42 protein-coding genes and 1 pseudogene are annotated in these 45,754 nt (G+C 51.6%); 17 read left to right on the top strand and 26 right to left on the bottom strand.

The features are described from left to right. Window positions 1-19: 19 nt before the first annotated feature. On the bottom strand, window positions 20-643 hold the full coding sequence (locus EHN07_RS00580; protein WP_124022294.1) for a GNAT family protein: 624 nt from the start codon (window positions 641-643) through the stop codon (window positions 20-22). Between the two features lie 5 nt (window positions 644-648). On the opposite strand from EHN07_RS00580, the gene EHN07_RS00575 reads away from it, so the two are divergent. Further along, window positions 649-1,149 carry an Hsp20 family protein gene (locus tag EHN07_RS00575; RefSeq protein ID WP_124022293.1) on the top strand — a complete coding sequence of 167 codons (501 nt, stop codon included), beginning with the start codon at window positions 649-651 and terminating at the stop codon, window positions 1,147-1,149. A gap of 361 nt (window positions 1,150-1,510) precedes the next feature. Beyond that, a complete protein-coding gene (gene tyrP, locus EHN07_RS00570) occupies window positions 1,511-2,722 on the top strand; it encodes a tyrosine transporter TyrP (RefSeq protein WP_124022292.1) in 1,212 nt (403 codons plus the stop codon). Here tyrP and EHN07_RS00565 read toward each other — a convergent pair whose 3' ends face one another. Next, window positions 2,723-3,613, bottom strand: a complete 891-nt coding sequence (locus tag EHN07_RS00565) for an ABC transporter six-transmembrane domain-containing protein (RefSeq protein WP_124022291.1) — start codon at window positions 3,611-3,613, stop codon at window positions 2,723-2,725. A 94-nt stretch (window positions 3,614-3,707) separates the two neighbouring features. Between EHN07_RS00565 and EHN07_RS00560 the strand changes: the two genes are divergently transcribed. The 4 genes from EHN07_RS00560 (at window position 3,708) to EHN07_RS00545 (ending at window position 6,210) form a co-directional block, all read left to right on the top strand. Then, on the top strand, window positions 3,708-4,307 hold the full coding sequence (locus EHN07_RS00560) for a TetR/AcrR family transcriptional regulator (protein ID WP_124022290.1): 600 nt from the start codon (window positions 3,708-3,710) through the stop codon (window positions 4,305-4,307). A gap of 225 nt (window positions 4,308-4,532) precedes the next feature. Then, window positions 4,533-4,856 (top strand): helix-turn-helix domain-containing protein, encoded by a 324-nt coding sequence (locus tag EHN07_RS00555; RefSeq protein WP_208646961.1) that lies wholly within the window; start codon window positions 4,533-4,535, stop codon window positions 4,854-4,856. Continuing rightward, on the top strand, window positions 4,841-5,155 hold the full coding sequence (locus EHN07_RS00550; RefSeq protein WP_124022289.1) for a HipA N-terminal domain-containing protein: 315 nt from the start codon (window positions 4,841-4,843) through the stop codon (window positions 5,153-5,155). Before EHN07_RS00555 ends, EHN07_RS00550 begins: the two co-directional genes overlap by 16 nt. 5 nt (window positions 5,156-5,160) lie before the next feature. Continuing rightward, window positions 5,161-6,210, top strand: coding sequence for a type II toxin-antitoxin system HipA family toxin (locus EHN07_RS00545; protein ID WP_124022288.1), 1,050 nt, complete (start codon window positions 5,161-5,163; stop codon window positions 6,208-6,210). A 26-nt stretch (window positions 6,211-6,236) separates the two neighbouring features. Here the strand turns inward: EHN07_RS00545 and tsr are convergent, their stop codons facing one another. The 3 genes from tsr to EHN07_RS00530 form a co-directional block, all read right to left on the bottom strand. Next, window positions 6,237-7,901 (bottom strand): methyl-accepting chemotaxis protein, encoded by a 1,665-nt coding sequence (tsr, locus tag EHN07_RS00540; protein ID WP_124022287.1) that lies wholly within the window; start codon window positions 7,899-7,901, stop codon window positions 6,237-6,239. Window positions 7,902-7,985: 84 nt separating this feature from the next. Then, on the bottom strand, window positions 7,986-8,558 hold the full coding sequence (locus EHN07_RS00535; protein WP_124022286.1) for a PadR family transcriptional regulator: 573 nt from the start codon (window positions 8,556-8,558) through the stop codon (window positions 7,986-7,988). A gap of 14 nt (window positions 8,559-8,572) precedes the next feature. Next, on the bottom strand, window positions 8,573-9,334 hold the full coding sequence (locus EHN07_RS00530) for a siderophore-interacting protein (protein ID WP_124022285.1): 762 nt from the start codon (window positions 9,332-9,334) through the stop codon (window positions 8,573-8,575). 269 nt (window positions 9,335-9,603) lie between these two features. Between EHN07_RS00530 and EHN07_RS00525 the strand changes: the two genes are divergently transcribed. Continuing rightward, on the top strand, window positions 9,604-9,819 hold the full coding sequence (locus EHN07_RS00525; RefSeq protein WP_124022284.1) for an HP1242/YdcH family protein: 216 nt from the start codon (window positions 9,604-9,606) through the stop codon (window positions 9,817-9,819). A 65-nt stretch (window positions 9,820-9,884) separates the two neighbouring features. Here EHN07_RS00525 and EHN07_RS00520 read toward each other — a convergent pair whose 3' ends face one another. The 4 genes and pseudogenes from EHN07_RS00520 to EHN07_RS00505 all read right to left on the bottom strand — a co-directional run. Further along, a complete protein-coding gene (locus EHN07_RS00520) occupies window positions 9,885-10,814 on the bottom strand; it encodes a DUF1177 domain-containing protein (RefSeq protein WP_124022283.1) in 930 nt (309 codons plus the stop codon). 112 nt (window positions 10,815-10,926) lie between these two features. Beyond that, window positions 10,927-12,507 (bottom strand): OPT/YSL family transporter, encoded by a 1,581-nt coding sequence (locus EHN07_RS00515; RefSeq protein WP_124022282.1) that lies wholly within the window; start codon window positions 12,505-12,507, stop codon window positions 10,927-10,929. A 443-nt stretch (window positions 12,508-12,950) separates the two neighbouring features. Further along, on the bottom strand, window positions 12,951-14,375 hold the full coding sequence (gene patD / locus EHN07_RS00510; RefSeq protein ID WP_124022281.1) for an aminobutyraldehyde dehydrogenase: 1,425 nt from the start codon (window positions 14,373-14,375) through the stop codon (window positions 12,951-12,953). An 82-nt stretch (window positions 14,376-14,457) separates the two neighbouring features. Then, window positions 14,458-14,734 (bottom strand): annotated as a pseudogene (locus EHN07_RS00505) (ABC transporter permease subunit); the annotation flags it as partial. A 128-nt stretch (window positions 14,735-14,862) separates the two neighbouring features. Between EHN07_RS00505 and EHN07_RS00500 the strand changes: the two are divergent. Continuing rightward, entirely contained in the window at window positions 14,863-15,297 is a 435-nt protein-coding gene (locus EHN07_RS00500; RefSeq protein WP_124022280.1) for a TOBE domain-containing protein, read from the top strand. A gap of 119 nt (window positions 15,298-15,416) precedes the next feature. On the opposite strand, the gene EHN07_RS00495 is transcribed toward EHN07_RS00500, so the two are convergent. Further along, window positions 15,417-16,829: an aminotransferase-like domain-containing protein gene (locus EHN07_RS00495; protein WP_124022279.1), complete on the bottom strand. Its 1,413-nt coding sequence runs from the start codon at window positions 16,827-16,829 to the stop codon at window positions 15,417-15,419. 181 nt (window positions 16,830-17,010) lie between these two features. On the opposite strand from EHN07_RS00495, the gene EHN07_RS00490 reads away from it, so the two are divergent. Continuing rightward, complete coding sequence (locus EHN07_RS00490; protein ID WP_124022278.1) at window positions 17,011-17,340, top strand: SMR family transporter; 330 nt, start codon at window positions 17,011-17,013, stop codon at window positions 17,338-17,340. Window positions 17,341-17,412: 72 nt separating this feature from the next. Here the strand turns inward: EHN07_RS00490 and EHN07_RS00485 are convergent, their stop codons facing one another. The 4 genes from EHN07_RS00485 to dbpA all read right to left on the bottom strand — a co-directional run bounded on the left by EHN07_RS00485 (window position 17,413) and on the right by dbpA (window position 21,082). Continuing rightward, entirely contained in the window at window positions 17,413-18,531 is a 1,119-nt protein-coding gene (locus tag EHN07_RS00485; RefSeq protein ID WP_124022277.1) for an S-(hydroxymethyl)glutathione dehydrogenase/class III alcohol dehydrogenase, read from the bottom strand. 32 nt (window positions 18,532-18,563) lie between these two features. Continuing rightward, window positions 18,564-18,839, bottom strand: a complete 276-nt coding sequence (locus tag EHN07_RS00480; protein WP_124022276.1) for a metal/formaldehyde-sensitive transcriptional repressor — start codon at window positions 18,837-18,839, stop codon at window positions 18,564-18,566. Window positions 18,840-18,964: 125 nt separating this feature from the next. Then, window positions 18,965-19,495: a cytochrome b561 gene (cybB, locus tag EHN07_RS00475; protein ID WP_124022275.1), complete on the bottom strand. Its 531-nt coding sequence runs from the start codon at window positions 19,493-19,495 to the stop codon at window positions 18,965-18,967. Window positions 19,496-19,708: 213 nt separating this feature from the next. Further along, window positions 19,709-21,082 (bottom strand): ATP-dependent RNA helicase DbpA, encoded by a 1,374-nt coding sequence (gene dbpA / locus EHN07_RS00470; RefSeq protein ID WP_124022274.1) that lies wholly within the window; start codon window positions 21,080-21,082, stop codon window positions 19,709-19,711. Window positions 21,083-21,401: 319 nt separating this feature from the next. Here dbpA and EHN07_RS00465 point away from each other — a divergent pair, with 319 nt between their 5' ends. Next, window positions 21,402-21,692: a Bor family protein gene (locus EHN07_RS00465; RefSeq protein WP_124022273.1), complete on the top strand. Its 291-nt coding sequence runs from the start codon at window positions 21,402-21,404 to the stop codon at window positions 21,690-21,692. A 653-nt stretch (window positions 21,693-22,345) separates the two neighbouring features. Further along, window positions 22,346-23,266 carry a tRNA 2-thiocytidine(32) synthetase TtcA gene (gene ttcA / locus EHN07_RS00460; protein WP_124022272.1) on the top strand — a complete coding sequence of 307 codons (921 nt, stop codon included), beginning with the start codon at window positions 22,346-22,348 and terminating at the stop codon, window positions 23,264-23,266. 153 nt (window positions 23,267-23,419) lie between these two features. Here the strand turns inward: ttcA and ynaL are convergent, their stop codons facing one another. Beyond that, window positions 23,420-23,572 carry a proline-rich small protein YnaL gene (gene ynaL, locus EHN07_RS20435; RefSeq protein ID WP_167467252.1) on the bottom strand — a complete coding sequence of 51 codons (153 nt, stop codon included), beginning with the start codon at window positions 23,570-23,572 and terminating at the stop codon, window positions 23,420-23,422. A gap of 265 nt (window positions 23,573-23,837) precedes the next feature. Beyond that, window positions 23,838-24,821: a zinc transporter ZntB gene (gene zntB, locus EHN07_RS00455; RefSeq protein WP_124022271.1), complete on the bottom strand. Its 984-nt coding sequence runs from the start codon at window positions 24,819-24,821 to the stop codon at window positions 23,838-23,840. A 166-nt stretch (window positions 24,822-24,987) separates the two neighbouring features. Between zntB and EHN07_RS00450 the strand changes: the two genes are divergently transcribed. Together EHN07_RS00450 and EHN07_RS20420 are read left to right on the top strand one after the other, a co-directional pair. Further along, complete coding sequence (locus tag EHN07_RS00450; RefSeq protein ID WP_124022270.1) at window positions 24,988-26,130, top strand: GGDEF domain-containing protein; 1,143 nt, start codon at window positions 24,988-24,990, stop codon at window positions 26,128-26,130. Between the two features lie 11 nt (window positions 26,131-26,141). Next, window positions 26,142-26,240, top strand: coding sequence for a YoaK family small membrane protein (locus tag EHN07_RS20420; RefSeq protein WP_148085457.1), 99 nt, complete (start codon window positions 26,142-26,144; stop codon window positions 26,238-26,240). A gap of 48 nt (window positions 26,241-26,288) precedes the next feature. Here EHN07_RS20420 and EHN07_RS00445 read toward each other — a convergent pair whose 3' ends face one another. Next, window positions 26,289-27,890: a peptide ABC transporter substrate-binding protein gene (locus tag EHN07_RS00445; RefSeq protein WP_425267159.1), complete on the bottom strand. Its 1,602-nt coding sequence runs from the start codon at window positions 27,888-27,890 to the stop codon at window positions 26,289-26,291. A gap of 284 nt (window positions 27,891-28,174) precedes the next feature. Here EHN07_RS00445 and mpaA point away from each other — a divergent pair, with 284 nt between their 5' ends. Then, window positions 28,175-28,882, top strand: a complete 708-nt coding sequence (mpaA, locus tag EHN07_RS00440) for a murein tripeptide amidase MpaA (protein WP_124022268.1) — start codon at window positions 28,175-28,177, stop codon at window positions 28,880-28,882. A 7-nt stretch (window positions 28,883-28,889) separates the two neighbouring features. Here mpaA and ycjG read toward each other — a convergent pair whose 3' ends face one another. Then, on the bottom strand, window positions 28,890-29,855 hold the full coding sequence (gene ycjG, locus EHN07_RS00435) for an L-Ala-D/L-Glu epimerase (RefSeq protein WP_124022267.1): 966 nt from the start codon (window positions 29,853-29,855) through the stop codon (window positions 28,890-28,892). 227 nt (window positions 29,856-30,082) lie between these two features. Between ycjG and tpx the strand changes: the two genes are divergently transcribed. Next, window positions 30,083-30,589, top strand: a complete 507-nt coding sequence (gene tpx / locus EHN07_RS00430) for a thiol peroxidase (protein ID WP_124022266.1) — start codon at window positions 30,083-30,085, stop codon at window positions 30,587-30,589. Window positions 30,590-30,655: 66 nt separating this feature from the next. Here tpx and tyrR read toward each other — a convergent pair whose 3' ends face one another. The 4 genes from tyrR to EHN07_RS00410 all read right to left on the bottom strand — a co-directional run bounded on the left by tyrR (window position 30,656) and on the right by EHN07_RS00410 (window position 36,083). Further along, window positions 30,656-32,218, bottom strand: coding sequence for a transcriptional regulator TyrR (tyrR, locus tag EHN07_RS00425; RefSeq protein ID WP_124022265.1), 1,563 nt, complete (start codon window positions 32,216-32,218; stop codon window positions 30,656-30,658). Between the two features lie 232 nt (window positions 32,219-32,450). Next, complete coding sequence (locus EHN07_RS00420; protein WP_124022264.1) at window positions 32,451-33,503, bottom strand: YcjF family protein; 1,053 nt, start codon at window positions 33,501-33,503, stop codon at window positions 32,451-32,453. Then, on the bottom strand, window positions 33,500-34,897 hold the full coding sequence (locus EHN07_RS00415) for a YcjX family GTP-binding protein (RefSeq protein ID WP_124022263.1): 1,398 nt from the start codon (window positions 34,895-34,897) through the stop codon (window positions 33,500-33,502). The genes EHN07_RS00420 and EHN07_RS00415 overlap by 4 nt, the downstream gene beginning before the upstream one ends. Before the next feature lie 274 nt (window positions 34,898-35,171). Beyond that, entirely contained in the window at window positions 35,172-36,083 is a 912-nt protein-coding gene (locus tag EHN07_RS00410) for a dihydrodipicolinate synthase family protein (protein WP_124022262.1), read from the bottom strand. 313 nt (window positions 36,084-36,396) lie between these two features. Here EHN07_RS00410 and EHN07_RS00405 point away from each other — a divergent pair, with 313 nt between their 5' ends. Further along, entirely contained in the window at window positions 36,397-37,497 is a 1,101-nt protein-coding gene (locus EHN07_RS00405) for a glycerol dehydrogenase (protein WP_124022261.1), read from the top strand. Between the two features lie 60 nt (window positions 37,498-37,557). Here EHN07_RS00405 and dgoD read toward each other — a convergent pair whose 3' ends face one another. From dgoD to EHN07_RS00385, 4 genes are all read right to left on the bottom strand, one after another. Next, window positions 37,558-38,730 carry a galactonate dehydratase gene (gene dgoD / locus EHN07_RS00400; protein ID WP_124022260.1) on the bottom strand — a complete coding sequence of 391 codons (1,173 nt, stop codon included), beginning with the start codon at window positions 38,728-38,730 and terminating at the stop codon, window positions 37,558-37,560. A 28-nt stretch (window positions 38,731-38,758) separates the two neighbouring features. Continuing rightward, on the bottom strand, window positions 38,759-40,114 hold the full coding sequence (locus tag EHN07_RS00395) for an MFS transporter (protein WP_124022259.1): 1,356 nt from the start codon (window positions 40,112-40,114) through the stop codon (window positions 38,759-38,761). A gap of 653 nt (window positions 40,115-40,767) precedes the next feature. Then, on the bottom strand, window positions 40,768-42,450 hold the full coding sequence (locus EHN07_RS00390; RefSeq protein ID WP_124022258.1) for a methyl-accepting chemotaxis protein: 1,683 nt from the start codon (window positions 42,448-42,450) through the stop codon (window positions 40,768-40,770). A gap of 249 nt (window positions 42,451-42,699) precedes the next feature. Further along, window positions 42,700-44,301 carry an ABC transporter substrate-binding protein gene (locus EHN07_RS00385; RefSeq protein ID WP_124022257.1) on the bottom strand — a complete coding sequence of 534 codons (1,602 nt, stop codon included), beginning with the start codon at window positions 44,299-44,301 and terminating at the stop codon, window positions 42,700-42,702. A 123-nt stretch (window positions 44,302-44,424) separates the two neighbouring features. Between EHN07_RS00385 and pepT the strand changes: the two genes are divergently transcribed. Further along, the gene (pepT, locus tag EHN07_RS00380; RefSeq protein ID WP_124022256.1) at window positions 44,425-45,657 is read left to right on the top strand and encodes a peptidase T; all 1,233 of its coding nucleotides are present in this window, start codon (window positions 44,425-44,427) and stop codon (window positions 45,655-45,657) included. Window positions 45,658-45,754: the final 97 nt, after the last annotated feature.

Below are 45,754 nucleotides of genomic sequence, written 5' to 3'. Positions count from 1 at the left end.
TTCCTTCTTTGTCAGCAAGCTAACATATCACTTTCCCAACGTACGACACGGTTGCCCATCTCTTTTTATATTCCCATTGCGGTTCAAAAACGCCAATCGAGATAGTCATTTTCTTGTTAAGAGAGGAACACAGCTCTCTGGCCGACCTGATGTTGAGCCACATAAGAACGCTTCCAATACTCAGGTGCAGGTAATTGGTATCCAGCCCGCCATTTGGCACATCAAAATAAACATCCCCTGCGCTTTCTGATTTAAGCATTAAATCATAAGCGCAGGGTTTGCCATTGATATACAGAATATGACCAAACAGCATATTTCTAAACTCGGAAAAGATAGTCATTAAATTATCAAACTCGTAACAACGCACACGGCCTGCGAATCTTAATTTAAATAGCTGCTGATAGATCCCGGCAAGATCTTCTGAAGACAAATCGTTGCAGTTTTTAACCTCGCCACCGCTGCGGATGAATTTATTAAACTCATTCCTTCTGGCCTTTTCATTTTTTGGTGAAAAAGAGTGTTTAATCCAACAAACCTGCTTTTTTCGCAAAAGAGTATAGGTTGCATTTTTTACATTGATTCGGTTGCCGAGCGACAGCTTATTGGTGCTATCAGGCAGGATGAACTTCTGCTGCTTAGCCATTCACTATGTCGCTACGTATTTTCCCGGTAAACACACCTTTCTTCGATTCCGTATTTTCTGACCGCTTCAGTCGTATCGACCGGCTGTTCAGCCAGTTGACGGGTGACAGCCCCGTGTCCCTGACGCCCCCATACAATTTGCGGCAGACGGACGAGGAGCACTTCGAACTTACGGTCAGTGTTCCTGGCTGGAAGGAGCATGAGCTTGAGATTGAGGCGGCCGGCGGACGCCTGACGGTCTCCGGCAGTAAAGAGAAAACTACCGCTACCAGTGACGATGCCACTGCGGATTCCGCTGGCTCCGGCTGGCTGTACCAGGGCATTCAGCGTGCGGATTTCCGGTTAAGCTACAGTGTCCCTGAGCATATGAAGGTGACGACGGCAAAACTGGAGGACGGTCTTCTCAACATTGCTCTGCGGATGGAAGTACCCGAAAGTGAAAAACCGCAGCGCATTCCGATAGAACATAAACACCGCGCGTCCGACGCGATTGAACATCAGAAATGATGGTACACCTGAAGAGGGCTTATGCCCTCTTCAGTCTGATGTAATGGTGAATTAACCTGCCAATCATTGATTTATATAGCCGTAAATAATTTTCTGTCACGCCCAGACGCTATGCCGATAGCCAGCGTTCCACAAGCCATTCCCATTGACTCGATCCTCCATTTAGGGAGGCACGTTTTCTGCCTCATCTGCGGAGATGAGAGGTATCGGCTGTACGCCACTAAGAGTGTTGTGGGTTATAAAATATAGTGATGTAAAGATAACATTACAGCAATTGTAACTTACGTTTGACGACATTACGCCAATCCCTTAATCTGCGCGGCATAATGTCATTACTAAAAACGTAAATTCAGAGGGAATCGTGAGGAATCGCACTCTTGGCAGTATCTTTATCGTGGCGGGAACCACTATTGGCGCAGGAATGTTGGCAATGCCGCTGGCTTCAGCCGGAGTCGGGTTTGGGGTGACTCTTCTGCTGCTTATCAGTTTATGGGGACTGATGTGCTACACCGCACTGCTGCTGGTGGAGGTTTATCAACACGTTTCAGCCGATACCGGGCTTGGCACCCTCGCCTACCGCTACCTTGGCAGGCCCGGACAATGGCTCACCGGTTTTAGTATGCTGTTCCTGATGTATGCCCTCACGGCCGCGTATATCAGCGGAGCCGGTGAACTGTTAACCGTCAGTCTGAACCAGTGGTTTTCTACCACTCTCCCTGTTTCAACGGGGGTGCTGCTGTTCACTTTGGTTGCCGGAGGCGTGGTCTGCATCGGTACGCATATGGTAGATGTGTTCAACCGCGTGTTATTCAGCGCCAAAATCGTGATGCTGGTCGTCATGCTGGCGTTAATGATGCCGCATATCCACCAGACTAATCTGCTGACTCTGCCAGTGGAAAAAGGGTTGGCGCTGTCCGCTATTCCGGTCATTTTCACCTCTTTTGGCTTCCACGGCAGCGTGCCGAGCATCGTCAGCTATCTGGATGGTAATCTGCGCAAGCTGCGCTGGGTGTTTATCATCGGCAGCGCGATCCCGCTGGTAGCCTACATTTTCTGGCAGCTGGCAACGCTTGGCGCTATTGACTCTGGAGTGTTCAGCGGGCTGCTGGCCCAGCATTCTGGCCTGAACGGTTTGCTGCAGGCGGTTCGTGAAGTGGTTGCTTCGCCGCACGTTGAGCTGGCAGTACATCTGTTTGCCGACCTGGCGTTGGCGACTTCGTTCTTAGGGGTATCGCTGGGGCTGTTTGATTACCTGAGCGATCTCTTTAGCCGCAACCGTAAAGCATCGGGACGGCTGCAAACCGGGCTGATGACCTTTGTTCCTCCGCTGGTCTTTGCCCTGTTCTATCCGCAAGGTTTTGTGATGGCGCTGGGTTATGCCGGAGTGGCGCTGGCGACCCTGGCATTGATTATCCCGTCGCTGCTGGTATGGAAAAGCCGCCAGATACAGGCAGGAGCGGCTTACCGTGTGGCCGGCGGTAAACCGCTGCTGGTTTTAGTGTTTGCCTGCGGCATCGCGGTGATTGTGATTCAGGCGCTGATAGCGGCTGGCGCATTGCCGGAGGTGGGTTAATTACGCCAGCCCGGTGTTCACCCGTTTGCCTATCTCTCTAAGCTGCGAGTATTTCTCAAGCAGCGATGGGCCGTCATCAAGACTCATAGCAAACATCCACAGATAAGTCATAACCGAGTAAATATGCCCGGCGTTCCCGCCCCCTTTCAGGGCCATCAACCAGAGAGTCATGGCGAACAGGAACGCTGCGGCAATGCCAATCGAAAGATAGCCAAAGGCTTCACGATCGGAAAGACGAATACGCACCTGTGCTAAAAAGTTGTAGTGCTTATTGAGCGTGTTCTCACTGGCCGTGCCAACAAAGCCCACCTCTTTCTCCAGCCGATCGTTGAGCTTCTCGTACAGCATTTCGTTCTGGCGCGTGTAGCCGGGCAGAAAGAGCGCGAAGAAAATCAGCACTGCCAGGCACGCCACGCCTGTCCAGAATTCAATAGTCAACAACATCACTACCGCGCCGACCATCGAAGCCACCGAGCTAATCAACAACGGCAGGTGCGTTTCAAAGAAATTAACGAATTCACGTGACAACGTCACACGAGCGGCGATGGTTGAGTGGCTATGGTCATCCTGCCGCTGGGCGAGGATCACCGGCACCGCAAGGCCTGCGTAGATTCTGGCGAAGGTGCGCGTATCCATGCTACGGCGCGCCGCACCGATCGCCCACATCACAAACACCACCAGCGCATACAGTAAAGCATGTAGCGGCTGGCCTTTGATAATGGCATTGATGGCGAAACCGGCCATTAGCGGATACAGCAGATAGATAATGTTTTCGGCGACCACCAGCATCAGGGTAACCACTAATTTTTTGCTGTGCAGGCTGGCGAGTTTCTTTAAAGTATTCAGCGCGCCGCGCGAGGGTTTAAGCGCCGCGGTCGGGATGGTATGCATGACTTTATATTCTTAAATTGTTATTCTTGAGCGGTTGCTCAAGATTGAAAATATTGTATTTGAGCGCTTGCTCAAAGTCAACGAAGGTACGGTGATGAAACAAAAAGCGTCTGTTCTGAAAGAGAATATTCTTGATGCGGCGATAGCCCTGTTTACTGAAAAAGGGGTCGAAAAGGTCACTACCCGCGAGCTAACAGAACAGGTTGGTATTGCACGTAGCCACATTTACCACTACTTCCCGGACTGGCAGACGTTGTGCATTGCAGCCTTTTCTCGCTTTATGTATGCGGAGCTGGAAGCCTTCAGGCAAAAAACGCAGGCGCTTGCTCCCGAGCAGGGTTTGCAGACTTTTGTTGCCGATTATTTACCCGACCGCGCCGATGCGGTGTGGGAGCTGTACGGTTCGCTGTGGCGCCTGGCGGTGCATAACAAGGCGTATGCCGATCTGGCGCTGGCGCTGAGCGAAAAATGGGAGGCGTTGCTGGCCAGCATTATTGCTGCGGGAATTGAGAGTGGCGTGTTTCGTCACACCGATGTCTGGCGTGTTACCCGTCAGCTTGGTTCATTGCTGAACGGGTATTCGGATCGGCTGATTATCGACAGTGCACCGCAGGCTCGTAAGCAGGCTTTAGAGGATATTCAGGCATTTATCCACGATATCTTACTCAACGATAAGTCATTCCCGATGGATTGACCTCGGTTAGCCAAAGTCTTCCCCCTTATTAAAATGGTCATATATGACCCTTTTTATTCCGATTTATTACTACTCAAGGTCTTTTATGATCATTTTTATTGACAAAAGATTATTAATGACCCATTTTTAATAATTATTATGAAAATAGACCATATATGACATATTTCTGGTTTTTAAGGTCATAAATAGTCTTTATTGATGATTATGCTCAATAAAAGGTCAAATATGAACCATAACAATGCTGCACTGGCGGACAAACTGCACGCCATGAGCGAATTATTGAATGACGTTAAAAAAACGCTGCTGCTTCAGGCGCAGGAATCCGACCTGTTGCTAAACGAAAAAATCGTCTCTGAGACGATACATCTTGGGCAGCAACTGAACCAGCGCCGGAAAGATCTGGATATCGATCTGCCAACGCTTGAACTGCAAACGGGGGTATCAGCCTCAACCCTGAAGCGCCTGTTTAAAGACCCCGATCAGGTTAAGTTTGGCACCGTATTACGCGTTGCCGATGCCTTAGGGGTAAAACTATGCGCCGCCGTGTAGCCGTATGGTTATACGGTGAAGCCGTGGGGGAACTGAGCCAGGATGACGGTGGTTTTGCTTTTAGCTATCGCGCAGACTACATCGGCCCGCCGCTGTCGCTGAGTTTGCCGATACACATCGGCCACTTTCACAGCCCAACATTACCCCCGTTTTTCGCATCGCTCGCCCCGGAGGGCTGGTTGAAAATGCGTTACAGCCAGCTACAACAGCGCGACGAACAGGATCTACTCGGTATGCTGATCGATAACGGCAAAAATCTGATTGGCGCGGTACAGCTGGTTAGCCTACAGGAGGAGTAACAACGATGCGTTGCCATATTCTTTTGACTCCGCTGGTGCAGGCTAAGGAGCAGGCATCCGGCTATTCAACCAGAGGCCTCAAGCACCTGACGGGCTCCGCCAGAGTTAACCCGCAGCTGGGTTTTACGCGCAGCGAGTTTATTCATGAGCTGCCGAAAGCCCAGCGTGGGATGAGTATTTCCGGCTATCAGCCGAAATTACAAATGGTCGTGCGTGAAGACGAATTTGCCGTAGTGGAGCACCAGGGCGAGTATATCCTCAAGCCAAGCCCTGCTGAGTTCCCACATCTGGCAGAAAACGAACACGCGACCATGACGCTGATGGCGCGGCTGGGTTTTGATGTCCCTCCCCACGGGCTGGTAAGTTTTGCGCCGGAAACGAATGCGGCTGAACGAGAGCTGGCTTTTGCCATCCGCCGCTTTGATCGCGACAGGCATACGGGGGCTGCAATTCATCAGGAGCAGCTGGATGCCGCCATGAATATCGGCGAGAAATACGGCAAAACGGGAAACGATGGCAGGCAGTATGTGAGCTATCAGCAGCTGGCAGAATTTCTGACGCAGCATGTGAACAACAACCTGGCCTTCAAAATCGACCTGTTCCGCCGTATCGTCTATGCCTGGCTGCTGGGCAATAACGATATGCACCTGCGCAATTTCGGCCTGATCCATCCGCGCATCGGGGAGCCCAGGCTGTCACCCGTTTATGATTTTGTCTCCGTCGCCCCCTACCCGGCGATTTTTAGTTCGGGTTTTTTGGCGCTGCCACTGCTCCGCTGTGAAGAGGGTGACAGGGAATTAGCGCCAGGTTTTAAAACGGCGTATGGCGAATATCTGGGGATGGATTTTCTGGCACTGGGCTCTGGGATGGGCCTCGCCAGTAAGCTGATTGTTAAATTGTTTCACGATCTGCAAAAAGAGAGCCGGATCGTCGACGCGGTTTATCGTGACTCGTTTATGCCCGCAGGCGATGTGGAAGCGACGCTGCGTTGTTATCACCAAAGGCTTGATCGTTTGCAGCGCCTGGATGAAGCGGAGCTGCAGAACGGCGGGTAAATCAATACCCGCCTTAACGTTCAGACTCAGAAGGTTTCCCAGTTTTCGTTACTATCGCTGGCGGATGTTTTACGGTTTAAAACCGGGGCGATAGCCCGTTTCGGGACCACGCTATGGGATTCGGTTTTCGCCTCCTGATTAATACGGAACACCGCAACCGCCTGCGTCAGACGGCTGGCCTGCTCTTCCAGCGCGCAGGCCGCTGCCGCGGACTCCTCAACCAGTGCGGCGTTTTGCTGCGTCACGCGGTCCATCTCAGAAACGGCCAGCCCCACCTGGTCGATGCCACGGCTCTGTTCGTCAGATGCGGAGGCAATTTCACCCATGATATCCGTTACGCGCGTCACAGCATTGACGATCTCATCCATAGTTTCACCCGCGCTTTCCACCAGCGTAGAACCGGTATCCACTTTATTGACGGAATCTTCAATCAGGCTCTTAATTTCTTTCGCAGCTTGCGCACTACGGCTTGCCAGGTTACGTACTTCACCGGCAACCACGGCAAATCCACGCCCTTGCTCACCGGCACGAGCGGCTTCTACCGCTGCATTCAGTGCCAGAATATTGGTCTGGAAGGCAATGCCGTCAATCACGCTGGTAATATCGGCGATTTTTTTCGAGCTGCTGGCGATGTCGTTCATGGTGCGGACCACGTTATCCACCACTTTACCGCCCTTTTGCGCCGTCTCTGAGGCACTCAGCGCCAGCTGGCTTGCCTGACGGGCATTCTCCGCGTTCTGCTTCACGGTCGCCGTCAGCTGTTCCATGCTGGCCGCCGTTTCTTCAAGTGAAGCCGCTTGCTGCTCGGTCCGCGCGGAGAGATCGTTATTGCCGCTAGAGATTTCGCTGGCACCGCTATAAATCGCATTCGCGCCGTTACGAACATTGCTTACCGTATTCATTAGCTCAGACTGCATATGACGCAGCGTGCTTGCCAGCTGCCCCATCTCATTGGTGCCTTCCACATCAATAGTGCGCACCAGGTCGCCGCCCGCAATATGGCGAATGCTCTCAATCAGGCGATGGAGCGGCGCAATCAGGGCTTTTCTGATGCCCACCCAGACAATAATAATGGCCGCCGTAACCAGTATCAGAATCACCACAAGAAGCCAGATGGCCTGCGAATAGGAGCGGTTATTGTCATCAACCGCCTGTTGATACAATCCATCATTCTGCAACAGGTAATTGAGGTACTCTTTCTCGAAACCATCCTGGTATTTCTGCGTTGGCTGGTCGAAGAATTCATTAATTTTGCCCGCCCCCAGCAGCTGAATCAGCTCGGCCAGCGCACCGTGATAAATGGCGTAGTTGCGTTTGATCTCAGTAATGGACTCTTCACTCTGGCGTGGATCGCGTGGCAGCGCTTCATATTTGGCCCACTCTTTTTCCGCCTGTTTCAGTGACTGGCTGGCCGTCAGCATCAGTTCATTGACCGTCGAACCGCTACCGGTATTGTTGGTATCCATCATATGGCGAATACCGGCACGGTTTAGCGTGTTACGGGTTTGCAGTAATGCCACCCAGCTGCCGTTAAGCGTGGACTGCTGCTGGCGAATAGTTTGCAGCACGGTGAAATTTTCTTTGTCGTTTTTCAACGAGTTAAAGAACAGCCCGCCGGACGTCATTTGTAATACACCAAATAAACCCAGCACAAATAGCAGGCTGGTGACAATTTTTATGCGATTTAACATGCTTTTATCTTCTCATGACCACAGAAGCATATAGTTTCGGCACTTAGCGCTAAAACTTTATGCTGCGTCGATGAGAATCATATTTTAGCTGCGCTCAATATCTTTCGCGGCTTGATCCAGGGTGTCGATAATTTTGTACAGCGTCTCCCTGGGCAAATCGCTCTGGCCGAGCCGGGTGTTGAGCGCCATTTTAAAGTTATGGATAGCACGCTGTATTTCGGGAAGCCGACGGTTATCACCCAATACAGCCAACGATTCAAGCTTCGCGATGACAGGGCCGAGACGTGCTTGCTGAGCGGCAAGTTCAGTCTGGCCCTCCCCGGTTAACATCCACGCTTTTTTACTGCTGTCGCTCTGCACGGCGGTGATAAACCCCATCTCCTCCAGTAACGAGAGATTCGGGTAGATAATCCCGGGGCTTGGCACATATTCGCCTTTGGCCGTCGCTTCAATAGATTTAATTAACTCATAGCCGTGTGCGCTGCTGTCAGACAGAAAATGCAGAATCAACAGACGGATATCGTTGGCGTCAAACAGGCGCTCACGGCGCATTCTCGCTTTGCCTTCCATGCTGCCATGCTCGTGCTGCCCATGGGCACCGGGTAAGCCATGCCGCTCGTGAGATTCATGTTTCGCGCAAAAATGATGGTGATTCATATTTGTTTCCTTTTTTATTTGTGATGCCAGTAAGCCACCGCACGCACGTAATCTGCATCCAGGCCTCGGTTTTCCAGCAGTTCATCACTCAGTTGCTTCACATCACGCCCTTCTCCGGTAAGCCAGATGAAATAGTCAGTCTCCGGGAATTCAATAGTGCTGATGCGGCTGGCAATTGCGTCAGCGTCGAGCCACTCAACCTGTGCGTGGGCAAACTCCTGCAAATAATCGAGGGGCTGAGCGTGGTGGCTATTAACCAGCACTATGGGTTTGATATGCGCAGGCAACGCGGCTAAACGACGGCGTACCGCGGGTAAACCGCTTTCATCGCAGACATAGAGCTGGAAAGCGTAATCAACCGGCACCACCAGCGATCCTCGTGGCCCGCCAATAAGCAGCGCATCGCCCACTCCCGCTTTTTCCGCCCACATGCTTGCCACGCCGCCAGCGTGAATATAAAAATCCAGCGTCAGCTCGTTTAACTCAGCATCAAAGGCCAATGGCGTGTAGTCGCGTGAAAGTGGACGTGGCCCTTCCCCCCAGACAATACCGTCATCGGTGACCGAGGGCCGTATAAATTCCCCTCCTTCTGGTGGGAAAAAGACTTTCACGTGGTCATCAAAACCCTGTGAGGAAAAGCCAGCCAGCTCCGGGCTGGTGAACACAATACGGTGAAAACAGCCGGCCACCGTGAGTTTGCTTTTGACGATAAGCTCGCGAAATTTGATTTCATTTTTGACGCGCTGTGGAAGTTTCGGCTTGCTTTGTAAGATCATAAGTTTCTCATTTCTTGCTGTTTAAGATATATCATAGATATGTTTTAGCATGTAAAGATGAGATTGTCGTTGTCAATTATTGCCATTTTGCAAGCCGACATATGCTTAAAATGCGCTCAATTTCACCAGTTCGCCTTGCCGGTCTCAGATTGACAAACCCTTACCAGGCCGCGCTTTCAATTTACAGTAAGGGGTGCCTACACTGCAGCTGGCAGTCGCTGCCAGTTCACACTCCATTCATTTATCACCAACAGTCCAGGAGGTTTGCAATGTTTCCTGAGTACCGTGAATTGATCGACAAACTAAAATCCGCTAACCCGCACTTTCTCAGCTTGTTTGACAAGCACAATCAGCTCGACGACGAGATCTTACGTAAGGGAGGGCCGCAAGGGACGGGATACAACGAAAAGGTCGTACAGATGAAAAAAGAGAAACTGCGGCTGAAAGATGAGTTGTATCAGATGTTGAAGCAGGCCAGTCGGTAGCTTCGTTTGTTAAGGAAGGGGAACGCCCCTTCCTTTGCGTCTCAGGCTATGGGAACCTGGAGATGCTATGATCGTTTTTGCAGGTGACGTAAGCTTCCATACAGTGACAGCAGAAGCTGGTACTCCTCAGCATCAAAAAACTGACAGCTGCCACGACCATACTCTTTCGCCACTTCAACAGCAAATTTGGTTACCAGCGCAATATCGACTTCATGACTGGCACCAGTACCGCAGCCCGGCACTACCGATTCCGTCGTGATCGCCACACCTACCACTGGAGCACTGGTTACCGTTGAGGGCTGTAGAATACTGTTCAGATGATATATACCGTTACCGTAAGGTGTTACGTCCTGCGTAGTGATGGGGAACGTCACCGCCGGTTTACCGCTGGTCATTTCCATAATGCGCAGTAAGTCTTCCGCTACACGCAAGATGTAACCTTCTTTAACCGTAGGCGAAATAGCATACCCTTTATGATTGATAATGCGGTTGCCTTTGGTGGTATCAAGAGAAAGAATGGCATCAACATCATCGGCTACTTCGTTAGCGTTCATGGTTACATCATCGACTGGTGAATCCATAAAATCTACGGGCTCGTGCGGGCGAGTTGGCGCATTAGGGCAAATATGTGTGGTGATAATAACATCACCTGCGGTGATATCTCCTTTTCGCTGCATATCAGCCAGTTTTAGAGCGCAGGCAAGTGCTGCAATCGCACCGTCACCATCTGATACCAGGCCAATACGTCCCGGACGCGCACCGACTCCACCAAGGCGACCAATAATTCCCAGCGTTGGTGCTGTGCCGCCGCTGCTTTTTCCCTTGCTACCCGGCACGATAATACGTACAAAATCCGTGCCGCCTTTCGGACTAGCAACCCGAGATGTGCTAGCGGTAATACCAGTATAGGGAACGAATAAATCCACAATATCCTGCCCGCTTACATATGCACTATCAATAAGTTCAAATACCGTTAATGTTTGTTGCAAACTCATTATAAAACCCTCTTATAATATCGCGCCGGACATTATGCCTGACGGCCAAAAACACATGAATGTGCAACCAGCGTGTAATATTGGCTGAAAGAGATCTGCGGCTGGTTCCATATTATTTCCTGGCAACAAACATAGAGGTAAAGAAGTTATAAAGCGCATCACCTGCAATAAAACCTGCTGCCACAACCTCCATGGGTGTACGCCCTTTCTCACCCCAAAGACGGATAATAATAATACGTAGAGCGATACCGCAGATCACCGCCCAACCGGCCATCACACTGTTAATAAGCAAACCGGTTGCCAACAGCACGCCAGCTTGACGTTTCGGGCCACCAATAAGCTGAATCAACGCGCCTGGAATTGCCCACAGAAGCAGGCTATGAGCGATTCCAGGCTGCGCGCCAGCCTGGATAGTTTTGGCAAATACGCGCGCAACAGGCGGCACTAAATCCTGAGAGAAGTAACCAGAATGCGCATACCACACCACCGGAATAGCGATAATAAACGCCAGTAAAGCGGCAATTAACTGAACCCGACGCCCGGACAATTCCGCGCTCAAATCCTGACCGTAACCGCGGAGAATAAACCCCGCTTTTAAATCAAATCCCATATCAGCAAACGCGGGGCCGGTTGCCGCAGTAAAACCGGTTAATACGCACAATGCTAACGGAGGAAAACCAATCAAAATCCCAACGATCAACGTGATTAATGCCACTGCAAATGCTGGAAACCAACCGGAATGCATCGCGGCGATTCCAACAATCAACTCGTGGAAGAAAGCGGCAAAAGCAGCATAAATAACAAAAGCGATCAGCATAACAACCGACATTTCGCTATACAGCCCAGCGCTCAGTGCCAGAAGTACAGCGATGGCAAGATACCCAAAAGTCCCAAGCCTGAGAGCCTTACGTACTTCTGTGGCGGGCTGGGTCAATAGGGTTCTGCTATCAGTAGATTTTTTAACGCGAACAACCTGAACCACCTGAAGCAACGAAACAAGTCCCGCTCCCACCATCATACCGTGCGGAATATACAAAACATTGAGATCTAACCCGGCAACCGGCTGTGTATAAGCGCGAACAAGCAATCCGATGCCGAACATACTGAGCGCCCAGATGTTACCGATAAATGCCGTACCAAAAGCGGCCATAGGGATTTTAGCCATCGCCCCCGCAAGACCAATCAGTACGCCTGCGACTAATAGCCAGGCCTGACGACCCCCCTTATCCCCCGCTTTAATGGCTTCAGCCGCCGCGAGGCCTGGTGGCCAGGCATGACTGGCAGGAAAAACCCTGGTGTCGAAAAGGCGATAAAGCAGATAGGCATCAAGTAACATTGCCACAGCCACACCAGCAAACATGGGCATAATCAGTTGTGGTTGCCCCATCACATAAGGAATCGCGATCGGCATTAGCAGGCTGTTTGCGGCACCAAACGTTGCCGAGGAAATTACGGTTTGCGCCAGGTTTTGCGTATGAATTGAGCGATAACGTTTAAAAATATGTAGCGGGAGGCGTGCCAGCAGCATGGCAAACAAAGCGCCGATAATCGAAGTATTAGGCGTCATGCCTAAAGTCGTAATCAGCTGTACGCCGATAACTGCTCCTGCAACAGACAACAGAATCATCACGATGAGAGTACCAATATCGTTTAACTGATTTTCCTTTTTGTTTTTAATCTGTTGATGTGACATAAAGCTCCTGATATTGAGTAGATATGCCATGGAATAATGAATGCCGGCCTGATATTACTGCGATATATCCTGTGCAATGAGTAAACTGTGATATAGGCGATAGAATAGAATTAATAAGCTGCGCTAATAAATAATAAATTGAGAGTGCCAGTAATATCTCTTTTGCCACATTCCACAATACAGTCATAATAACAATGTAATTACTGCGTAATTAAAATGAAAATAAATCCACTGTCGACTGCCGTCAAGATGCTTATCTTTTTATCTGTACTGGGAAAAACAAATTAAAATCCTTAGCCTGAACGTTCCGGCTATTTAATAAGGAGGGATCCTGGCAGATATAGAGGGGATTAATAATGCTACATGCAGAAAATCCAGCATAAGAATTGGATAAAATATTATGTAAAGTGGCTGCAATCCGATAACAGCCATCTACCTTATGGCTAGTGCTTAATCATCACATGGCGGATCACGGTGTAATCCTCAAGGCCGAACAGCGACATATCTTTACCGTAACCGGAAAGCTTTTGCCCGCCATGGGGCATTTCGCTAACCAGCATAAAGTGGGTATTTACCCAGGTGCAGCCATACTGCAAGCGAGCGCTAAGACGGTGGGCTCGCCCCACATCCTGCGTCCAGACCGAGGATGCCAGCCCGTAGCTGGAATCGTTCGCCCAGCCCAGCACCTGCTCTTCGTCATCAAACGTTGTCACGCTGACCACCGGGCCAAACACCTCTTTTTGCACGATGTCATCTTCCTGCTTCGCACCGGCCAGCAGCGTGGGCTGGAAGTAATATCCTGGCCCCTCGACTTTTGCTCCGCCCGTCACCACTTGCACATGCGGTAGCGCTTTGGCCGCATTAACTGCATTACTGACCCGTTCAAGATGGGCGGCGGAGCTCAACGGCCCGAGTTCGGTAGATTCATCATCAGGCGCGCCATATTTCAGGCTGCTGACGGCCTCGCCCAGCTTCTCAACGAGTTTGTAGTAAATCCCTTTCTGAGCGTAGATACGGCATGCGGCGGTGCAATCCTGCCCTGCGTTGTAATAACCAAAGGTGCGCACACCTTCTACAACCGCATCTAAATCTGCATCATCAAACACTATCACCGGCGCTTTGCCGCCCAGTTCCATATGGGTGCGCTTAATCGACGGTGCGGTATGGCTGATGATGTGCTCGCCGGTGGCAATCGAACCGGTTAGCGATACCATACGCACTTTATTATGTCCGGTCAGCGCATCGCCGACCGTCTGCCCACGGCCAAACAGCACGTTTAACACACCCGCCGGGAAAATATCTTTTGCCAGCTCGGCAAGTTTAAAAGCGGTAAGCGGGGTGATTTCTGAGGGCTTGATCACCACGCAGTTTCCTGCGGCAAGCGCTGGAGCAAGTTTCCAGGCCGCCATCATTAACGGGTAGTTCCACGGGGCGATCGATGCCACCACGCCGACCGGATCGCGGCGGATCATCGAAGTGTGCCCGCTCAGATACTCTCCCGCCGCCAGGCCATTCAGGCAGCGGCTGGCCCCGGCAAAGAAGCGAAACACATCCACCACCGCCGGAATTTCATCATTGAGTGCGCAGTGATACGGCTTACCGCAGTTTTGCGACTCCAGACGAGCAAATACCTCACCATGTTGTTCAATCACATCCGCCAGCTTGAGAAGATATTCCGCACGCTCTTTCGGCGTGGTTTGCCCCCAGTTGGAAAAGGCGCGATCCGCAGCCAGCACCGCCTCGTTTACCTGATCCGCTGTGGCTTCGGCTATTTCCAGCAGCACCTCACCGGTCGCCGGATTGTAGACCGGTAATTTTTCACCCAGGCCTTGCACTAACTGGCCGTTAATTAACAGTTGGCTTTGCATAGTGATACCCTTTCGTTATTTACCGCTATCCGCGACTTCATCTCCGCCACGGCTCAGTCAGTACGCCCCTAAAATCGGAATGGAAGGTCTGCCAGCCGTCAGTGCCCAAACCCATCAAGGCCTCAATCAGGCTGTAAGAGGTGCGCCGGAATCGGGCAATGACGTTGTTAAACACAATAACCACGCAAAACCTTGCATACCCCACCACGATGGTGAAAAAACCCGGTGCAAAATTCATCATTTTGAATACCGTCAGCAGCGCCAGGCCGGTAATAATCAGCAATAGCGTGATAACGTTTTTGCCAAAGAACCCCCATCGCCAGGGTACCGAGGCTCAAAGCAAGTATAGTTGCCAGCGCGAGGAAATTTCACCGGGATGTGATAGACAACTCACTCCCCCACGCCGAAGCTTGATTGCCGGGAAGTAAATGATCTCTGGCTGATGTTCTACTCTTAAAGCTGCTGTTTATTATCATCAGGAGACAACATGACTATATCTGCACGTAACCAGCTTACCGGTACGGTCAGCCGCATCGCCGATGGCGCGCTCAATGACGAGGTTGAACTGACGTTAGCAAGCGGCGGTAAACTGGTGGCAATGGTGACTCGCTCGAGTCGGCAAGCCTTAGATCTGAAACCCGGTAAAGAGGCCATTGCCCTTATCAAAGCACCGTGGGTGATGCTGGCCACTGAGAATTGCGGTTACCAGTTTTCTGCCCGTAACCAGTTTCCCGGAACGGTACTCTCGTTATTGCGTGGGGCGGTGAATACTACCGTTAACGTGACTATTGATGGCGGCCCCGAGTTAACCGCGGTTATTACCAACGAAGCTGCGGATGAAATGGCGCTGGAAAACGGCACCCGTTTAATCGCCCTGATTAAAGCCTCTTGCGTATTGCTGGCGGTAAAGCCGACAGCCTGAGGCCAGGTTAACCGACTCGAGATGCCATACGGTTTCGCAAACTGGGTAAACGTAGGGCCACCCGGTAAAACAGCCGATGCTATTCGGGGCTGTTAATCCGGTAGTACGGTACTCCATTTTCACGCCTTAATTTGGTCGTGAATTAAATCAGCGAGCGTGACCACAGCCTGCCGTTCACGCTCCCCCAAAGCCCATGAAGCGTTGAGGCGAAAATAGTTATGCCAGCCGCCCCCGGTAGTAAACATTTTCCCCGGCGCAATACTGATTTTATGGGCGATGGCCTGTTCGCTCAGCAGGTTGGCATCCATATACTCCGGCAGCTCAATCCAGAAAAAATAGCCGTGTTCACTATGATGGAGCTTAACTTGTGCCGGCAAATGTTGATGCAGCTCCTGCCAGATTTGCTGTTTACGTTCCGCCAGAGTGCGCCGCAGTTTGCGCAGATGGCTGTCATAGCGCTTCGTCGCCAGGTAATCGGCCAGCGCCAGCTGCATCGGTGAACTGGTGGAAAGCGTGCTCATGAGCTGAAGTTGCTGAATACGGCGCGCATGTTTTCCCGCCGCTACCCAGCCAATGCGGAACCCCGCCACCAGGCATTTAGAGAACGATGAACAGTGCAGCGTGATACCCCGTTCATCGTAAGCGCGTGCCGGTAACGGGGGTTCGCGTCCGTAGTACAGCTCGCTATACACGTCGTCTTCTATCAGCGTCACATTATGCTGTTGCAGTAACTCAACCAGCTGCCGTTTCTTTTCGGGTGACAACGTCACGCCTAGCGGATTTTGACCGTTGGTCATTAACCAGCAGGCTTTCACCGGATAGTCGTTGAGCACCTGTCCAAGTGCCGCCAGGTCGATACCGTGTTGCGGATCGGTGGCAATAGAAAGCGCTTTTAAACGCAGGCGTTCCAGCGCCTGAAGCGCACCATAGAAACACGGGTTTTCCACAATCACCCAGTCACCCGGCTCGGTAACCGCCTGCAGGCTCAGGTTCAGCGCTTCAAGAGCGCCAGCGGTGATGACAATTTCGTCCGGTGACACCTGCATTCCGTGCCGGGCATAACGCCGTGCAATGGCGTGGCGCAGAGCTTCATTGCCCGGCGGTAAGTTTTCAATCACGCTCATGGCGGTTGCCGTTTTGCTGACGGTCACCAGCGAGCGATTCAGCTGCTGAAGCGGAAACAGGCGCGGATCGGGAAATGCCGAGCCAAATGGCACGACGCTGGCGTCACAGCTGGCCTGCAACATATCATAAATATAGGTATTAATATCTACAGCTTCGTCACGCATGACTTTCACAGGCGCAACCGTGGCACGCCCTGCCGGGCGAGACGCCACGTAATAACCAGACTGTGGCCGGGCAACAATCACGCCCTGGCTTTCGAGCGTCTGATACGCATGGCTGACGGTCATAAAACTCATGCCGCTGAGGGTTACCTGCTCGCGCAGCGACGGCAGTTTGTCCCCCGGCAGCCATGCACCAAGGGTAATCTGGCCTATAATTTGCCGGGCAAGCTGCTGGTATTTTTTCATTTATCGGGTGGTTCTGTTCTATATCAGTGAACTAAAAATACGCTAATTCATTCAACTGTTATAGCCAAATAACCGCTTTCTGTTGCTGCTCAATACCATGAATAACCCTCGTAAGAATTGCTTGCCAGCGCTGGCTTTGATCTTTAGATTGGCGGGCTGATATCGCGAGGGAGAAACGGAGATGACTTATCTTTGGCTGGTAGTGGCCATTGCCGCGGAAGTAATTGCAACGACTTCACTGAAACTCTCAGAGGGCTTTAGCCGTTTGTGGCCAAGCGTAGTCACTATCGTTTTCTACGGCGTGGCGTTTTATTGCTTATCGATAACCATGCGTACCATCCCAACCGGAATTATTTATGCGATTTGGTCGGGTGCAGGAATTGTGTTGATTGGCGCCGTGGGCTGGATTTTTCTGGGACAGAAGCTCGACTGGCCTGCGATAGCGGGCATGGCGTTAATTATTTTGGGAGTGCTGGTAATTAATCTGTTCTCAAAATCAGTCGCCCATTAATCTCGCTTCCAGCACCAGATAAACCCCCTGGCCGATTCACGCGCACAGGAATCGGCCAGGGGTGATATATCGTTACTTGTCGCCGAAATGAATCACGGTACGAATCGATTTTCCTTCATGCATTAAATCGAACGCTTCATTGATTTGTTCAAGCGGCATACGGTGCGTGATAAACGGGTCGAGATTGATTTTTCCCACCATCGCGTCTTCCACCATGCCTGGCAACTGCGTGCGCCCTTTCACGCCGCCAAATGCTGAACCGCGCCATACGCGGCCGGTGACCAACTGGAATGGACGGGTTTTAATTTCCTGCCCAGCTCCCGCCACGCCGATAATCACGCTTTCTCCCCAGCCTTTATGGCAGCATTCCAGTGCGGAACGCATAACGTTCACGTTGCCGATACATTCGAAGCTGAAGTCCACGCCGCCGTCGGTCAGTTCAACAATCACGTCCTGAATCGGCTTCTGGTGATCTTTCGGGTTGATGCAGTCCGTGGCGCCCATTTCCCTCGCCAGTTTGAATTTGTCCGGGTTGGTGTCAATGGCCAGAATACGCCCGGCTTTCGCCTGCACCGCCCCCTGAATTACCGCCAGCCCAATACCTCCCAGGCCAAACACCGCAACGGTATCACCCTCTTTTACTTTTGCCGTGTTATGTACCGCACCGATACCGGTAGTGACACCACAGCCTAGCAGGCACACTTTATCCAGCGGGGCCTGCGGGTTAACTTTTGCCAGTGAGATTTCCGCCACCACGGTGTATTCGCTGAAAGTGCTGGTGCCCATATAGTGGTAAATTGGCTCGCCGTTGTAAGAAAAACGGGTGGTACCATCAGGCATCAAACCTTTGCCCTGGGTGGCGCGTACGGCCTGGCACAGGTTAGTTTTACCGGATTTACAGAACTTACACTCGCCGCACTCTGCGGTGTACAAAGGAATAACGTGATCGCCTGGTTTCAGGCTGGTCACGCCCTCGCCCACTTCCATCACAATCCCGCCGCCTTCATGGCCGAGAACCGCCGGGAACACGCCTTCAGGATCGTCACCGGATAAGGTGAATGCATCCGTGTGGCATACGCCGGTATGGGTGATTTTTACCAGCACTTCGCCTTTCTGCGGCGGGGCTACATCAATTTCAACGATCTCAAGCGGTTTACCCGGGCCAAATGCAACAGCTGCACGTGATTTCATTTTTTTCTTCCGTCGTCAGGTGGGAGTGAGTTTTATTTTAGATAAGAGCGGATCAAATGCGCGACTTCAGCCATTCGTGCGGCGCGCTGATCTTCGGTGGTTTCCCCGGCGACCAGCTCGTCTTTCAGATGGATTTCCATCATCTCGGCCATCAGGCCGTTTGCCGCACCGCGAACGGCGGCAATTTGTTGCAGGATGGCAATACAGGCGTCACCCTTTTCCAGCGCGCGTTCCAGCGCCTCTGTCTGCCCGCGGATGCGGCGTACACGCGTCAGAATACGTTTTTTATCTTCAGGTGAATGTGGCATGCGCGCCTCCTGATACTGTAGGGGGGTATCGTACATGAATTTTGTGTTGATTGATAACTTCGGGTGGGTACCGTTATTAAGGATTAAAAAGGCCGCTGTGTTACGGCCTCTTGAAGGAGCAGGGACTAATCCTTTTTTCCTGGCATCATGCGCAGCAAGGTATTGTCTTTCCAGACATAATGGTGAAACAGCGCGGCGAAGGCATGAATACCGATCACGAAGTAACCCATATTGGCGATCAGCTGGTGGTAGCCCTTGACGGCAAATTCCCTATCTTCATCGGCTTCAGCCGCATGCGGCATTGGGATCCCCAGCACCGACCAGTCGCTGCCTTTGAAGTAGACCGTAGTAAAGCCCAGAATCGGTAGCACGATAAACATCAGATAGATAATGGTGTGCACTAAATGGGAGATCCCCGTAATAGCAGGGTGAGGTTTCGGTGTAATTTGAGGGGCGCGATATTTAATGCGCACTAACAGACGTGCAATCATCAAAAAAAAGACGCCGATCCCGCAAGTCACATGGGTGGCATTAAACAATGGCCGGTACGAACGCGGCGCAAAGCCTTTCAGCTCCATCGCGCAATACGCTCCCACTATCAATAAAAAAACCAGCCAATGAAGAGTTATCTGTAACGAGGTATATTTGTTGCGCATTCCGGAGTCCTGCTCGGTGACAATGATTTTTCGAAGATAACGGTAAACACTCAGAAAATCATTAACATCTGGTGAAATTATCTAACATTCAGAACGAATGCCACTTACAGAGGGGAAAACCACGGTTAGTTCGCAGGGGGGATTAAATGCAGTCGAGAGGGAATCAAAAGAGCCTCTCCCCGCGCGAATATCGCAGGGAGAGGTGTTAAAACTTTATTTCAGCAAACGTACTTTAACCGATTTGCCTTTAATTTTACCCTGCTGCAGCTGCTTCCACGCATGGCGTGCCACAGACTCACGAATCGCAACATACACGTGCATCGGATGCACATCGATTTTGCCGATATCTGTACCGTCCAGCCCCATATCGCCGGTCAAGGCGCCGAGAATATCCCCCGGACGCATTTTTGCTTTCTTGCCACCGTCGATGCACAGTGTCGACATGGTTGCCTCAAGCGGTTTGATACTGCCACCCGTAGGTGCCGGCTGCCAGTTGAGGGATAAATTCAGCATGTCAGCCAGTACGCTGGCGCGCTGCGCTTCTTCCGGCGCACACAGGCTGATGGCTAAGCCACTCTCCCCGGCGCGGGCGGTACGGCCGATGCGGTGCACGTGAACTTCCGGATCCCAGGAAAGTTCATAGTTAATGACCATCTCCAGCGCCTTGATATCCAGACCACGAGCGGCAACGTCGGTGGCTACCAGCACGCGGCTGCTGCCGTTAGCAAAACGCACCAGCGTCTGGTCGCGGTCGCGCTGCTCCATATCACCATGCAGCGCCAGCACGCTTTGATTGCTCTCCGTCAGGGCGTCACAAACCGCCTGACAATCTTTTTTGGTATTGCAGAACACCACACAAGATGCGGGCTGATGCTTGCTCAGCAGCTTTTGCAGCAGGCTGATTTTGCCACTGCGTGAGATTTCATAAAACTGCTGCTCAACGGCAGGCAATTCGTCAACGGAATCAATTTCGATAGTTTCCGGTGCGCGCTGCACGCGGGAGCTGATCGATGCAATGGCTGTTGGCCACGTGGCCGAGAAAAGCAGCGTCTGACGATCCTGCGGCGCATGGCCGATCACCTCGTCAATGGCGTCAGCAAATCCCATATCCAGCATACGGTCTGCTTCATCGAGCACCAGCGTTTGCAGGGCATCAAGCTTCACCGTCTCTTTTTTCAGGTGATCCAACAAACGGCCCGGCGTGGCGACAATCACATGCGGCGCATGCTGCAGTGAATCGCGCTGCGCGCCAAACGGCTGTCCGCCGCACAGCGTCAGCACCTTGATATTGGGCATATAGCGCGCCAGGCGACGCAGCTCTTTAGCCACCTGGTCTGCCAGCTCGCGCGTTGGGCACAATACCAGCGACTGAGTAATAAACTGGCTTGCATCAATATGTTGCAGTAAACCCAGGCCAAAGGCGGCGGTTTTACCACTGCCGGTTTTGGCCTGCGCACGGACATCTTTCCCAGCCAGTATTGCGGGTAACGCGGCCGCCTGAACAGGCGTCATGGTGTGGTAACCAAGCTCGGTAAGGTTGGCGAGTTGTTCTGCTGGCAGAACGTTCAGGGTAGCAAAAGATGTCACAGTTATACTCTCAATTAATGGGCTGTCAGACAGCGTCTGGCGCGCATATTAGCAGAATCGCAGGTACAACGCGGCATTTTCCGGCATAAATCGTACCGCCAGCGGGAATAACAAACAGCAATAGAGTCAGTTTTTGCCACGCTATTATGTTTACCATTATGACTGCACGAGTGGGCTGCGCACATGGCAATGCCGATGGATTTATTTGGCAGAGGATAAAAATAACGACATTATTGCTACATTAACCACTGGTCGGATTTCTTATCGTTAATGACAGTGAGAATCTGCTGAGGGTTACCATAAATAAAAAAGGGTTGTTATGAAAAAGTTAATGATAGCAGTTATCGCTACCGTGGTTTTATCTGGCTGCGCGCAGCAACGTTTCACCATCAATAAAGAGATTGCTGAAAAACCTCAGCAAACCACGACGCACCACTTCTTTGTTAGCGGTATTGGCCAAACCAAAACTATTGATGCGGCTGCGGTATGTGGCGGTGCAGATAAAGTTGTTCGTACGGAAGTTCAACAGACTTTCGTGAACGGCTTACTGAGCTTTGTTACGTTTGGTATTTATACCCCGCGTGATGCTCGCGTTTACTGCGCTAAATAAATTTTACTGCCAGTGCCATGCGCTGGCTTTAATCAAACTACAGGGTTATACGACAAGATATTTTCAATGCTACGTGGATTTAAAATCGCCCTGCTCTGTTTAGCGTTTGTGATTCTGGCATGGCTTCTGATACTGATAAATACCTTCGCGCCCCCCGCTCACTCTTTTCACTTCCTTAATAAAATTGAGGCGATTAACTGAATTTATTTAGCTTAATTATTGTCGCAAATATATTTAACCAGAGCGATCGGCTAAAGATTTGTTTAAGGAAGGATAGAGAGCGTATGGAAGAGTGAGAACCATTTTAAGATGGTTGTTTTGGTCCGCCACCGGAGCCTCGAACCCCGTACTACAACACTGCTGTTGCCGCTCTTCCCGATGAGCTAGTGGCGGTTTGGTAACACCGCCGGGCATGTCCCTTACAATCGCTTACTTCAAGCAGGGATAAAGACCGGCGGCGCATAATACATAAGTGAAATTGCCCATGCAATCACTAACAATCCAGCGCCGTCATGTTTTTGCCCGCTTCATTGGTCATTCAGCCAGCCCCACAATGGCAAATCGCTGCAAAACGTGCTGGTATTCGTCGCGCCAATCCGTACCATACACGCCAGTATTACGCGTTATGCGTGTTGGTTTAGCCTGAGAAATCCATGACCAGTCAAAAAGAAATTTATAACCTGAACAAATTACAGAAACGCCTGCGCCGTAACGTAGGTGAAGCGATCGCTGATTACAATATGATTGAAGAAGGCGACCGCATTATGGTCTGCCTGTCCGGTGGCAAAGACAGCTATACCATGCTGGAAATTCTGCGCAATTTGCAGCAGAGCGCGCCGATTAATTTCAGCCTGGTCGCCGTCAACCTCGATCAGAAACAGCCGGGCTTCCCTGAGCATATTCTGCCGGCATATCTGGAAAGCATTGGCGTTGAATACAAAATTGTCGAAGAGAACACTTACGGAATCGTTAAAGATAAGATCCCTGAGGGTAAAACCACCTGCTCTCTGTGCTCTCGCCTACGCCGCGGCATTCTTTACCGTACAGCGACCGAGCTGGGGGCGACCAAAATCGCGCTTGGCCATCACCGTGACGATATCCTCCAGACGCTGTTCCTCAATATGTTCTACGGTGGCAAGCTGAAAGGCATGCCGCCAAAATTGATGAGCGATGATGGTAAGCATCTTGTGATTCGCCCGCTGGCCTACTGCCGTGAAAAAGATATTGAGCGCTTTGCCACCGCACGTGAGTATCCGATTATTCCGTGTAACTTATGCGGTTCACAGCCTAATCTGCAACGTCAGGTTATTGGCGAGATGCTGCGTGACTGGGATAAGCGCTATCCTGGCCGCATCGAAACAATGTTCAGCGCCATGCAGAACGTCGTGCCGTCGCATCTGTGCGACACCGAGCTATTCGATTTCAAAGGCCTGCAACACGGCGCTGAAGTCATTGATGGCGGCGATTTAGCCTTCGACCGTGAAGAGTTGCCGATGCAGCCTGCGGGCTGGCAACCAGAAGATGACGACAGCGAGATACCGGTACAACGGCTGGATGTTATCGAAATCAAATAAAGCCTCTTCCCTCGCCAGAAGTTGCAGAGATAACTATCGGCTCAGGTGAACGGAAAACCGGCGAAACTTACAAATCTCACCCTGACAGATTGCCAGAGTGAGGTGCAAGTTGTTATGTATAAGAGGCCTCCCTTATCTGAGAGAGGGAGGCATCTACATATGCGGTGGCGGATCGATAATAGGTCTGGGATCGGGTTCTACGGGTGGATCCGGAATCGGCTGGGGTTTTGGAATCGGATCGGGTGTTGGGGTAGGTTCACCCGGAAACGTCGGGTCGCTCATAAGCATACTTCTGGAATCAGTCATTATTGCCTCCTGTCATCACTCCTTTTAAGCATAGACTACATAGCACAGACAAAAAAAAAGCCGACTAATAGTCGGCTCGTACGAATCAATTGTGCTATGCAGTAATTCTAAAAAAGGAAGTAAGACAATATGGAGCGCAACGCCCATCGCTTGACGTTGCATTCACCTGCGAGAGAGATAGTGCCTTGAACCGGCGTTCCATTTATTGACCTTGCGCAAATATCGCCGCCTTTTTTCATCGGCATAATGTTAAAAATGTTAAATTTTACAACCATTTACTACGATGTAACCACCAGGCAACACCGCCTATAACAACCACCAACATGATACAGAACAGGCTGAAGCCCAAATGCCAGTCGCCGCCCGGGATGCCCCCTAAATTCACGCCAAATAGCCCGGTTAAAAAGGTGCTGGGTAAAAAGACCATCGCCATTAATGACATGGTGTAGGTTCGTCTGCCCATCGCTTCCTGCATCATCTGTGCAATTTCATCAGCCATCACCGCCGTACGGGCAATACAGGCATCGATTTCATCCAGCCCGCGCCCTAATCTGTCGGAGATGTCCTGCATCCGGCGACGGTGATCGTCAGTCATCCACGGTAAACGTTCGCTTGAAAGACGGGCATACACATCGCGCTGGGGGGCCATATAGCGGCGCATAACGATTAGCTGTTTGCGTAGCAGCGCAAGAAACCCGCGCGGTGGAATTTGCTGATCCAACAGGTTATCTTCCAGGTCGATAATTTTGTCATGAAGCTGTTCAATAAACTCACTGGCGTGATCGGTCAGCGCATCACACACATCCACCAGCCAGCTTCCGCAATCCGTTGGGCCGGTACCTTTTTTAAGATCGTTTATCACATCATCCAGCGCCAGCACCCGGCGCTGCCGGGTTGAGACAATGAGCCGCTCATCAATGTATAAACGCATGGCTACGAGCTGGTCCGGCCGTTCATCCGTGCTGCCATTGATGCAGCGCAGCGTGATTAGCGTCCCCTCCCCGATCCGCGTCACTCGCGGGCGCAAACTTTCCCCCGCCAGGGCATCACGCACATAATTGGGCAGCAAAGGCGTTGTCGCAAGCCACTCAGCGCTTTCGCTATTGGCGTAATTTAAATGCAGCCAGGCGGGATGCCCGGCATCAATGGTATCGTTAACTTCAATCGTTTCGACCCCACCTTTGCCGTCCAATTGCCAGGCTAATACGGCATCCGGCACATTTAATTGCTGTCCCTTAATGGTTTCCACTGCATTATCTCCACGCGTTACCCATCTCTGATGTCAGTCTAGCCATCTTCTTTTGTTATGTAACTCGAAAATAAATGCAAACGCGCTGAATTTATTCAATAAAAAATGTTACATTTATGTTGTTTTTTTCCCTTCAGACATGCCGTGCGGCATACGGAGATGATGTTTGCCAGTAAGACGTAGCGATTCGCTTAATTTAGACCTTCGCCTGAAGACCATGCGCCAGCGGGCGATCACCGTCAGCGGCCCCTGGTTTTTGTGGATTAACCTGTTGTTCAGCCTGTTTATTTTAGGCAGACACTACTTTTCGCCGCTTGAGAAAACCATCAGCCTTACCGACGCATTTCCCGTGCTGGAAATACTGATGGGGCTGATACTGGCTATCTCATCCTCAACCATATTCATTTTGCGCATGGCGTACGACCAGCACGCCGAATGGCTGAGCAAGCTGCTGTCCGGGGCATTGATTGCTATCAGCGCGTTATGGATGGGCTGTTTTTATCTGCTGCTGGCCAGTGGTGATTCGCGAATTGTGTTCCCCTTCGCCGCCCTGCTGATTTTCACCGCGCTGATTTCACTCTATTTTGATGGTCGCGTGTTGCTGAGTTTTACCCTGCCCATCTGGGTGGTGATACTGTTCTGTAACTTTATCTATCCCTCTGACCTGACCCTGCTAAACGCGCTGCTCTATCTCCTTCTGGCCGGCCTGTTTGAGTCCGGGCGGCGGATTTTACGCAGCTGGTTTGTTCTGGCTATCCGTCGTGAACAAGAAAACCGAGTGTTAATTAAACAGCTACAGGATCTGGCCAACCTCGACCCGTTAACCGGCATCGCCAATCGTCGCTCGTTCCATCTGCTGCTGGATAAAGCCATGCAGCGTCAGCAGCAGTGCCACACACCGCTATCTTTAGTGATGCTGGATGTTGATTACTTCAAGAAGTATAACGACCATTATGGCCATCAGGCCGGTGACGAGTGTCTGGTGAATATTGCTCAGTGCCTTGTGGCGGCAACCCGTTCAACGCAGGATGTCGTGGCACGCTTTGGTGGTGAAGAGTTTATTATACTGCTCCCGGAGGCCACCGAGCAGCAGGCGATAGAAGTGGCGGAGCGGATCCGGCAGAAACTCCAGGCGCTGGCCATTCCTCATGTGGGGTCGCCAGTCACGGGGTATGTGACTACCAGTATGGGAATCGCCAACCTCAGGCCGGAAACTACCAGCACGAGGCTTATCGCGCAGGCTGATGCCGCGTTATATAAAGCCAAAAAACACGGCCGCAACCAGTGGCAAACTTTTAGCGATGAATAAATGAGAGAACAATGAAAATTGGCGTACTGTTTCCGATAGCCATCATTATTGCGGCGCTGGTATTTATCACCTGGTTTATCGCCGGTGGCTATGCAACTTCCGCTTCCTGAAAGCATCAGGCCTCGATTTCGGGACCTGATGCTAACTTAGCCTGACGGCTAGTGCGCGACTATATACATGGTGCGGCTGTAAGCGACATCTTCCGGGTTATTAATCGGATAGCCCTTCAGCCACGGCTTGATTAAGCGGCCGTTGGTGTACTGATAAATCGGGGCGATCGGCGCCTGCTGCTGGATAATTTTTTCAGCCTGGTTGTAGTCTTGATTACGCGCCTGAGCGGTAGTCTCCTGGCTTGCCTGTTGCAGGACCTTGTCATATTCCGGTGAATTAAAACGTGAAATATTGCCGCTATGGGATGCGCTCAGCAGCGACAGGAAAGTAGAAGGTTCGTTATAGTCCCCCACCCACGAGGCGCGAATAACATCGAAATTACCGGTGTTACGGCTGTCGATATAGGTTTTCCACTCCTGGTTTTGCAGCTTCACGTCCACCCCCAGATTTTTCTTCCACATTGACGCCACGGCGATAGCAATTTTCTGGTGGTTTTCTGAGGTGTTATACAAAAGCGTCAGCTTTAGCGGTTTGTTCGGGCCATAACCCGCCGCCTGCAGCAGCGTTTTGGCCTGCGCATTGGCTTCTTCCTGGCTCATTTGCTCAAAAGAAGAGGTTTCCGGCTTAAAGCCTGCGGTTACATCCGGAGTAAAGCGCCATGCGGGTTTCTCACCCGTACCGAGTACCTTTTCGGCCATAATCTGGCGGTCAATCGTCATGCTGAGCGCCAGGCGCACACGCCGATCGGCGGTTGGCCCTTTCTGGGTGTTAAACGCGTAATAATAAGTGCCCAGCTGTGGCGGCGTATAAACCTCTGCGGGGATATCTTTAAGCAGCTTCTGGTAGAGATTTTTCGGGAAGGATTCAGTGATATCAATGTCCCCCGCCAGATAGCGTTTGGTGGCGGAAGACTCCTGATTAATCGGGATAAAGGTCACCTGGCTAATCACCGTTTTGCTGTTATCCCAGTAATTTTTATTCTGCACCGCGACCAGTTTTTCATTAACGATACGCTCTTTCAGGGTATAAGCGCCGTTACCTACCAGGTTGCCGGGCCTGGTCCAGCTATTGCCGAACTTCTTCACCACCGCTTCCGGGACCGGATAGAGGGAGAAGTTAGCCGTCAGATTGGGGAAATACGGTACGGGTTTATCTAACTGGATGCGCAGCGTTCTGGCATCTACCGCCGTCACGCCGAGTTTATCCGCCGGCATTTTACCCTCGATAATGGCCTGCGCGTTGTTGATACCCGCAAGCGCTGCAAACCAGGCAAATGGCGAAGTGTTTTCAGGATCGACCAGCCGCTGCCAGCTATAAACAAAATCTTGCGCCGTGACCGGGCTTCCGTCTGACCAGCGGGCATTATCACGCAGGGTAAATGTCCAGGTGCGGTTATCATTGCTTTGCCATTTGCTTGCCACGCCCGGCTCTAACTGCCCTTTCTCATTTTGATTGACCAGGCCTTCAAACAGATCGCGAATAACCTGAATTTCAGGCAGGCCAACGGCTTTTACCGGGTCAAGGGATGCAGGCTCATCTTTAATATGGCGAACTAGGCTCTGGTCTGCCGCAAGTTTGGTGCCCGCCGGGACATCCGCCGCCCAGACAGGGGCGCACAAGCCAGCCAGCGTTAATGCACAAGTGGTCATACGAAAAGGTATTTTCATGGGTGGCCCTGTAGTGGTTCATTTTTAGTCAGTGAAGTATCACGCCCAGAACTGACCGCTAATGTATCGCAATAGCTTGTTTTGCCACTAAGAAAAACGCGCTACATTGCGAAACTGATAGCTGACTATAGCAAGATTGCCAACGATTTTTAACGCTGCTGCTGATTGAGTCAGCGCTGCGGCCCGGCGGTCATTTGTTTCAGATGAGTTTTTGGCTAAACACTGATATTAATAATACCCTGCAACTCGTCACAGTAAGGACATTTATGTCAGGCCACCGCCCTCGTTCACAACGAGGCCATTTGCCTCACGGCTGCGAACTCTATGGTAAATCCGTATTCGGCGCCCCCCTGCTTTGGTTCCCGGCCACGGCAGGCGAACAGCGCAGTGGGTTAATCATTGCCGGTACCCATGGCGACGAAAATGCGGCGATGGTGGCCCTGTCGTGCGCGTTACGCACTCTGCAACCCGAACATCGCCACCATCATGCGATCCTGGCCGTGAATCCGGACGGCTGCCAGCTCGGGCTACGTGCCAATGCAAATGGCGTCGATCTGAATCGTAATTTCCCGGCCGCTAACTGGAAGCCTGGCAACACGGTTTACCGCTGGAACAGCAGCGCAGATCAACGCGATGTCGTGCTGTCTACCGGCGAAAAGCCGGGTTCTGAGCCAGAAACCGCAGCGCTGTGTCAGCTCATTCACACGTTGCAGCCAGCCTGGGTTGTCTCCTTCCACGATCCTTTAGGCTGTATTGAAGATCCCGCTAACACGGCGCTGGGGGCGTGGCTGGCGCAAGAGTTTGCGCTGCCGTTGGTCACCAGCGTCGGTTACGAAACGCCAGGTTCATTTGGCAGCTGGTGTGCGGACCTGGGTTTGCCTTGTATTACCGCAGAGTTTCCGCCCATCTCGGCTGATGCTGCGAGCGAACAGTATCTGGATGCAATGATGGGCTTATTACGCTGGCAAAAATAGCGAGCCGTTACGGATACAGTTTGCCGGTTTCAAAATGCAGTGCGGGTTCAACATCCACCGCAAGCCAGGTCGGGCCATCAAGATCGGCAAACCGTACTTTAGCGGCCAGCGGCAGCGCGGCCGCTATCGCTCTTGAGGTACACAGCATACAGCCCAGCATCACATCAAAGCCTTGTTCACGAGCGGCCTGGGTCAACAGCAGCGCTTCGGTTAAGCCGCCGGTTTTATCGAGCTTCACGTTGACCATCTCATAACGCCCTTTCAACGCCGGCAGGCTTTCGCGAGTATGGCAACTTTCGTCTGCGCAAATTGGCAAGGGGTGGATAAAGTTTGCCAGCGCGCTATCCTCGCTTGCCGGCAAAGGCTGTTCGAGCATCGCCACGTTGAGATCCGCCAGCAGCTGGCAACGTGCCGCCAGCCCGTCGCTGCGCCAGGCTTCGTTAGCGTCTACGATTAACACCGCTTGCGGAACTGCGGCGCGAATAGCCACCATCCGTTCCGCTATCAGACGGTCGTCAATTTTGACCTTCAATAATCGTGCGCCCTTATCCCATAGCTGTTTTGCCGCCGCGGCCATTTGTTCTGGTTCAGCAATACTGACCGTTTGCGCGGTGGTGATGAGCTCCGGGAGTTCAGCACCGGCAATGAAACTAAGCGTTCGTTCCCTGCGGCGGGCTTCTGAATCCCACAATGCGCTGTCGACGGCATTACGCGCCGCCCCTGCCGGGAGCGCCTCCTGTAGCTGGGCACGCGTCATCCCTTTTTCCAGCAGTGGGATAATAGTGGTGATTTGTGCCACAACCGAGATACCGCTCTCGCCATAGCGTGGATAAGGCGTGCATTCACCCACGCCTTTAATCCCGTCTTCTTCCAGCTCGACGACAACCACGACGGCTTCGCTGCGAACGCCTCGTGAAATCACAAACGGCGTATGGAGTGGCCATGCTTGCTGGTAAACTTTGACTGTTCTCATTGCTGTGCCTGTTATTTTCCTGGTTTGCTGAGTATAGCCAGAGAATACTTTTACTTGCAGTATCAGTTTCTTATATTCAGATGATGAATACTTTTACTTGCAGTATCAATTTTTTATATTCAGATGATGAACACTTTTACTTGCAGTATCAGTTTTTTATATTCAGATGAAGAATAGTGACATACACTGTTTGCGGCGTTAATCACATGTAAACAGGAAAATAAAATATGTCACAAATCGTTCATTTTCAGGGCAACCCTGTAGCGGTTGCAGGTCATATCCCACAGGCTGGCAACAAAGCTGAAGCTTTCTCACTGGTCGCAAAAGATCTTTCTGATGTGACGCTGAGCCAGTTTGCCGGAAAACGTAAGGTACTGAACATTTTCCCAAGCATCGACACCGGCGTTTGTGCAGCTTCGGTACGTAAATTCAACCAGCTGGCCACCGAGATGGAGAACACCGTAGTACTGTGTGTTTCCGCCGACCTGCCATTTGCGCAGTCTCGCTTCTGCGGCGCAGAAGGTCTGAACAATGTGGTCACGCTTTCTACGCTACGTAACCCGGAATTCCAGCAAGCTTATGGCGTGGGCATTTCTGAAGGCGCACTGAAAGGCCTGACTGCCCGTGCGGTGGTAGTTATCAATGAAAATGATGAGGTGGTATTCAGCCAGTTAGTGAACGAAATCACTAACGAGCCGGACTATGACGCTGCACTGGAAGCCCTTCAGGCTTAACCTGAATGCCCCCGCAAAGCGGGGGCAGCTTAACAACTCTTCTGTATTATGCGGCTCAATCCCTATCTACTCGTCTGTTTTACGCTGATTCAAACCATATTCACGTAATTTATTCGCAATCGCGGTGTGCGATACCCCCAGGCGTTTCGCCAGCTTGCGCGTGCTTGGATAAGTACGATAAAGCTGCGTCAACACTGAGCGTTCAAAGCGGCTGGTAATATCATCCAGCGATCCTTCCATCGCCTCTTCGCCCACCACCAGACTCGCGGTATCAAAATCCGGCAGCAGAATGTCTTGCGGACGTAGTTCATACCCTTCCAGCTGCGTTAATGCGCGGTAAATCGCATTTTTCAACTGGCGGACGTTGCCAGGCCAGGCGTAGCGCGTTAACACATTGCTCAAATCGTTAGCCAGTTTCGGGCGCGGCACGCCTTGTTCATCGGCAAAGCGCGCCACGAACAGTTCGGTGAGCGGCATAATGTCCTGCGGCCGATCCCGCAGCGGGGGCAGATTCAGCGTCAGAACATTCAGGCGATAGTAGAGATCTTCGCGGAATTCCCCTTTTTGCACCATCTCAATCAGGTTTTTCTGCGTGGCGCAAATCACGCGCACATCCACATGCACTTCGTGTTCTTCCCCAACGCGTCGGAAGGTGCCGTCGTTGAGAAAACGCAGCAGCTTGGTTTGCATCCGCGGAGACATTTCACCGATCTCGTCCAGCAGAACCGAACCTCCGTTAGCCTGCTCAAAGAAGCCTTTTTTGCCTTCTACCGCGTTGGCGTATGCCCCTGGCGCATGGCCGAATAGCTCACTTTCCACCACGTCATCCGGCATTGAGCCGCAGTTGAGCGCCAGATACGGTTTCTGCGCGCGCGGGCTACCAAGGTGGCACGCGTGAGCCAGCAAATCTTTACCGGTGCCGGTATCGCCGACAATCAGCAGCGGTGCATTCAGCAGCGCCAGTTTATGCGCCTGATCGACCACCTGACGCATTTTCGGGCTGACGGCAACAATCTGGCTGAACGCACTGACGTCGGTAGTCGTCAGGTTTTGCAGCTGTCGCCCCATGCGCACGGTTGAGCGCAGCATCACCAGCGCCCCCATCAGCACGCGGGTGCCGTTTTCATCTTCAAGCGTGACAGGAGTGACTTCCAGCAGAAAATTCTGGCCGTTAATCACCACATGTTCAGTATGTGATTCTGCCGGTGCCCCCTCCAGCCAGCGCTGGAAATTAAAGCCGTTAATCAGCTGGGCGGCGTTGTGGTTGCGCAGCTTATCCTGGGATTGCCCGAACAGCTGGCAGCTCGCCGGGTTCGCCAGTTCCACTTTGCTTTTCATATCCAGCGAAAGTACGGGTTCCGGCATCGCCTCCAGTAGCGCACTCAGCGCCAGGTGCTCGCGCTCAGAAGGCATCCACGGTACGGTGCGCACATCGGTCACACCCGCAATACGGCGAATTTCCCCCATCAGGCTGCTGAAGCTGTTAAATTCCAGCTCCGCAAAATTGAGGTAGATCCGGCCAATGGGGTCGATATCGATACCGCGCAGGTCGATGCCGCGCAACACCAGCAGATCAAGCAATTCACGAGTCAGACCAAGCCGGTCTTCACAAAAGACTTCAAGACGCATGGGAAATATCACCCTTATAGCCAATAACCACCGGATGATAAGACAGTTACCCTTTCGCGGGAAGCGATCTGTCAACAAATATTGACAGCGCGCTGGAAAATCAGGCGCTTTAGCGTAAAGTTGCCCGTAAAGCATACCAGGCGGAAACTCAGGAAGGTGGCACCCGGCAAATGCCTTACCGGGAACTCACCCTATCTGCGGCAAGAAAAAGCGCATGATATGGCGCTGAGAATCAGGTCGGACGTTTATTCAGCGTCTCTTTTAATTGCCCTATCAGTTCACGGCGGAAATCACCGAGCTTCGGCTTATCGCCGTCAATCCACGGCAGCGGACGGCACAGCTCCATTGCTTTAATGCCCAGGCGAGCCGTCAGTAAACCGGCACCGATCCCTTGCGCTGCCCGCGTCGAGAGGCGCGCTGCGAGATCCTGCCCGATCCAGTCCATTCCCACCTCGCGCACCAGTTCACTGGCGCCGGCAAAAGCGATATTTAACAGCACCAGCCGGAACAAACGAATGCGGCTGTAATAGCCCAGCTCGATGCCGTAAAGCGCGGCGATACGGTTAATCAAGCGCAAATTACGCCAGGCGATAAAGGCCATATCCACTAACGCCAGCGGGCTGACGGCGATCATCAGCGTTGATTCCGCTGCGGAACGGCTAATTTCGCGCCGCGCCTGGTTATCCAGCACCGGCTGAACCAGGCGCGCATACAGCTCGACGATTTCGCGATCGTTTTGCGTCTCATGAATGGCCGCATACCAGCGCTGCAGCGCGGGGTGACCGTGATCGAGCCCGGCCTGGGCGGCTAGCTTTTCACAAAATGCCCGGCCTTTGCCCATACCGTGGCTATGCATTAAATCGCGCGCTTCGTCGCGTTCTTCTGCCCGCTGGCGCAAACGCCATAAACGACGCCACTCGGTGGCGACAGATCCTATCCCGGCGGCAACAATCAGCCCACCGGCAACGCCGCCGCCGAGCGCAATCCAGTCCTGGGTGATATAGGCGTTATGCGTCCACTGGATACCCTGCGCCACTACGCTTACCCCAAACAGCCCAAGCCCCAGCTGCACCATACGTCGCCAGATGCTGCGCCTGGGATGCAGCGCCGCTTCAATGACCGCTTCGGCCTGCCCGTTCTCTTCAGCCTCCTCTGAAATACCGAGCGCCGGGGTGAATTTTTCGGCTTCAGGTTCGCTAAAGGCATGGGGTGCTTTGTAGACAGGCTCTTTTTCCACCGCCAGCGGTTGCGCAAAATCAATGCGCGGTTTTAATGGTTCGTTCATCGCAATTTATCCCCGATTAAAAACTCCAGCGCCGCATCCAGCCGAATGTGTGGCATTGGCCGATCCACATCCATCATCTGTGGACGGAACTGCTCAAACTGAAAACCCTGTTGCTCCCAGAATGCGCTGCCCGGTAAACGCGCCGGGACTTCGCCTGGGTAAACCGTTAGCGGCTCACCATCGCTTAAACGATGGCCGCGTAATGCCGGGATCTGTTCCCCCCGGACATCCACCAGCCCGCTTTGTGTTGCCTGCACTGCCGCAAGCCCCATGCAGTCCATATCGATCCCCTCAAACGCCGCGTTTTGCCAGGCGTCCTGTACCAGCTGCTGCAGGAGCGCCACCATATTGGCATGCTGATCGACGGTGACGTGGTCTGCTTTCGTCGCGGCAAATAGCAGTTTGTCGATAACCGGTGAAAACAGGCGGCGAAACAGCGTACGCTGGCCGTAATGGAAACTTTGCATCAGCTGGGTTAACGCAAGGCGCATGTCATTGAATGCCTGTGGGCCACTGTTCAGCGGCTGCAGGCAATCCACCAGCACGATTTGTCGGTCAAAACGCAGAAAGTGGTTTTTATAGAATCCCTTGACCACTTTTTCACAGTAGTAGTCAAAGCGCGCGCGCAACATTCCGATATTGGTGGTTTTGTCAGCCTGCGCGAGCTTCGATTCGCCAGCGCCATCCACATCCGGCCACGGAAAGAATTGTAACACGGGCGCGCCAGCCAGATCGCCGGGCAGCACAAAGCGCCCAGGCTGGATAAAGTGCAAACCTTCACGTTTGCAGCGCAGCAGGTACTCCGTCCACGCCTGCGAAATTTCCGCAAGACGGTTTTCATCCGCCACGGCCAGCGGATCCAGCCCTTCGCACAGTTTGCGCCATGGTGCCGACCACCCGGCACGATCGCCGGTCAACAGGCTGCTCATCTGCCGCGACCAGCTCAGATAATTTTGCGCAAGCATAGGCAAATCCAGCAGCCATTCGCCCGGATAATCGACAATTTCCAGATACAGCGTCGAGGCGTCTTTAAAATGGCGCAGCAGTGAATCATTTGAGCGATAGCGCAGCGCAAGGCGCATTTCGCTTACCCCGCGCGTTGGCGTAGGCCAGCCCGGTGGCGAACCATAAAGCTGCGCCAGCCCTTCGTCATAGGTAAAACGCTGCATGCCTAAATCACGCTGCGGCACCCGTTTTACGCCAAGCAGCCGTTCTTCCCGTACCGCGCTAAGTAACGGCAAGCGCGCGCCGTTATGCACGCTCAGTAATTGATTCACCAGCGCGGTGATAAAAGCCGTCTTCCCGCTGCGGCTCAGGCCAGTTACGGCGAGGCGCAAATGGCGGTCCACCCCTGCGTTCATCAGGGCATGCAGTTCATTCTTGATTCTGTTCATATGCGTCCTGGTTGCGAGCGTCGGTTATTTTTATCGTTGAAGTTATGGGGGTAATGTCTGGTAAATCAAAGGATATGGCTTAATTTTACACCCTATTTACACTAAGCATATCAGACATAGCATGGCTAAAATTGAGGAAAAAATTAAGCGGCGGTGTTATCAGGCAGAAATGTAAGGAAGGAAAACCTGTTGGCTGGGCAGGCGTTGACGCTGGCCTATTCATGCCGGGGCAACAAAAGCCACGGAGGCTCTCCGTGGCCGAGAAACTAAACGGTTAATCGGTAATGACCCCTGCTGCCCGGAGTATGCTTTTGGCCTGCGCTATTTTTTCTGCGGATAATTTTAAGGTTGGCGCAATAACCTCGGTTGATATATTCATTCCCGTAGCTTTAATACACTCCTTAATCACCCCGAAGAAAGGAGACTCAATGGCATACAGGGAAGAGAGTTTCGCCAGTATGCGTTGCTTCCTGAATGCTTCTTCATAATCTTTTGCCACGAAAGATTTATAAATCCCGGCGGTAATAGACGGAGCAATATTAAACGTTGCCGGAATGCCCCCATTGCCGCCAAGAATCAGCGTGTCCAGCATATACTCGTCATATCCGGAAAAAACGAGAAAGTCCCGACGAAACGCATGTACGCGATTGATCACTTCCCGTATATGGCTGATGTTATCCACCGTATCTTTAATGCCCACAATATTAGGGACCTCCCTGGCCAGACGCTCAATCACATCAAGGCCAATATCCTGCCCGGTTAAGGCCGGAAAGTTATACAGCAGAACGGGAGTATTAAGCTTCTCAGCAATAGTACGAAAATGTTGATAAATATACTCAGGGTTTAAAATGGCATAGTAAGGATTGACCACCAGCACCGCATCAGCCCCATGCTGCTGGGCATGCAGCCCATATTCAATGGTTTCCCGGGTGCCAGGTGCTGCGATACCGACCATGACGGGTACGCGCCCCGCAACATAATTTAGCGCAAACTCAGCAACTTCCAGGCGCATTGGGTGCGTCATATGACAAAATTCACCGCCGCTGCCGAGGATGAGCATGCCGTTAGCCCCCTCATTAATGACTTTATCAAGCATCGCTCCCATTCCCTCGCGGTCCAGCTGCCCCTCGTGATTAACAATCGTCGGGACGGGAGGGAAAACTCCGTTAAACTTTTCAAGATTCATTTGATTGCATCCTGTTTCATATACGGAAATCAAATTCCACAAAACAACAAGAATTATTCTCGGATGTTAAAACAGAAGCAATAGCTATTTACTACCGTCAGTGAATAGTTGGTATTTATGTGATCGCCCCCACTTTATTTATCCGTTATTAATATTTACATATCGATGACGACTGACAGCAATAAATTAAGGCTCCCTGTATTAGATTTGTTTTAAGCTAATGGCTGGCGGCTTAATGATGCAATTTTTATATAACACACGCCAAATCATCACCCACGTTCCGTCTGTGGAACTTATTTAATAAGGAAACTTTATGATTACTACAGCTATTTTCCCCGGGCGCTATGTACAAGGCGCAGGCGCAATAGAACTCTCTTTAGCTCAGGAGATATTAAGGCTGGGAAACAAGGCGTTGTTACTTCAGGATCCCGTGGTTAATCAAAAGATGGGAGACACCATTAATACCGCACTTAAAGGAAAAATTGATTACCAGGTTGAGATCTTTAATAGTGAATGTTCTGATGAAGAAATCAATCGCGTTTCTCAGCTTGCAGAGCGCTATAGCGCTGAGATTATTGTTGGTATTGGCGGCGGGAAGACACTCGATACTGCAAAAGCGGCAGGCGCGTTGTTAAAACGGCCTATTGTTATCGTCCCTACTCTTGCTTCTACCGATGCCCCCTGCAGCTCTTTAGTGGTTATTTACACCCCTCAAGGCCAGTTCAAACGTTATCTGACGATCCCCCGCAATCCGGATGTGGTGGTGGTAGATAGCGCGGTTATTGCGCAGGCACCGGTTCGCTTTTTGCTGTCAGGAATGGGGGATGCGCTGGCAACCTGGTTCGAGGCTGAAGATTGCCGGATTAAACTCGCAGACAATATGACCGGGCGCCCGGGGCCAATGACGGCATACAGCCTCGCCCGGCTGTGTTTTGATACCTTGCTGAAATATGGCCTACAGGCTAAAAATGCCTGCGAGCAGCAGAAAGTCACCCCTGCCCTTGAGCATGTGATTGAAGCCAATACGCTGCTCTCCGGGCTGGGTTTTGAAAGCGGAGGACTGGCGGCGGCGCACGCTATTCATAACGGGCTGACGGTATTGCCGCAAACCCATCGCTATTGGCACGGTGAAAAAGTCGCATTTGGTACGCTCGCAATGTTAATCCTTACCGATCGCGAGCCCGAGCTTATTGATATCGTGTACCGTTTCTGCCTCGACGTTGGGCTCCCCACCACGCTTGGGGATATAGGTTTGCAGGACATTAGTGATGAAGAGCTGTTAAAAGCGGCGCAGGCGGCCTGCCAGCCGGGGGAAACCATACATAATGAGCCCTGTGAGGTAAACCCAACCAACGTTGTAGCGGCGATGCGCGCCGCCGACGCGCAGGGGCGCCGTCTGAAAGCGCTACGCTAATCATGGCGCTATCAGCAGCCGCAGGAGACCATCTGTTGATGGCCTCCTGTTGCAGGTTAACTACCAGTTAACGATGGTACCATCAGGCAACTGTGCTTCTGCGCCACTTTGCGGTTCCGGCTGATAAGGGTGTTTGCGAGCTTCCGCTTCATTCACTTCAACGCCCAGACCGGGTTTCTCAGGGATCTGCCAGTAGCCATCGACCATCCGGATAGGTGTATCCACCACGTCATGGAACCACGGTACGGCGCCAATCATCTCTTCCTGGATAACGAAGTTCGGTGTGGCGACATCAAAGTGCAGCGCTACCGTGCCAGCAATTGGCCCTGCCGGATTATGAGGTGCCACACCGATGTAGGCGCCTTCTGCCGCCGCTGCAATCTTCTTCGCCATCCACAGGCCGCCACAGTGGCTTAAATCCGGCTGGATAATATTGACTGCGCGCTGCATAAAGATCTGCTCGAACTCTTTATACTGAATAAGCCGTTCACCGGTTGCAACCGGGCAATCAACCTTCATCATGACATCACGCATCGCGGCGGGATCGCCCGGCTGTATCGGTTCTTCCACAAAGAGCGGGTTCGCCGGTTCAAGGGCTTTTATATACTGGACGGCCAGCGACGTGGAGGCGGGACGACCATGGAAGTCCACCATGATATCCACATCTTCACCCACCGCCTCGCGAACCGCGCTAATGGTCTCTTCAACCATACTGAGTTCTGAGGCCGCCGAAGTATAGTGACAGTACGGTACGAACAGGATTTTCATTGCCCGATACCCCATGTCCATCACTTCGAGCGCTTTCTCAACAAAAGCATTTTTATCAAAGGTTTCGTAGATGGCTTTGGCATTTCCCTGGCCGAGATGGGTATAGGCCTTGATGACCTCATGCGTTTTGCCTCCCAATAAGCGCCATACCGGCAGCCCCACACTTTTACCCAGAATGTCCCAGAGAGCATGCTCAATTGCGCTGACCGCGGTCATGGCAATAGTGCCCGGCTGCCAGAAATGGAATTTCGTCATTCGGCGAAATGCCTGTTCAATATCACGGGGATCCTGCCCAAGCATTAACGGCTTAATATCTTCTACGGCGCTGACGACGGCCCGGGTCTTCCATTCAAGGGTCCCTTCTCCCCAACCGTATAAACCATCAACGTCCGTGATGACTTTCACAAATACCCAGTTTCGCATATCAGCATTGACCACCAGCGTTTGAATATCGACAATTTTCATCTTTCACCTCGTGATTGAGTCATGAAGGTTATTTTTGCGGATTAAACATTTTTGACGGCAGCAATAAGAACAGCAAACCACATATAAACATGCAGACGCCCAGTAAATAGGTGCCGTTATTAATATCGCCGGTGATATTTTTAGCAATATCGCTAATAAACGACCCCATAAAACCAGACAGCGCGCCGAATGAGTTAATCATGGCTATACCTGCAGCTGCCGCGGCGCCGCTTAATAATGTTCCCGGGAGCGTCCAGAATATTGGCATCATGCCGAATAGGCCGAAAGCCGCCAGCGTCATAAAGAACATCGATAATGTCAGACTCCAGGCAATACAAAATGCGCTCAGCATCAGGCATATCCCACCGATTAACGGGGGAAGAGCCGTATGAAAGCGTCGTTCATTTTTCTTGCGTGAATGCCAGGGGATTAAAACCATCGCGATGGCCCCGAACAGATAGGGGATGGCGGTAATCAGGCCGATGATCCAGACGTTATGTACGCCGCTGTAGCTGATAATAGAAGGTAGCCAGAATGTGATGCCGTAATAGCCGGAGTTGTACATCAGGATAATCAGGCACAGTATCCATATCCGCGGGTCTTTGAGCGCCACGGCAAAATTGTGTTGTTTATGGGTATTATCGCTGGCAAGGTTATGGCGCAGCATTTTCTTTTCTTGCGCGCTCAGCCACCCGGCATCATCAATACCGTTGCTAAGCCAGAAATAGGTGAAAATACCCAGTAACGATGCGGGAATGCCCTCGATTAACATCATCCATTGCCAGCCTTCAAGGCCATAAGCCATATGCGAATATTCCATAATTAAGCCCGATAACGGCCCGCCTAATACGGAAGCAACGGGTAATGCCAGCAGAAAGACCGAGGTGGCTTTACTCATTAAATGTGCGGGGAACCAGTAATTAAGATAGAGAATAACCCCGGGATAAAATCCGGCCTCACAGACCCCAAGCAGCAAACGGAGGAGATAGAAAATAGTGGCGCCGGAAATACCGCTGGCGGCAGACATCGGCTGTATTGCCATGGTCAACGCAGAGATCCCTCCCCACAGTAATAATATCAGCGCAATCCAGCGCCTGGCCCCGATCTTATGCAGGATCATATTGGCCGGAATTTCAAAGAAAAAATAGCCCCAGAAAAACATGCTGGCGCCCAGTGCATAGATGGTATCGGTAAACTGCAGCGTTTCCAGCATCTGTAACTTAGCAAAGCTGATGTTTACGCGGTCAAGGTTAGCAAAGAGATAGCACACCATAAAAAGGGGGATAATTCTAAATATCACCTTTTTATAAAGGTTATCTTCAGTAACCGATGGGCTCTGCTCAGCAGGAATGGTGCTGTCATCGTGGGAATAAGACGGGTTCATAACATAATCCTCAGAAAAGTAAGGACCGGTATAGACAGTGTGAGTCCTTTACGAAAAAATGATATAAAAACACACCCTGACGAGCTGTTTTTAATACGTATCCTGAAATGAATAATGTCACTGCCATAGTCGTTACCCTATCCTCCTTTTTTGAATGAAAAGAAATAGTGGACGCTAATAATTTTATTTACTTCATGTTATTTATAATATGCATCTATGATATGGCCTGACTTCCCAGGTCTTATAATTTATTCCATTATTTATCGAAAACTAAAACCAACCTTTTATGCCTCTTATAATAATAACTGTAGAAAATAAATTATCAGCAATAATAAGTAATGGCAAAACAAGAGCTTTAGCAGGGCTAAAATTTCATATCCCATCTTAACATTCAATGAGGAAAGTATTTTTCTGCGTGTTTCATCACATCATTAAATGCAGGGTAATCGACTGCGCAAATTTAATAAATGATTGATTAACAGCATCTGTTATTGGTTGCGTTGATATTTAATCGGCTGAAAATCAATAAATGGATTTTGCTGATTTTTTATTGATGGTTTCTGTTTGTGTGGCGAAAAACATGGGGTGGGTCAGCAGTCTGAGACTCCAGCACAGGCTGGAGTCTGTCGCACTCTTATTCCTTACCGTAACGGCTAAAAAGTTGCCCAGTTATCGCCTTCGTCAACCGCTGCGCGTGGCGCAGATGAGGATGCCTGCTGCGTGGCTTTTTCAGCGCTAATATGCTGATGGTGAGCGTTTAGTCGAAAAATGCCGACCGCGGCGGTTAAACCTGCGGCCTGCTCTTCGAGAGAGCTCGCGGCAGCCGTCGCCTCCTCAACCAACGAGGCATTTTGTTGCGTGACGCTATCCATTTCGTGAATAGCTATGCCGACCTGCTGGATACCACGGCTTTGCTCGTCGGACGCGGCGGCGATTTCCTGCATAATATCGCTGACGCGTCGTACTGCATCGACAATGCCGGTCATGGTTTCACCGGCATGAGCTACCTGACTGGAGCCGCTGTCAATCAGCGAGACCGATTCGCTAATCAGCCCCTCAATTTCTTTGGCCGCCTGCGCACTGCGCTGCGCCAGCGTGCGCACTTCGGTCGCTACCACTGCGAACCCGCGCCCTTGCTCTCCCGCACGTGCCGCTTCCACCGCCGCATTCAGCGCCAGGATATTGGTCTGGAAGGCAATGCTGTTAATCACCGCGGTTATCTCAGAAATTTTCTTCGAGCTCGAAGAGATATTATTCATGGTGCTCACTACCCCCGAGACAATGCGCCCGCCGTCGCTGGCTTTATGCGAGGCTTCTTCCGCAAGCCGGGTCGCGTGATGGGCATTATCCGCGTTTTGTTTTACGGTCGCGGTTAGCTGCTCCATGCTGGCAGCCGTTTCTTCAAGCGCGGCCACCTGCTGTTCGGTTCGCGACGATAAATCCGTATTACCGGCTGAAATCTCACTGGTGCCCTGATAAATCGCTTCGGCCCCCATACGCACTGCACTAACGGTCTGGGTCAGCGAGGCCTGCATCTCCTGCAAGTTCAGGTTAAGTTTACCGATTTCACTGTTGCCGTATGATTGCGCGGCAAGCGTTAAATCCCCCTGCGCAATATGTTCGATACGCGTGGCCGCCTGTTGCAGCGGCTGAATCACCACGCGGCGTAAAAAGACAAAGGTAAAAATAGTCAGGAACAACGCAATAGCAAAAGCCCCCGCCATCACCAGTACGCTTAAATGCGAGCGTGCCTGGGCCTCGGTGTGAAGCGCTACGGCACGTTCGGTACGAATTTGTGCCGCCTGCTCTGATAGCTTGTTGTAATCAGCATCCAGCTGGCGGGCGGCTTCATTTTCATGGTTGATGATCGCCTCAAACATGCCGTTTTTGGCATATTTGATCATCGGCGCCATGCCTTTAGTCAGATAATCATCAAAGCGTGTGCGCAATTGGCTATCCAGCGCATCGACCTTATCCGCCCGCGCCATATAAATATCGAAGCTGGCCTGGGCTTGCTTAATTAATCTTTCCGCTTCGGCGATATTGAATTTCATATCCTCCATGTCTGCCACGCGCCCTGCGGCACCCGCATGGATAATATTCAGCCGCGCGCTGCGCAGATCGGTGGCGCTATCGGAAAGCCCAATGCGCACCTGAATTTCGTTGGTGACATCCTGCAACGCTTTATCGCTTTGCAGCAAAAAATAGCTCGCCAGCCCGACACACAACGCGAACAGAACTAAGATCCCGCCCAGAATAGAACTAAACAGCGGCACTAACCGAATATGGTGCCAGAAACGAACGGCCCCTTGTGGGGTGAGTATTGGAATTGCCATGTCCTTGGTTTCTCTTATGGTAAAGGGAGGTTGCGGTAACAAGGTCATCGGCGTGGCAAAACAAATGGTTGAGCAAAGAATTGTCGTTTTGTGGCGGGGTTAACAAATCATTGGTGGAAAGTTAATCGGATTGCAGGCTAACCCCGTCATGAACAGGCATCAGGCACCGGTTTATCACCGGGGAAGAGTCCTTCCGCCTCCGAAGCTTTTCAGCCGTCCGGGCGGGTACCGCTGGTACCCGCTCCTGGGTTACTTCACATCCACCTGATAGAAAATATGCTTACCAAACGGATCGACTTCATAACCGGTAATTTCCTTACGTACCGGCTCAAAAATCGTTGAGTGGGCAATCATCACCGCTGGCATCCGATCGTGCATCATCTGCTGCGCCTCCTTGTAGAGCGCCACGCGTTTTTCGCGATCGCCAGAGGTTCGTGCTTCAAGAATCAGCTTATCAAACGGCTGATAACACCATCTTGCGGAGTTAGAGCCCCCCTCGGCTGAACGGCAGGTAAACAGCGGGCCGAAGAAGTTATCCGGGTCCCCTGTCGCGGTAGTCCAGCCCATCAGAGCCGCCTGATGTTCACCGCTTTTCACCCGTTTCAAATACTCGCCCCATTCGTAAGTGACCACTTTTGCCGTCACGCCAATTTTCGCCCAGTCGGCCTGAATCATCTCGGCCATCCGTTTGGCGTTAGGGTTATACGGACGCTGCACCGGCATGGCCCACAGGTCAATCGTCAAGCCATCGGCAAAACCCGCTTGCGTAAGCAACGCCTTAGCTTTTTGCGGATCGTATTCATAATCTTTCAGCGCATCGTCCGCGCTCCACACGCCCGGCGGCAACAGGTTTTTGGCCGCCGTTCCGGTACCGCGGAACACCGCTTCAATAATGGCTGGCTTGTTGATAGCCATCGCCAGCGCCTGGCGTACTTTCACATTATCCGTCGGTGCTTTTTGGGTATTAAACGCAAGGAACCCTGTGTTTAGTCCCGCCTTTTGCATCAGGTTAATCTCAGGGTTCTCCTTCATACGCGGCAGATCGGCCGGGTTCGGGAAAGGCATCACCTGGCATTCGTTTTTCTCAAGCTTTGCGAATCGCACCGAAGCATCCGGAGTGATGGAAAAGACGAGCCTGTCGATTTTTGCCTTGCCCTGCCAGTATTCGGGGAAAGCGGTAAACAGAATGCGTGAGTCTTTTTGATATTGTGCGAGGCGGAACGGCCCGGTACCGACAGGATCCATATCGACGCGCTCTGGAGTGCCTGCTTTTAACATGGCATCGGCATATTCAGCGGAAAGAATCGAGGCAAAATACCACCCCAGGTCGGCAATAAATGGCGCTTCCGGGTGCGTCAGCGTGAAGCGAACCGTATTCTCATCGACTTTATCAATAGCGGTGATTAATTTGCCAAATTCCAGACTTTCAAAATTGGAATATTGCCCATGGGAAACATTGTGGTAGGGATGGTTGGGATCTTTCTGACGCATAAACGAAAAGATGACATCGTCAGCGTTAAAATCACGGGTGGGCTTAAAGTATTTGTTGCTCTGGAATTTCACCCCTTTTCGCAAATGGAAAGTATAAACTTTGCCATCTTCGCTGATATCCCAGCTTTCTGCGAGGCTTGGCTGTAGCTCGGTGGTGCCCACTTTAAAATCAACCAAACGGTTATAAACCGGTACGGCGCTGGCATCAACGCTGGTCCCGGAGGTATATAACTGCGGGTTAAAATTTTCCGGCGATCCTTCGGAACAATAAACCAATGTTTTTGCCGCGACAGTTGAACTGACCGTCAGCGCGGCGATGATCAATGCAAGTTTGGTGGTTGTTGTCGTGAAAGTTTTCATGCCTGCCCTGTAATTTATAATGTCACCCAGAATAATGCTTGTACTAACCAGCTTAATAAATAACATTAAAAGCCGATTGCAAACAAATGAATATCTCCAATAGATTCCAAAAAAGGAATGACGATGTCCTCGCAGCTAACTGACCAATTAACGCAACGCTTCTTCCGCTACCTTGCCATTACCAGCCAAAGCCAGGCCGGAGCCACCACGTTGCCAAGCACCGCAGGCCAACACGAAATGGCGAAATTATTGGCGCGTGAGCTACGCGAGCTGGGTATGGATGACGTCGTTATCGACGAACATGCTACGGTAACGGCGGTTAAACGAGGCAATGTTGCCGCGGCCCCCCGCGTTGGGTTTATTACCCATATTGATACCGTCGATGTGGGGCTGTCACCGCATATTCGCCCGCAGGTACTGCGCTTTAACGGCGAGGATCTTTGCCTCAATCAGGAAAAAGATATCTGGCTGCGTACCGCTGAGCACCCGGAAATCCTTGCTTACCCGAACGAAGAGATTATTTTTAGCGACGGCACCAGCGTCTTAGGTGCCGATAATAAAGCGGCCGTCACCGTGGTGATGACGCTGCTGGAAAACCTGACGCCTGAGATAAAACATGGCGATATTGTCGTGGCATTTGTACCCGATGAAGAGATTGGCTTATGCGGTGCAAAAGCCCTGGATTTGGCGCGTTTTGATGTTGATTTTGCCTGGACCATCGACTGCTGTGAATTAGGTGAAGTGGTGTATGAAAATTTCAATGCTGCCCATGCCGAGATTCGCTTTACCGGCGTCACAGCGCACCCGATGTCTGCAAAAGGCGTGTTGGTTAACCCACTGTTGCTGGCCCACGATTTTATTAGCCATTTTGATCGCCAACAAACGCCAGAAAATACCGAAGGCCGCGAGGGTTACATTTGGTTTAATGGTTTGAACACCACGCAAAACGAAGCTTTATTAAAAGCGAACATCCGCGATTTTGACGCGGAAATGTTTGCTCAGCGTAAGCAACAAATCCGTGATGCGGCAGAGAAAATAGCCGCGCAGCATCCAACAGCGAAAGTGGAAGTGACCATCAGCGATACCTACAGCAATATCAGTAACGCGATTAAAGACGATCGCCGGGCTATTGATTTAATTTTTGCTGCCATGAAAGAGCTGAATATTGAACCGAAAGTTATTCCTATGCGCGGCGGCACAGACGGTGCGGCACTTTCCGCTAAAGGCCTGTTAACGCCTAACTTCTTCACCGGGGCCCATAACTTCCACTCTAAGTTCGAATTTTTACCGCTCACGGCATTTGAAGCTTCATATCATGTGGCATTAAAACTGTGCCTGCTAGCGGCTAAGTCATAAATGCTGCACAGGGGAAGATCTTTATTACCGCGGATGGGATAAAGCGAGGAGTAAAACAATGGGCGGTTAACCCGCCCATTCAGACTGATGACAAACC

Source organism: Buttiauxella warmboldiae (assembly GCF_003818135.1).
Lineage (GTDB): Bacteria > Pseudomonadota > Gammaproteobacteria > Enterobacterales > Enterobacteriaceae > Buttiauxella > Buttiauxella warmboldiae.
The sequence above is the reverse complement of the archived record's forward strand: the minus strand, read 5'-3'. Positions and strand labels throughout refer to the sequence as shown.

Excerpts from the sequence above, each read along its gene's own strand:
- EHN07_RS00535 (WP_124022286.1), bottom strand. The coding sequence starts at position 8,558 with ATGAATCACCATCATTTTTGCGCGAAACATGAATCTCACGAGCGGCAT.
- cybB (WP_124022275.1), bottom strand. The coding sequence starts at position 19,495 with ATGCGCAACAAATATACCTCGTTACAGATAACTCTTCATTGGCTGGTT.
- EHN07_RS00555 (WP_208646961.1), top strand. The coding sequence starts at position 4,533 with ATGAACCATAACAATGCTGCACTGGCGGACAAACTGCACGCCATGAGC.
- ynaL (WP_167467252.1), bottom strand. The coding sequence starts at position 23,572 with ATGACTGATTCCAGAAGTATGCTTATGAGCGACCCGACGTTTCCGGGT.
- EHN07_RS00565 (WP_124022291.1), bottom strand. The coding sequence starts at position 3,613 with ATGCATACCATCCCGACCGCGGCGCTTAAACCCTCGCGCGGCGCGCTG.
- ttcA (WP_124022272.1), top strand. The coding sequence starts at position 22,346 with ATGACCAGTCAAAAAGAAATTTATAACCTGAACAAATTACAGAAACGC.
- EHN07_RS00480 (WP_124022276.1), bottom strand. The coding sequence starts at position 18,839 with ATGCCACATTCACCTGAAGATAAAAAACGTATTCTGACGCGTGTACGC.
- tsr (WP_124022287.1), bottom strand. The coding sequence starts at position 7,901 with ATGTTAAATCGCATAAAAATTGTCACCAGCCTGCTATTTGTGCTGGGT.
- EHN07_RS00490 (WP_124022278.1), top strand. The coding sequence starts at position 17,011 with ATGACTTATCTTTGGCTGGTAGTGGCCATTGCCGCGGAAGTAATTGCA.
- EHN07_RS00575 (WP_124022293.1), top strand. The coding sequence starts at position 649 with ATGTCGCTACGTATTTTCCCGGTAAACACACCTTTCTTCGATTCCGTA.
- ycjG (WP_124022267.1), bottom strand. The coding sequence starts at position 29,855 with ATGAGAACAGTCAAAGTTTACCAGCAAGCATGGCCACTCCATACGCCG.
- EHN07_RS20420 (WP_148085457.1), top strand. The coding sequence starts at position 26,142 with ATGAAAATTGGCGTACTGTTTCCGATAGCCATCATTATTGCGGCGCTG.
- EHN07_RS00515 (WP_124022282.1), bottom strand. The coding sequence starts at position 12,507 with ATGTCACATCAACAGATTAAAAACAAAAAGGAAAATCAGTTAAACGAT.
- EHN07_RS00485 (WP_124022277.1), bottom strand. The coding sequence starts at position 18,531 with ATGAAATCACGTGCAGCTGTTGCATTTGGCCCGGGTAAACCGCTTGAG.
- EHN07_RS00495 (WP_124022279.1), bottom strand. The coding sequence starts at position 16,829 with ATGAAAAAATACCAGCAGCTTGCCCGGCAAATTATAGGCCAGATTACC.
- EHN07_RS00395 (WP_124022259.1), bottom strand. The coding sequence starts at position 40,114 with ATGAACCCGTCTTATTCCCACGATGACAGCACCATTCCTGCTGAGCAG.
- EHN07_RS00385 (WP_124022257.1), bottom strand. The coding sequence starts at position 44,301 with ATGAAAACTTTCACGACAACAACCACCAAACTTGCATTGATCATCGCC.
- EHN07_RS00465 (WP_124022273.1), top strand. The coding sequence starts at position 21,402 with ATGAAAAAGTTAATGATAGCAGTTATCGCTACCGTGGTTTTATCTGGC.
- tyrR (WP_124022265.1), bottom strand. The coding sequence starts at position 32,218 with ATGCGTCTTGAAGTCTTTTGTGAAGACCGGCTTGGTCTGACTCGTGAA.
- EHN07_RS00520 (WP_124022283.1), bottom strand. The coding sequence starts at position 10,814 with ATGAGTTTGCAACAAACATTAACGGTATTTGAACTTATTGATAGTGCA.
- EHN07_RS00410 (WP_124022262.1), bottom strand. The coding sequence starts at position 36,083 with ATGAATCTTGAAAAGTTTAACGGAGTTTTCCCTCCCGTCCCGACGATT.
- patD (WP_124022281.1), bottom strand. The coding sequence starts at position 14,375 with ATGCAAAGCCAACTGTTAATTAACGGCCAGTTAGTGCAAGGCCTGGGT.
- mpaA (WP_124022268.1), top strand. The coding sequence starts at position 28,175 with ATGTCAGGCCACCGCCCTCGTTCACAACGAGGCCATTTGCCTCACGGC.
- EHN07_RS00550 (WP_124022289.1), top strand. The coding sequence starts at position 4,841 with ATGCGCCGCCGTGTAGCCGTATGGTTATACGGTGAAGCCGTGGGGGAA.
- EHN07_RS00420 (WP_124022264.1), bottom strand. The coding sequence starts at position 33,503 with ATGAACGAACCATTAAAACCGCGCATTGATTTTGCGCAACCGCTGGCG.
- EHN07_RS00445 (WP_425267159.1), bottom strand. The coding sequence starts at position 27,890 with ATGACCACTTGTGCATTAACGCTGGCTGGCTTGTGCGCCCCTGTCTGG.
- EHN07_RS00415 (WP_124022263.1), bottom strand. The coding sequence starts at position 34,897 with ATGAACAGAATCAAGAATGAACTGCATGCCCTGATGAACGCAGGGGTG.
- EHN07_RS00530 (WP_124022285.1), bottom strand. The coding sequence starts at position 9,334 with ATGATCTTACAAAGCAAGCCGAAACTTCCACAGCGCGTCAAAAATGAA.
- EHN07_RS00525 (WP_124022284.1), top strand. The coding sequence starts at position 9,604 with ATGTTTCCTGAGTACCGTGAATTGATCGACAAACTAAAATCCGCTAAC.
- EHN07_RS00545 (WP_124022288.1), top strand. The coding sequence starts at position 5,161 with ATGCGTTGCCATATTCTTTTGACTCCGCTGGTGCAGGCTAAGGAGCAG.
- EHN07_RS00560 (WP_124022290.1), top strand. The coding sequence starts at position 3,708 with ATGAAACAAAAAGCGTCTGTTCTGAAAGAGAATATTCTTGATGCGGCG.
- EHN07_RS00500 (WP_124022280.1), top strand. The coding sequence starts at position 14,863 with ATGACTATATCTGCACGTAACCAGCTTACCGGTACGGTCAGCCGCATC.
- EHN07_RS00390 (WP_124022258.1), bottom strand. The coding sequence starts at position 42,450 with ATGGCAATTCCAATACTCACCCCACAAGGGGCCGTTCGTTTCTGGCAC.
- pepT (WP_124022256.1), top strand. The coding sequence starts at position 44,425 with ATGTCCTCGCAGCTAACTGACCAATTAACGCAACGCTTCTTCCGCTAC.
- EHN07_RS00580 (WP_124022294.1), bottom strand. The coding sequence starts at position 643 with ATGGCTAAGCAGCAGAAGTTCATCCTGCCTGATAGCACCAATAAGCTG.
- EHN07_RS00405 (WP_124022261.1), top strand. The coding sequence starts at position 36,397 with ATGATTACTACAGCTATTTTCCCCGGGCGCTATGTACAAGGCGCAGGC.
- dgoD (WP_124022260.1), bottom strand. The coding sequence starts at position 38,730 with ATGAAAATTGTCGATATTCAAACGCTGGTGGTCAATGCTGATATGCGA.
- tpx (WP_124022266.1), top strand. The coding sequence starts at position 30,083 with ATGTCACAAATCGTTCATTTTCAGGGCAACCCTGTAGCGGTTGCAGGT.